The sequence below is a fragment of the Cellulomonas avistercoris genome (assembly GCF_014836445.1).
Taxonomy (GTDB): domain Bacteria; phylum Actinomycetota; class Actinomycetes; order Actinomycetales; family Cellulomonadaceae; genus Cellulomonas; species Cellulomonas avistercoris.
Genome location: NZ_JACSQV010000003.1, coordinates 1 through 57,671, shown reverse-complemented (window position 1 = coordinate 57,671; position 57,671 = coordinate 1). Strand labels below are relative to the sequence as shown.

Sequence of the window (57,671 nt, the reverse complement as noted above, 5' to 3'; positions counted from 1 at the left end):
CCGCTGCTGTGCGCGGCGCTCCTGTCCGGGTGCTCGTCCGACGCGCCCGACGCGTCGGGCAGCCCGACCCCGGGCGCCACGGCCGACGCGCCGAGCCCCACCCCGTCGGCACCTGTCTCCGGCCCCGAGGCGGCGCCCGCGGCATCCGCCGACCCGGCCGGCCCCGAGGGGAGCTTCCGGACCTGGCTGGCCGCCAGCCGGGCGCCGGACGCCGCGACCGCGTGCGACCACATGACGCCCGAGCTCACGCAGCGCATGCTCGACCAGCTCACGGCGCAGGGGGTGCCCGGCGTCACCGACTGCGCGAGCCTCATCACGATGACCGCGGCCTTGTTCGCGGCGGCCGGCCAGCCGCCCGAGGCGGTGGTCGAGGTGCGCGAGGAGTCGGCCGACCGCGCCGTCCTGCACGTCACCTACGCGGCGGGCAGCTGCGGCCTGGTCGTCCTGCGCCCCGGGCCGGGGCACTGGCTGCTGGACGAGCGCTCGCAGGAGGAGTGCTGATGCCGGCGGCGCGCACCGGGACCACACCGCCGCCCGCCGCGCGGACGCACCGTGGGTGACGGGGCGGCCGTGCAGGTCGCGCAGGGCGTCGTCGACGCCGACTACTCCCAGGTCGAGCTCCACCTCGACGCGCCCGGCACCCTCGACCCCCGCGCGGACACCGGGCTCGCGAGCACGTGGGAGGACGGCTGGGTCGTCCTCACCGTGCCCCGGCAGCACGGGCGCGTGGCGTTCCGGATCGAGGTCCACGACCGGACGCCGACGGTGGACCCGGCGTGGGACGCCGTCGCCGAGCTGTCGTTGCGCGGCGGCGGCGCGGTCCGCGTCACGGGCTGGGCGGGTGCGGGTTCCGTCGACGGGCCGTTGCTGCCTGCCGTCGACATGCGGGCGCGCTACGCGGTCCGCGGCGGGCAGGACGGCAGCGAGCAGTTCAGGGCCGGGCGGTGGGACGAGGCGCCCGCCGAGAGCTACGTCGTCCAGCTGTGGCCCGCGGCGCCCGCACCCGCGCGCGTCGTCACGGCGAGCTCCCCGTGGAGCCAGTACTGGGCGTTCGGCCCGGAGGCGCAGGACGCCGTGCGGCGGCTGCGCGACGTCCCGGACCCTGAGCGCCTGGACCTGCTGCTCGACGCGGCACTGGACGCCCACCCCGAGGTCGCCGAGCACCTGCGCTCGGGTGACAGCCGCTACCGCGTGGGCATCATCCGGTACGCCCAGGAGCTGTTCCGCGTGGCCCACGCGGCCTACGCCGACCTGAGCCAGGACCACCACCGGCTGGCGCGCCTGATCGACGAGCGCGCCGAGGCCAGACCGCGGCGCTGACCGCCGTCACGGTGACGGGCAGGCTCGCGCCCCGGCGGGCGGACGGCGGCATCAGGCCCGTCGGCGCAGCCGGCTGACGTCGCGCACCGCGCCGCGGTCCGCGCTCGTCGCCATCGCCGCGTACGCCTGCAGCGCGGGCGACACGTAGCGGTCGCGGTCGACCGGCTGCCACGGGTTCTCGCTCGCCTCCATCTTGGCGCGACGCTCCGCGAGCACGGCGTCCGGGACGTTGACCCGGATGACGCGTGCCTCGACGTCGATCTCGATCTCGTCGCCGTCCTCGACCAGCCCGATGGTGCCGCCCGCGGCCGCCTCGGGGCTGACGTGCCCCACGGAGATGCCGCTGGACCCGCCCGAGAACCGGCCGTCGGTGATCAGCGCGCACACCTTGCCCAGGCCGCGACCCTTGATGAACGACGTCGGGTAGAGCATCTCCTGCATGCCGGGGCCGCCCGCGGGGCCCTCGTAGCGCACCACGACGACGTGACCGGGCTGGACCTCCTTGCGCAGGATCTTGTCGACGGCCTCGTCCTGCGACTCGCACACCAGCGCGCGACCCACGAAGTGGAAGACGTCGGGGTCGATGCCCGCGGTCTTGATGATCGCGCCGTCCGGCGCCAGGTTGCCCCGCAGCACCGCGAGCCCGCCCTCCACGGTGTAGGCGTGCGCGGCGTCGCGGATGCAGCCCGCGGCCGCGTCCGTGTCGAGCGACTCCCACACGTTCGACGTGGAGAACGCCTGCGTCGTGCGCACGCCGCCCGGCGCCGCGAGGAACAGGTCGCGCGCGCGCTGCGTCGCCGTGCCGCTGCGGATGTCCCAGTCGTCCAGCCACGCCCGCAGCGTCGGGGTGTGGACGCTGGTGACGTCGTGGTCGAGCAGCCCGGCGCGGTCCAGCTCGCCCAGCAGCGCCGGGATGCCGCCGGCGCGGTGCACGTCCTCCATGTGGAAGTCCGGGTGGTTGGGCGCGACCTTCGAGAGGCACGGCACCCGGCGGCTGATGGTGTCGATGTCCTCGAGCGTGAACTCGAGCTCGGCCTCCTGCGCGGCCGCCAGGATGTGCAGCACCGTGTTGGTCGAGCCGCCCATCGCGACGTCGAGCGTCATCGCGTTGCTGAACGCCGCACGGTTGGCGATCGACCGGGGCGCGACGCTGTCGTCCTCGTCCTGGTAGTAGCGGCGCGCGAGGTCGACGATCGTGCGTCCCGCCTCGAGGAAGAGCTCGCGCCGGGCCGTGTGCGTCGCGAGCGTCGAGCCGTTGCCCGGCAGCGAGAGCCCGAGGGCCTCGGTCAGGCAGTTCATCGAGTTGGCCGTGAACATGCCCGAGCACGAGCCGCACGTGGGGCACGCGTTCTCCTCGACGCGGCCCAGCGCCTCGTCGGACACGTTGTCGTCGGCCGAGTAGTTGATCGCGTTGACGAGGTTGAGGTGCGTCTTCGCGACGCCGTCGGCCACCACGGCCTTGCCGGCCTCCATCGGCCCGCCGGACACGAAGATCACCGGGATGTTGAGCCGCAGCGCGGCGTTGAGCATGCCGGGCGTGATCTTGTCGCAGTTGGAGATGCAGACGATCGCGTCGGCGCAGTGCGCGTTCACCATGTACTCGACCGAGTCGGCGATGAGGTCGCGGCTCGGCAGCGAGTACAGCATGCCGCCGTGGCCCATCGCGATGCCGTCGTCGACCGCGATGGTGTTGAACTCCTTGGCGACGCCGCCGGCCTCGCGGATCGCGCCGGCCACCAGGTCACCCATGTCCTTGAGGTGCACGTGCCCCGGGACGAACTGCGTGTAGGAGTTCGCGATCGCGATGATCGGCTTGCCGAAGTCCTCGGTCGTCATGCCGGTCGCACGCCACAGCGCGCGAGCACCGGCCATGTTGCGACCGTGGGTCGAGGTACGAGAGCGCAGCGGACGGCTCAACGTGGGGTCTCCTTCGCACGGGGGCACGAGGTCACCTCTCGGGTGACGACCTCGACACGTTACGCCCGTGCCGCGGCGACGACGTCGGACGTCCGTCCAGTGATCCGCCGGCGACCGCTGCTCCGACCGCCGGCGGACGTCTCAGCGGACCGTGACGCCGGTCCAGCGCGGGTCGTCGATCGTCACGGGGTAGGTCTCCCCGGCGAGGTCGACGACGGCCTGCGTCTCGCGCTGCGCGCACGACGGCCCGACCCAGACCTCGAGCGCACCCGGCTCGACGACCCGGCGACCCGTGCGGTCGGTGAACGCGAGGCGAGCGGCGGGGACGGCGAGCTCGACCTCGACGCTCCGGCCGGGCTCGAGCTCGACCCGGCGGTAGCCGAGCAGCTGCGCCACGGGGCGCGTGACGCTCGCGACGACGTCCTTGCCGTACAGCTGCACGACGTCAGCACCCGCCCGGTCCCCGGTGTTGGTGACGGTCACGGTCACTCGCAGGCCCGCGTCGGTGGTGGCGCCGGGCGCCACCCGCAGGTCCGTGCGCGTGAAGGACGTGTAGGACAGCCCGTGGCCGAACGGCAGGGTCGGCACCGTGCTGAGGTTGGTGACGTCGCCGTCACCGCCCAGCGTCGGGTGCAGATAGGTGTAGGGCTGCGCACCCGCGGAGCGGGGCAGCGAGACCGGCAGGCGACCCGACGGGTTGACGCGGCCCGTCAGGACGCCGGCGACCGCGTTGCCGCCCTCCTCCCCCGGGAAGAAGGCCTGCACCGCTGCGGCGCAGCGCCCGAGCGCCCAGTCCACCGCGTACGGGCGTCCCGTCAGCATGACGAGCACGACGGGCGTGCCGGTCGCCAGGACGGCCTCGACGAGCTCGCGCTGGACGCCGGGCAGCTCGAGGTCGTCCCGGTCGCAGCCCTCGCCGACCGTGCCACGGCCGAACAGCGCGGCATGGTCGCCGACCACGAGCACCGCGACCTCCGCGGCGCTCGCCGCGGCGACGGCCGCCTCGAAGCCCGAGCGGTCGTCGTCGTCCACCGCGCAGCCGGGCGTGTACGAGACGTCGCCGCCGTGCTCGCGGCGCAGGGCCTCGAGGACGGTGGGCGTCTCGATCCCGACGACCGCGTCCGGGTGGTGCGCGAGCACGTGGTTGAGGAAGGAGTAGCAGCCGAACAGCGCGGCGGCACGGTCGGCGTTCGGGCCGATCACGGCCACACGGGCATCTGCCGCGAGGGGCAGCGCGCCGTCGTTCGTGAGCAGCACGAGCGAGCGCTCGGCGAGCAGCGCGGCGACCTCGCGGTGCGCCGGGGAGTCCAGGTCGACCTCGGTGGGCGGCTCGTCCTCGAAGGTCGCGTCGAGCAGGCCCAGCGCCTCCTTCTGGGCCAGTGCCCGCAGCACGGCACGGTCGACGAGCGCCTCGTCGACCGTCCCGGCGCGGACGGCGGCGGCCAGCGGCGCGAGGTACGCGTCACCCGTCGGCAGCTCGATGTCGACGCCCGCGGCGAGCGCCTGCCCGGCCGCGTCGCCGAGGTCGGACGCGACGTGGTGCAGCAGCTGGAGGAACGCGACGCCGAAGTAGTCGGCGACCACCGTGCCGTCGAAGCCCCAGCGCTCGCGCAGCAGACCGGTCAGCAGGTCGGGGTCGGCCGCGACGGGCACGCCGTCGATGCCGGCGTAGGAGTGCATGACCGAGCGCACCCCGCCGTCGAGGACACCCATCTCGAACGGCACGAGCAGGACGTCGGCCAGCTCGCGACGGCCGATGTGGACCGGGGCGAAGTTGCGGCCGGACTGGGAGGCCGAGTACCCGACGAAGTGCTTGAGCGTGGCGTGGACACCCGTCGACTGCAGGCCGCGGACGTACGACGTGCCCAGCGTGCCGACCAGGTACGGGTCCTCGGAGATGCACTCGTCGACGCGACCCCAGCGGGGGTCGCGGATGACGTCCAGCACGGGGGCCAGCCCCTGGTGGATCCCGAGCTCGCGCATGGACCCGCCGATGAGCTCGCCCATGCGCGTGACCAGGTCGGCGTCGAAGGACGCACCCCAGGCCAGCGGGGTCGGGAACGTCGCCGCACCCCATGCGGACAGCCCGGTGAGGCACTCCTCGTGCACGAGGGCCGGGATCCCGAGCCGGGTCTCGTTGACGAACCAGCGCTGCTTGGCCCAGAGCCAGGCGGCGCGCTCGGCCGCGTCGACCGGTCGGGTGCCGTAGACGCGCGTGAGGTGGCCGAGCCCGTCCTGGATCGCCTCGTCGAGCCCGCGCGGCGCCTCGAACTCGCCCTGGAGGGGGGCCACGGCCTCGCCCTCGCTCTTCTCCCAGAAGCCGACGATCTGGGCCAGCTTCTCGTCGAGCGTCATGCGGGCCAGGAGGTCGCGCACCCGCTCCGAGACCTGGATGCCGACGGGCAACTCGAGCTGAGTCACTGGACTGTCTCCTTCAGGTGCGCGTCCGCCACGATGCGGGCACAGGCGGACCGGGGCCCCCCCCGCCCGGCGCGGGGCCCCCGGACACGCCAGGGTGGGGATGTCAGGGGGAAGGGCTCAGCCCTTCACGGCCCCCTGCAGGCCGCTGACGATCCGCTTCTGCATCGTCAGGAAGAACACCAGCGCCGGGATGACCGCGAGCGAGGTGAACGCGAGCACACCGGCCGTGTCGGCCGAGTGCTCGGTGGAGAAGTCCGCGACGCCGAGCGGGAGCGTCTTGAGCGCGGGGTTGTTGAGGAAGAGCAGCGGGAGCAGGTAGCCGTTCCAGGAGCCCACGAACGCGAGCACACCGGTGGTCACCATGCCCGGTCCCGACAGCGGGACCAGGATCCGCCAGAAGAAGCCGATGCGCGACGCACCGTCGAGCATCGCCGCCTCCTCGAGCTCGTTGGGCAGCGCCATGAGGAACGGCCGCAGGATGACGATCGTCATCGGCAGCGCGAACGCCGCCTGCGGCAGCGCCACACCCCAGTAGGTGTTGGTCAGCCCGAGCTCGCGGACCATGAGGAACAGCGGGATGATCGCGACCGTGAGCGGGAACATCAGACCCGCGACGAACACGTTGAAGAGCGCCTGGCGGCCCTTGAAGCGGTACCGCGCGAGCGGGTAGGCCGCCATGACGCCCGCGATCACCACGAGCGCCGTGGTGACGCCGGCGATGATGAGCGAGTTCAGCGCGTACTGCCAGAAGCTCCCCGACGTCAGGACGCCGACGTAGTTGTCGAAGATCCACGGGTTCGGCAGGCCGACCGGGTTCGCACCCAGCTGGCCGTTCGAGCGGAAGCCGCTGAGCACCGCGTACACGACGGGTGCGAGCGTGATCCCCGCGACCAGGACGGACGCGACGTAGACCCACGGGCTGATCGAACGGCGGCGCTGGGAACCCGAACGGGCGGCTCCTCGCGTGCCGCGCGAGGGCGGGGCGACGACGGAGGTCATCGGGACACCTTCTTCCGGCGCTGCTTCGGCTTGTCGTCACCAGAGTCGCGGTTCAGGACGAACGCCTGGAACAGGCCCGCCAAGATGAACGAGATGACGAAGAGGATGATCGCGACCGCGGACGAGTAGCCGTACTGGCTGCGCTCGGTGCCCTGACGGATGAGGTAGGTCGCCATGGTGACGGTCGCGTTGTCCGGACCGCCCTTGGTGAGGATCCACACCATGTCGAAGAGCTGCAGCGATCCGATCATCGACAGGAACATCCAGGTGCGGATGGTCGGGCCGAGCAGCGGGATCGTGATCTTGCGCTGCGTCTGCCACCAGCTCGCGCCGTCGATCGACGCGGCCTCGTGGAGCTCCTCGGGGACGCCCTGGAGGCCGGCGAGGAGCAGGACGATCGCCAGACCGCAGTACTTCCAGGTGAGCACACCCATGACGGTCCACAGCGCGACGTTCGGGTCACCGACCCACGCCTTGGCGAACCCGCCGAGCCCGATGCCCTCGAGGAACGCGTTGACGCCACCCTGCGGCTGCAGCAGCAGCTTCCAGATGACACCCGCGACGACCTCGGCCAGCACGTAGGGCACGAACACGATGACGCGCATCGCGGTCTGCCCCGGGAACTTGCGGTTCAGCAGCAGCGCGATCAGCAGGCCGATCGGGAGCTGGATCGCGATCGAGAGGGCCGCGATCGTCAGGTTGTTGGTCACGGCGCGCTGGAAGATCGTGTCGCCGAGCGCCATGACGTAGTTCTGGAGACCGACGAAGTTCTCCATCGGCCCGAGGCCGTTCCAACGGAACACGGAGTAGCGGGCGGCCTGGACGACCGGCACCACCACGAAGAGGGCGAAGAGCAGCAGTGCCGGGGCCACGAAGAAGAAGATCTCGAGGCGCTTGCGCCACTCGTTGGACGACGCTCCGCGCCCCCGCGGCCCAGGGGCCACCGACCAGGCCGTGGCCTGGCCGGTGGCACCCGGGTTCACTGCGGTGGCGGCAGCAGTCCTGGTTGCGTGCCCCCCGCGGGGGGTCAGGTCTCCTGCCACGTCGGTCACTTCTCGAGGTCAGCCGCGGCCTGGGTCGCGTCGACGACGCCCTGAGGCGTCCCGCTCCCCGCGAACACGGACACGATGGCCTCGTTCATGGCGCCACCGATGTTCTCGCCGAACTGGGTGTCGAAGTACAGCTGGACGTACGGCGCGTCGTTACGGAACGACAGGAGCTGGGCCAGCTCGGGCGCTGCGACGAAGGCCGTGGCCGCCGGGAGCGTCGGGAGACCCATGTCGAGCTCCGCGAAGCCCTTCTGCACGTCGTTCGAGAGCATGAACTCGATGAAGTCCACGCAGACGTCGGGCGCGTCCTGCGAGCACGCCCACGCGTCGCCGCCACCGAGCTGCGCGGCGGGGTCACCCTCGCCACCCTCGACCGAGGGGAAGGGGAACCAGGCGGTGTCCTCGCCGAGGCCCTGCTCGTCCTCCGTCAGGCCCTGCATGACGCCGGGCTCCCAGTGACCGGCGAGCTCCATGGCGACCTTGCGGTTCGCGAGGAGACCGGACGCCGACTCGGGCGTGCCCTGGGCCTCGGTGCCGAGGAAGCCCGTGTTGAACGGCTCCTTCGACACGAGCTCGGCCAGGCTGTCGCCCGCACGGACCCAGCAGTCGTCCGAGAAGTCGAGCGTCTGCGACGCCTCGGCGATCGTGTCCTGCGAGCACTGACGCAGCGCGAAGTAGTACCAGTAGTGCGCTGCCGGCCACGCCGAACCCGCACCGACCGACACGGGCTCGATGCCCGCGGCCTTCAGCGCGTCGACGGCGGCGTAGAAGTCCGCCATCGTCTTGGGCGGCTCGGTGATGCCCGCCTGAGCGAACATCGACTTGTTGTACCAGAAGCCGACGACGCCCATCGAGAACGGCAGCGAGTACACGCGGTCCTCGACGGTCCAGCCGGCGACCGAGCCCTCGATCGCCGAGATGGTGTCCGCGGCGGAGTCGGTGATGTCCTTGGTGAGGCCGGCGGCGACGTGCGCCTTCAGCTCGCCGCCACCGCGCTCCATGTACACGTCGGGTGCGTCACCCGTCTGGAACGCCGCGTCGAGCTTGGTCAGCATGTCCTCGTGCTGGAGGGCGGTGACCTCGATCGTCACGCCAGGGTGGTCCGACTCGAACTCGTCGGCCAGCTGGTCGTAGTAGTCCTTGCCGGCACCGGTGTTGGAGTTGTGCCACCACGACAGGGTGACGTTCTCGCCGGAACCTTCAGTGGCGTCGTCGCTGCCGCTCCCGGAGCTGCAGGCGGTGGCGATCATCGCTACCGCTGCGCCGAGCGCGACCGCGCGCAGTGCCGCAGTCCTCTTCATCTTTGAATCTCCTCGTCGTCGCTGAGAGGTCGGACGGCGCCTAGGTTGACAGTGGTCCAGGAGCGGTGTCAATCGATGTCGATAACGTTATCGACACGATGTCCTATGATCACCGCGTGGACTCGCTCCCCCGCGTCAAGATGGCCGATGTCGCCCGAACTGCCGGGGTCTCCGTCGCCACTGTCTCCAAGGTCGTCAATGGTCGCTACGGCGTATCGCAGCGCACACTTGAGCGAGTTCAGGAGGTGATCGCGGACCTGGGCTACGAGGCGAGCCTCGGCGCGCGGTCGCTGCGGTCGTACCGGACCAACGTCCTGGGCATCCTCGTCGCGGAGTTCGAGCCCTTCTCCGCCGAGCTCCTCAAGGGCGCCGGCACCGCGGTCACGGCCACCGGGTACGAGCTGCTCGCCTACTCCGGTGGTGGCGGCTCGGCCGAGGTCGGCTGGGAGCGGCGCTACCTGTCGCGGCTGTCCGGGACGCTCATCGACGGCGCGATCATCGTGACGCCGACCGTCGTCGAGGCGCGCCCCGGCGTGCCCGTCGTCGCGGTCGACCCGCACGCCGGCCCGACCGGCCTGCCCACCGTCGACTCGGACAACCTCGCAGGTGCGGTGCTCGCGACCCGGCACCTGCTCGAGCTGGGCCACCGCCGGATCGCGTTCCTCGGCGGGCGCCCGGACCTCGCGTCCGCACGGCTGCGTGACCAGGGGTTCCGCAGCGCCATGGCCGATGCCGGCGTCCCCGTCGACGAGACCCTCGTCGGCATGGGCGACTACCGACGGGGCGCGTCGCAGGAGCCCGCGCGGGCCCTGCTGGACCGTCCGGACCGCCCCACCGCGGTGTTCGCGGCCAACGACCTGTCGGCCCTGGCGGTCCTGGACGTAGCCCAGGCGCTCGGGCTCGAGGTGCCCGAGGACCTGTCCGTGATCGGCTTCGACAACGTGCCCGAGTCGGCGCTCAGCTCGCCGCCACTGACGACCGTCGCCCAGCCGCTGCAGGCCATGGGCGCGGCCGCGCTGCACCTGCTGGTCGACCTCATCGCGGGCACCGACGTCCAGACGCACCGTCGGCTGCCGACCGAGCTCGTGCCCCGCGCCTCCACGGCACGGCCCCGCCAGGGCTGACCGACACGCCCGGCTCGGACGCGCGACCGGGTGAACTTCTCGCGCGGCCGGCGACGCCCCGGCTCGGTGACGCCCCGCCTCAGTGACGCGCCGCGATCTCCTCGTCCGTCTCCGCGCCCTCGCGGATGCGCCGGGTCACCCACGGCGCGAGCGCGAACATGACCCCCGCCACCACGAGCGTGACGAGCCCGATGCCGCCGAAGAACGTGGTCCGGCTCATCCCGTCGGTCGCGGTGATGAGCTGCGCCGTGATCGCCTGGCCCGCCGCGGGCGCCAGGAACCACAGCGCCATCGCCTGGCCGCGGAACGCCAGGGGCGCGAGCAGCGTCGTGGCCGCGAGCCCGACGGGTGACAGGCACAGCTCGCCGAGCGTCTGCACGACGTAGACCACGACGAGCACCCACCACGGCGAGCGACCGTCGCCGGCCACGGCGGACGCCACCGCGAGGAACACGAAGCTCAGCGCCGCGAGGGTCAGGCCGATGGCGAACTTCACGGCGGTCGACGGCCGGTCCCCCAGCCGGACCCACAGCCACGCGAACACGGGCGCGAGCACGATGATGCTCGCCGGGTTGACCGACTGGTACAGCACGGGCGAGATCGTGAACCCGAGGACGTTCGTGTCGGTGTGGTCGCGGGCGTACTGCGAGAGCGTGTTCGAGGCCTGCTCGAAGATCATCCAGAAGAGCATGGCGGCGACGAACAGCGGGATGTACGCCGTGAGGCGCGAGCGCTCGGCCGCGTTGACCCGCGGCGAGCGGAACATCACGAGGAACATCACGACCGGCGCCGCGAACGCGAGGTAGGACAGCGCGTCGATGACGACGCCGAGGACGCCGGCCTCCTGCGAACCGGGCCGGGCGACGACCCACGCGAGCCCCGTCGCGGCCGCGACGGCCAGGGCGATCAGCAGCCCCATGCGCACGACCCGCGGCCGGTCGGCGGGCGTCAGCGGGTTCGGCACGGTGTCGCCCGCGCCGTGCAGCGCGCCCCGCCCGAGGACGAACGCCACCAGCGCGAGCCCCATGCCGACGGCCGCGACCGAGAACCCTGCGTGGTACCCGCCGATCTCGCGGGCGATCTGCACGACGAACGGCGCGGAGAACGAGCCGATGTTGATGCCCATGTAGAAGATCGAGAAGGCCGAGTCGCGGCGCGGGTCGTCGCGGCGGTACAGCTCGCCGACCATGCTCGACACGTTCGGCTTGAGCAGGCCGGTGCCCAGCGCGACGAGGACGATGCCCAGGTAGGCGGTCCAGTGCGCGGGGACCGCGAGGCTCACGTGCCCGGCCGCGATGACGACACCGCCGGCGAGCACGGCGCGCCGGGCACCCATCACGCGGTCGGCCGCCCAGCCGCCGACGACCGTCACCAGGTAGACGGCCGAGCCGTACACGGCCACGAGCGCGGCGCCCGTCGCGTCGTCGAGGGCGAGCCCCTCGTTCGCGAGCGTGTCGGTGAGGAAGTAGAAGAGGATCGCCCGCATGCCGTAGTAGCTGAACCGCTCCCACAGCTCGGTCGTGAAGAGCGTGAACAGCCCGAACGGGTGCCCGAAGAACTCCCGGGCCGGGCGGGCTGCGAGGCCGGGGGCGTCGTCGCCTGCCTGGATGTCCGCGGCTTCGCTCATCGGACCATCGTGTCCTCGCCCCGTCCGTCCCGCACCCCGGGGCGACGTCACCGGTGTCAACAGGTTGACACAGCGGGAGTCAACCGGTTGACTCCCCTGTCGTGAGCACCTCCGACGACCACCCGCTCGGCGACCGCCTCACCGTCACGCTGCACCAGCTCGTCGGCGTCGTCGACGAGTACGCGGACGACCTGCTGCGCGCCGAGCACGGCCTCACCCTCAGCCAGTACGTCTTCCTCGCCACGCTGTCGAACCTCGACCACCCCGACATCACGACCCTCGCCCGGTGCCTGCGCGTCACCAAGGCCGCCGTCAGCAAGCGCGTGGGGTCGTTCGTCGACGCCGGCTGGGTCCGCACCCTGGGCGACCCCGCCCACGCGCGGCGTGTCGTGCTCGACCTGACCCCCGCCGGACGCGCGCTCGTCGACGTCGCCGGGCAACGGCTCGAGCACGAGGTCACCGCGGCGTTCGCGCACGTCCCGCAGGTCGACCTGACCGCCCTGCACAGCGACCTGACGACCGTCCTGGAGGCGATGCGCCGCGCACTGGCGGCGCGGGTCCCGGACTCCCCGCACGTCTGACACCACCCGGAGGTCCCGTGCACGTCCTCGTCCTCGTCGGCCACCCGCTGCGCGGCTCCCTCACGCACGCGCTGGCCCAGGCGTACGCCGACGCCGCCCGGGCCGCGGGCGCGCACGTGCGCGTCCTCGACCTCGCGACGACGCCCTTCCCGCACGACCCCGTGCGCCGCGCCGACCTCGCCGCGCACGACGGCACCACGGACCACCTCGACCCGGTCGTGGCCGGGCTCGTCGCGCAGGTCCGCGAGGCCGACCACCTCGTGGTCCTGCACCCGCAGTGGTGGGGTTCCTACCCGGCGGTGCTCAAGGCCTTCCTCGACCGCGTGCTGCTGCCCGGGATCGCCTTCCGCTACGGCACCGGGCTGCTCCCCCGCCGCCTGCTGCGCGGCCGCACGGCCCGCACCTTCATGACGATGGACGCGCCGCGCGCCTGGAACGTGCTGGCCTACCGGGACGCCGCCGGCGCGTCGCTCGGGCAGGCGACGCTCGCGTTCTGCGGGTACCGGCTCGTGGGTCGCACGACCTTCCCGTCCGTCCGGACCTCGACTCCGGCGCGTCGCGAGCGGTGGCTGGCCGACGCCGCGCGGCTGGCCCGCCGGGACGTCGCACGGCTCGCGCGCACGCATGCGCGCCGCGCGGCCGCACCCGCCGCGCTGCCGGCGACCTGAGCACGCGGTCCCGACGCGCCCCGGCTGCGGCCACGGGATAACGTGCCGCGTGGCGACGATCTGCTGGTTCCGGCGCGACCTGCGCCTGGCCGACCACCCCGCGCTGGTCGCCGCGACCGCACAGGCCCGCGCGCACGGCGACGAGGTGGTCGCGCTCTACGTCGTCGACCCCGCACTGTGGCGGTCGTCGGGCGCACCGCGGCTCGCGTACCTGGCCGCGTCGCTGCGCGCGCTCGACGACGCGACGGGCGGGCGGCTGGTCGTGCGCCACGCGCGCGCCGAGCAGGCCGTGCCCGACGTCGCACGCGCGGTGGGGGCGTCGTCGGTGCACGTCAGCGCCGCGACCGAGCCGTACGGCCGGCGCCGGGACGACGCGGTCGAGGCCGCCCTGGGCGCCGTCCCGCTGGTCCGGACCGGCTGCCCCTACGCGGTCGCGCCCGGGCGGCTGCGCACCGGGCAGGGGACCCCGTACCAGGTGTTCACGCCGTTCCGCACGGCCTGGCTCGACCACGGCTGGCACGCGCCGGCACCGCGGCCCCGCGCGGTGCCGTGGGCGACGCTCGCGTCCGACGGCGTCCCGGATGCGCCCCCGACCGCTGCCGCGCTGCCCCGCGCGGGCGAGCAGGCCGCGCGCGAGCGGTGGCACACGTTCCTGCGCGCGGACCTGGCCGGGTACGACGTCGACCGCAACCGGCCCGACCTCGACGTCACGTCCTGGATGTCCGCGCACCTCAAGCACGGCGAGATCCACCCGCGGACCATGCTCGCCGACCTCGCGGCGGCGGGCGCGGCGGCGGCGCGCGACGGGGACGGAGCACTCGCGGCGTCGGTGGCGACGTACCGCTCGGAGCTCGCGTGGCGCGAGTTCCACGCGGACGTCCTGTGGCACCGGCCCGACGCGGCGCAGCGGTCCCTGCGCCCGGTCGTCCCGTAGGACGCGTGGGCGACCGGCCCCGACGCCGACCGGCTGTTCGAGGCGTGGGCCGAGGGGCGCACCGGGTACCCCCTGGTGGACGCGGGGATGCGCCAGCTGCGCGCGCAGGCGTGGATGCACAACCGGGTGCGCATGGTGGTCGCGTCGTTCCTGGTCAAGGACCTGCACATCGCCTGGCAGCGCGGCGCCGCGCACTTCATGGACCGGCTCGTCGATGGCGACGTGCCGCAGAACCAGCTCAACTGGCAGTGGGTCGCGGGGACGGGACGCGATGCCGCGCCCTACTTCCGCGTCTTCAACCCGGTCACGCAGGGTCGCACGTTCGACCCCGACGGCATGTACGTGCGGCGCTGGGTGCCCGAGCTGCGCGACGTGCCCGGCGGCGCCGTCCACGAGCCGTGGAAGCTGCCCGACGGCGTGCCGGCGGGCTACCCCGAGCGCGTCGTGGACCACGCCCGTGAGCGCGAGGTGGCGCTGGCCGACCACGCGCGCCGTCCCACCTGAGCCACCTGCGTCAGGTCCGCGCGACCTGGTTGGTGGGCGGCTCCCCCGCGAGCAGCGCCGTCAGCTGGCGCCGCACGAGCGCGGCCACCCGCGGGAACGTCGCGTCCGTGTTGCCGCCCTGGTGGGCGGTGACCAGCACGTTGGGCGCGCGCCACAGCGGGTGGTCGGACGGCAGGGGCTCGGGGTCGGTGACGTCCAGCGCGGCGCGCAGCCGCCCCGCCGTCAGCTCCGCCAGCAGCGCGTCACCGTCCACGACCTTGCCGCGTGCGACGTTGACGAGCAGCGCGCCGTCCTTCATCCGCGCGAGGGCGCGGGCGTCGATCAGGTGGTACGACGTGCGGTCGAGCGGGATCGCCAGCACCACGACGTCGGCGTCGGGGAGCAGGTCCGGCAGCTCGTCGACACCGTGCACGTGGCCGTCGACGTCGTCGCGGGCCGTGCGGGCGACGCGCACGAGGTCGACCTCGAACGGCCGGAACCGCGCCACGATCGCCTGCCCGACGGACCCCTGCCCGACGACCAGCACCCGCCGGTCCGCCAGCGACGGACCGAACGGGTTGTCCCAGCGCCCCTCCCCCATGGCGCGCACCGCACGGGGCAGGCCGCGCTGCACCGCGAGCGTCAGCCCGACGGCCAGCTCGGCCGTCCCCGCGTCGTGCACGCCCCGGCCGTTGCACAGCACCACACCGGGCGGCAGGTGCGGGCGCGCGTGCTCGTAGCCCGCGCTCGGCAGCTGCACCCAGCGCAGCCGGGGCAGGCCGTGCAGCACGTCGAACCCGCCCGGCCGCACGAAGTAGTGCGGCACCACGACGAGCTCGACCTCGCGCGCCGTGGCGGCGTCGAGCGGCCCGCTCAGGTCCCAGCGGACCAGCCGCAGGTCGTCGGCGTGCGCGGCGGCGAGGTCGTCCAGGCGGTGCAGCAGGTCGTCGTCCGGGACGGTGGCGGTCAGCACGGTCGCCGTCAGCCGCCCGTGCGGCCGGCGCGGTACTCGTCCTCGAGCATCGACATCACGACGGCGTCGCACCAGCCCGCACCGTCGCGGTACGCGTCCCGGCGGCGGCCCTCGCGGCGGAACCCGATGTTCTCGTACAGGGAGATCGCGCGCGTGTTGATGCTCAGCGCCTCGAGCTCGACGCGGTGCAGCCCGAGCCCGTCGAACGCGAACCCGAGCACCAGCTCGATCGCCTCGGTGCCGTAGCCGCGGCCGCGGTAGGCGGGGCGCATGGCGAGGCGCAGCCCGGCGCACCGGACGTCCTCGTCGATGTCGTTGAGGACGATCTCACCGTGGTACTCGTCGTCCGCGCTGGTGGTGACCGCGAAGTCGTAGCGCCCCTGCGCCTCCTCGCGGCTCGCGCACCACGCGTGGACCTCGTCCTGGGTGAACACGCGCGTCGTCCCCGTCAGACGGTTGCCCTCGGAGTCCGTGAGCATGTCCCACATCGCCTCGGCGTCGTCGGGCCGGATCGGTCGCAGGACGATCATCTCGCCCTGCAGGCTCGGCTTCTGCATCGTGACCTCCGTCGGCTCGCCATCGGTGCCTCCGCGTGGGACACCACCACCGACTGCCCTCCGGCGTGCGTCGCATCGTACAAATCCCGTGTGACCGGGACGTTGCGACACGACGCACGCCGCAGGTGCACGTCGGCGCTCCCGCTCAGCCCTGCAGACGCTCCAGCACGAGCTCGCGGACACGCCCGGCGTCCGCCTGCCCGCGGGTCGCCTTCATGACCGAGCCGATGATCGCGCCCACGGGTCCCAGGTTGCCGCCGCGGATCTTCTCCGCGATGTCGGGCTGGGCCGCGAGCGCGGCGTCGATGGCCTCGAGCAGGGGGCCGTCGTCCGACACGACTTCGAGCCCGCGCGCCACGACGACCTGCTCCGGGTCGCCCTCGCCGGCCAGGACGCCCTCGAGCACCTGCCGCGCGAGCTTGTCGTTGATCCGCCCGGCGTCGACGAGCTGCTGCAGCGCGCCGATCTGCGCGGGCGTGATCGGCAGGTCCGCGAGCTCGACCTCCTGCTGCTTGGCGGTCCGGGCCAGCTCGCCCATCCACCACTTGCGGGCGGCGGCCGGGCTCGCGCCCGCCTCGACCGTGGCCTCGATGAGCTCGATCGCACCGGCGTTGACGACGTCGCGCATCTCGGCGTCGGCGTAGCCCCACTCGCCCTGCAGGCGGCGGCGTCGCGCGGCCGGCAGCTCGGGCAGGGCGGCGCGGATCTCCTCGATCCACGCGCGGTCCGGGACGATCGGCACGAGGTCCGGCTCGGGGAAGTACCGGTAGTCCTCGGCGTCGGACTTCACGCGCCCGGCGGTCGTGATGCCGGTGTCCTCGTGCCAGTGCCGCGTCTCCTGCACGATCGTGCCGCCCGCGTCGAGGATGGCCGCCTGGCGGCTGATCTCGTAGCGCACGGACCGCTCGACCGACCGGAACGAGTTGACGTTCTTGGTCTCGGTGCGGGTGCCCAGCGCGGACTGCGGCGTCGGGCGCAGCGAGACGTTGACGTCGGCGCGCACGTTGCCGCGCTCCATGCGCGCCTCGGAGACGCCCAGCGCACGGAAGATGTCGCGCAGCGTCTGGACGTACGCGCGCGCCACCTCGGGCGCCCGCTCGCCGGCGCCCGTGATGGGCCTGGTGACGATCTCCACGAGCGGCACGCCGGCACGGTTGTAGTCGACCAGCGAGTACTCCGCGCCGTGGATGCGCCCGGTGGCGCCGCCGACGTGCGTGTTCTTGCCGGCGTCCTCCTCCATGTGCGCGCGCTCGACCTCGACACGGAACACCGTGCCGTCCTCGAGCTCGACGTCGACGAAGCCGTCGTACGCGATGGGCTCGTCGTACTGCGACGTCTGGAAGTTCTTCGGCACGTCCGGGTAGAAGTAGTTCTTGCGGGCGAACCGGCAGGACTCCGCGATCGAGCAGTTCAGCGCCAGCCCGATGCGGATGGCGTACTCGACGGCCGTGCCGTTGACCGCCGGCAGCGCGCCGGGCAGCCCCAGGCTCGTCGGCGTGATCTGCGTGTTCGGCTCCTCGCCGAAGAACTGCTCGGCACCGTCGAACATCTTGGTCCGGGTGCCCAGCTCGACGTGCACCTCGATGCCGATGACCGGGTCGAACCGGGCCACCGCGTCGTCGTAGTCGACCAGGTCGACGTCGGTCGTCGTGCTCATCAGGCTGCCCCTCCGGCCAGCTCGGGGGCGCGGCCCAGCAGCGGGCCCTCCCAGCTCGTCTCGAGCAGCGCCTCGAGCGCCGCTCCCACCCGGTACAGGCGGGCGTCCTCGCGCGCCGGCGCGAGGATCTGGAAGCCCACCGGAAGACCGTCGTCGGACAGCCCGTTCGGCAGCGACATGCCCGGCACCCCGGCGAGGTTGGCCGGGATCGTCGCGACGTCGTTGAGGTACATCGCCAGCGGGTCGTCCAGCTTCTCGCCCAGCTTGAACGCCGTGGTCGGCGCCGTCGGGGACACCAGCACGTCGGCCGCCTCGAACGCCGCCGCGAAGTCGCGCTGGATGAGCGTGCGGACCTTCTGCGCCGAGCCGTAGTAGGCGTCGTAGTAGCCCGCGCTCAGCGCGTAGGTGCCGAGGATGATGCGCCGCTTGACCTCGTCACCGAAGCCCTGGCCGCGCGTGGCGGCCATGACGCGCTCCGCGGTGACCGGGCCCTCGGACGGCTCGACGCGCAGACCGAAGCGCATGCCGTCGAACTTCGCGAGGTTGCTCGACGCCTCCGCGGGGAGGATCAGGTAGTACGCGGCCAGCGCGTACGCGAACGAGGGGCAGGACACCTCGACGACCTCGGCACCCGCGCCGCGCAGCGCGTCCAGCGACTCCTCGAAGCGCGCGAGCACGCCCGGCTGGTAGCCCTCGCCCTGCAGCTCGCGGATGACACCGACCTTCACGCCGCGCAGGTCGCCGCCGGCGCCGGCACGCGCCGCCGCGACGTAACCCGTCGCCGGGTCGGTCAGCGACGTCGAGTCGAGCGGGTCGTGCCCGCCGATCAGCTCGTGCAGCAGCGCCGAGTCGAGGACCGTGCGCGTGCACGGTCCCGCCTGGTCGAGGCTGCTCGCGAGAGCGATGAGACCGTAGCGGGACACGCTGCCGTACGTCGGCTTGACGCCGACGGTGCCCGTGACGGCCGCGGGCTGGCGGATCGAGCCGCCGGTGTCCGTGCCGATCGCCAGGGGCGCCTCGTACGCCGCGACGGCCGCGGCCGACCCGCCGCCGGAGCCGCCCGGGATCCGCTCGAGGTCCCACGGGTTGTGCGTGTTGCCGTAGCCCGAGTGCTCGGTGGACGAGCCCATCGCGAACTCGTCCATGTTCGTCTTGCCGAGGATCGGCAGGCCCGCGGCCTTGAGGCGCTGGACCAGGGTCGCGTCGTAGGGCGGCACCCAGCCCTCGAGGATGCGCGAGCCGGCGGTCGTGGGCAGGCCGCGCGTCACGACGACGTCCTTGACCGCGATCGGGACGCCCGCGAGCGCGTGCAGGTCCTCGCCCGCGGCGCGGCGAGCGTCGACGTCCGCCGCGGTGGCCAGCGCCTCCTCGCCCGCGACGTGCAGGAAGGCGTGGACGGCGGGCTCGACCGCCGCGATGCGGTCGAGGTGCGCCTGCGTCGCCTCGACGCTGGTCATCTCGCGCGCGGCCAGCCGGTCGGCGAGCTCGGCGGCGGTCAGCCGGGTCAGGTCGGTCATGTCACTCCTCCCCGAGGATCTGCGGGACGAGGAACTTGCCGTCCCGGGCCGCGGGGGCCTGGGCGAGCACCTCGTCGCGGTCGAGGGGCGGGACCGGCTCGTCGGCACGGAACACGTTGGACAGCGGCAGCGGGTGGCTCGTCGCGGGGACGTCCGGGGTGGCGACCTCGGACACGCGGGCGACGGACTCGACGATGACGTCGAGCTCGCCCGCCAACCGGTCGAGCTCGGCCGGCGTCAGGTCGATCCGGGCGAGCACGGCGACGCGCGCGACCTCGTCGCGGGAGAGGGTGGACATGGTCCGTGAGTCTAGTCGCGGGCGGGTGGCCCCTGTCCGCCCGGCCGCTACCGTGACGCCCGTGACCCGACGTTACGAGCGCCTCGACCCCGCGGCGGTGCACTCCACCGTCGAGCGGCTGCACGCGCGCATCGCCGCCCGGTTCCCCGACCGCAACCTGCGCCACGTCGCGGCGGAGCTCGCCGGTCTCGTGGGCGAGGTCGGCGAGCAGGAGGCGCGCACGCGGCGCCACGAGCACGCGGCCCGGGTCGCGTCGCTGGTCGCCGTCGTGCTCGTCGTCGGCGCGACGGTCTTCGCCCTGGTGATGGCCGTGCGCGACGCCGTGGCGGCCGCGACGTCGCTGCGGGCCTTCGAGTGGCTGCCCGTCCTCGAGAGCGCCATCAACGACACCGTGTTCGCCGGGATCGCGGTGTGGTTCCTGCTCGCGGTGCCGGCCCGGCTGCAGCGCGCGGCGACCCTGCGCCGGCTGCACCGCCTGCGCTCGCTCGCCCACGTCATCGACATGCACCAGCTCACCAAGGACCCCGAGCGCCTGCGCCCGGGCTTCCGCACCACGTCGCAGTCCGTCGACATCGGCCTGGACGCCGACGACCTCGCCGCCTACCTCGACTACTGCACCGAGCTGCTGAGCCTCGTGGCCAAGGCCGCCGCGCTGTGCGCCGAGGAGTCGACCGACGCGGTCGTGCTCGACACGGTCAGCACGGTCGAGAACGTCACGGGCGGCATGTCGACCAAGATCTGGCAGAAGATCGCGACGCTGGACCTGCCCGCGGTCAGCCGACCTGCGACGTCGCCGCGCTGACGAGCGCGAGCAGCGCCTCGGCGTAGGCGTCGGCCGCGTCGTCGGCGGTGAAGACGCGCTCGGGCCGGCCGGCGACCTCCACGAGCACCTGGTACCGCCCGTCGGTGGACCGGGCGAGGGAGCGGAACGTGCCGCCGAGGAGCTCGCGCATCTGGTCCTCGCGCGGCAGCCACAGCGCGTCCTCCTGGCGCAACGAGTCCAGGGCCCACTCGGTGGTCCCGTTGAACCCCAGGACCGTGCCGGTCTCGTACTCGTGCGCCTCGACGACCATCTCGGAGATCGTGAAGACCTCACCCGCCATGTCGGCGCTGCGGATCACGAAGCGGTCGCCCGCGCGTGGGTGCCACTGCAGCCCGGCGGCCTCCAGGGCCACCGCGTTGTCCGTCGAGAGCATGCGACCAGTATCGGTCGTGCGCAGCGGATCGGCCGCCCGGGCGTGCTGCGCGCCACGTCGGTCAGCAGCCGGTGCCGCTGCGGTCACCGGGCTGCACGCGGTAGGCGTAGCGGTGCGCCGGACGGAACCCCAGCGCGCCGTACAGCCGGAGGGCCGCGACGTTGTCGGCCTCGACCTGGAGGAACGCACGGTGGGCACCGCGCTGCGCCGCCGCGGCGAGCGCCCGCAGCGTGAGCGCGCGTCCCAGCCCGCGCCGACGCGCCGCCGGCACGACCTGCAGGCAGGACAGCGCGAGCCAGTCCTCGACGACCGCGGCCCGGATGACGGCCACGTCCGTGCCGTCGTCGTCGGTGGCGGTGAGGTACAGGGCCGGCACACCCGTGACGATCGCGCGGGACGGCTCGCGCGCACCGCCCTTGCCGTCGAGCCACAGGTCGAGCCACGCCTCGTCCGGGGCGTCGGCGACACGGACCCGCAGGTCACGCGCGGACGCGTCCGCGCCAGGGACCGGCAGGTCCCGCACCAGGACGTCCGTGACGGCGGCGACCGTGTACCCGCGCGCCGCGAGCTCGGCCGCCAGCCCTGCGGGGTTGCCGGGGTCGCCGACGCGGAACACGGCGGGTGCCCCGTCGTCGCGGTAGAGGCGCTCGACGCGGTCGACCGCGCCCGGCAGGTCGTCGACGTCGCGCAGCGCGAGCGTCGAGCCGGCGCGCCGCGTGACGCCCCCCGACAGCCCGACCCGCCAGCCGTCGACGTCGACCACGCGCGGTGGCGGCCACGACGCGGCCTCCGTCAGGGCGGCCGGCGGCTCGGGCGCCCGCCACGTGTGCACACGCATCGTCAGCTCGTCGGTCCAGTCGCGCTCCGGCCGGGCGACGAACCCGAGGCGCGCGTACAGGCGGTGCGCCGCGTGCATCGTCCCGAGCGTCGAGAGCACGACGTCCCGCGCCCCGCGGCCGACCGCCTCGCGCAGCGCCGCCCCGACGAGCTCCTCGGCCACGCCCGACCGGCGGGCCGCGGGGTCGACCGCGAGCATCCGCAGCTCGAGCTCGCCGTCGCGCGCGACCTCGGCGTAGGGCGAGCCGGCCTCGGCCAGGGTGATGCTGCCGACGACGCGCCCGGCGGGCGCACCCGCGTCGGGCGCGACGGCGACCAGGACCGTGGCCGCCGCGGCCCGGGCGGTCGCGTCCCGCAGCTCGTCGACGTACCAGTGGTCCGCGTCCACGAGCCCGTCGGCGACGTAGGCGTGCGCGGTCACGGCGCCGACCTGCGCGAGGTCGGCCGCGGTCGCACGCCGCACGGTCGGCGCACCCACGGCAGCGCCGCTCACCGGTCCTCCCCCGGGCCGCTCGCCTCCTCGCCCCCCGCGTCGCCGGTCGCGTCGTCACCGGCGGGCGGCTCGGCGGGCGCCGGGACGCCGGCGGGACCCTGAGCCAGCAGCGTCTCGAACCCCGCCTCGTCGAGGATGCGGAGCCCGAGCTCGCGCGCCTTGGCCTCCTTGGACCCGGCGTTCTCGCCGACGACCACGAAGTCGGTCTTCTTCGACACCGAGCCGGACGCCTTGCCGCCCCGCGCGAGGATCGCCTCCTTCGCGCCGTCGCGGCTGAAGCGCTCGAGGCTCCCCGTGACCACCACCGTCACGCCCTCGAGCGTGCGGGGCGTCGACTCGTCGGCGGCGTCCGCCATCACGACGCCCGCGGCGGCCCACCGGTCGACGATCTCGCGGTGCCACGGCTCGGCGAACCAGTCGAGGAGCGACTGGGCGATCGTCGGTCCCACGCCCTCGACGCCGGCGAGACGGGCCACCGCGACCGCGGTGTCGAACCCGCCGTCGTCGTGGACCGTCGGGTCGACGACCGCACGCAGCGCCGCCATCGACCCGAACTCCTGCGCGAGCGCCCGGGCGGCCGTGGGCCCCACGTTGCGGATGCTCAGGGACACGATCGCGCGCCACAGGTCCTTGGTCTTCGCCAGGTCCAGCTGGTCGAGCAGCGTGCGCGCCGCCTCCGACGGCTCCCAGTCGGGCAGCGTCCGGCCGTCCGCCTCGGCCGCGGCGCGCTGCGCGCGGGTGTGCTTGAGCGTGCGGCGGAACGGCGTGCGGCGGCGCACGGTGCCGTCCGCGTCTTCCTTGGGCAGCCCGGTCTCGGCGTCACGGACCACGACCTCGACCTCGGCGAGCCGCGCGAGGCTCGCGGTCCGCACGCGCGCCACCTCGTCGGGCGACGCGTCCGCGGGGTAGCCCACGAGGTCGAAGAGGTACGCCTCGTTCGGGACCGGCGGCGTGGCGGGGACCTCGGGCTGCGTGAGCGCGGCCGCGGTGACCTCACCGAGCACCTCGATGTCGAACGCCCCGCGCGACCCGATGTGCTCGAGCCGCCCGCGCACCTGCGCCGGGCACCCCTGGGCGTTCGGGCACCGCAGGTCCACGTCGCCCTCACGCATGGGCCGCAGCGGCGTGCCGCACTCCGGGCAGTCGGCGGGCATGTGCCACTCGACGCGCGGCACGTCGTCGTCGGGCGCCTGCGGCGCGGGCCCTACGATCTCCGGGATCACGTCGCCCGCCTTGCGCAGCACCACCATGTCACCGATGCGCACGCCCTTGACCCGCACGACGTCCTGGTTGTGCAGCGTCGCCTGCCGCACGGTGCTGCCGGCGACGAGCACGGGGGCCATGACGGCGAACGGCGTCGCGCGACCGGTCCGGCCGATGCCCAGCTCGATCGACAGCAGGCGCGTGTTGACCTCCTCCGGCGGGTACTTGTACGCGATCGCCCAGCGTGGTGCGCGGCTCGTCGCGCCCAGGCGGCGCTGCAGCGCGATGTCGTCGACCTTGACGACGATGCCGTCGATCTCGTGCTCGACGGCGTGCCGGTGCTCGCCGAAGTACGTCACGCGCTCCCAGACCTCGTCGAGCCCGGCGACCACGCGCGTGTGCGTGGACGTCGGCACGCCCCAGCCCGCCAGCAGGTCGTACACCTGCGACTGCCGCTCGATGCCCATGCCGCGGCCCTCGCCCCACGTCAGCGCGCCGATGCCGTGCGCGTACATGCGCAGCGGCCGCGAGGCCGTGACGCGCGGGTCCTTCTGCCGCAGCGAGCCCGCGGCCGCGTTGCGCGGGTTCGCGAACGGCGCCTTGCCCGCGGCCACCTGGGCCTCGTTGAGCTCGCGGAAGGCCTCGACCGGCAGGAACACCTCGCCGCGGATCTCGATGAGGTCGGGATGGGTCGCGGGGTCGCCGCCGAGCACGTCGGGGATCGTCGAGATCGTGCGGACGTTGAGCGTCACGTCCTCGCCCGTGCGCCCGTCGCCCCGCGTGGCGGCGCGGACGAGCCGCCCGTTCTCGTACAGCAGCGCGATCGCGAGCCCGTCGATCTTCAGCTCGCACAGGTACTCGACCGGCGCGGTGCTCTCCAGGTCGCGGTGCACGCGGTCCGCCCACGCGGCCAGGTCGTCGCGCGAGAACGCGTTGTCGAGCGACAGCATGCGCTGGACGTGGTCGACCGCCGTGAACTCGGTGGAGAACGTGCCGCCGACGCGCTGCGTGGGCGAGTCGGGCGTCCGCAGGCCCGGGTGGGCGTCCTCCAGCCGCTCGAGCTCACGCATCCGCTCGTCGTACTCGGCGTCGGACGAGCTGGGGGCGTCGCGCACGTAGTAGGCGAACTGGTCGGCGCGGATCTGCTCGGCCAGCTGCGTCCAGCGGTGCCGGGCCTCGGCCGGCACGTCCTGCTCGTCGGTCACGGGGGTCGCGTCGTTCACAGCCTCATCATGGCGTGCGGCACCCACACGGACCGCGTGCGCCACGTGCGGGTGACGCACGTCGCCGCACCCGGTCGCCCCGCCCCTACACTCGGCGCGTGCCCGGACCCGCCGCCCCGCCCGAGCTGCGTGCCCGCGCACGCGCCGGCGGCAGCAAGGTCGCCCGACGGGTGCTCGACCAGCCGCTGCAGCGGATCGGGGTCCTCGGCGCGCTCGTGCTGCTCGCCGCCACCGCGGCGTTCGGCGGGCTCGAGGAGCAGACGCAGGACGGTCCCGAGGCCCTCGTCGTCGGCACGCCCGTCGCCCTCGCGCCGTTCGAGCTGACCGTGCACCGCGTCGTGTGGACGACCGACCTGCCGGGTCAGCACCTGTCCGACGACGCCAACCGCTGGGTCGGCGTCGTCGCGACCGTCCGCAACACGAGCGACGCCGGCCTGCTGGGCGTCACGCTGCGCGACGCGCTGACCCTGGACGGCGTGGACGGCCTCGTGGCCGAGCCCTCCGACCTCGGCGTCAGGGCCACGTCGGTCGTGGTCCTGGACGACGGCTCGTCGCTGAGCCCCGTGCAGCCGGGACTGACGTACGAGGCGGCGTTCCTCTTCGAGCAGGACGGGTCGGCCGCGCCGCCGACCACGGCCGCCGTGCAGCTGCAGCAGCACGTGTGGCGCGGCGGCACCATGGACGCCACCCCCGCGTGGCGCTTCCCCACGACCGTCCTGCGCGGTGCGCTCGACGTGCGCGAGGCCGTCTCCGACGCTCCCGAGGAGGACGCGTGAGCACGCCCGGGCCGCTCGCCGCGTCATCCGACGACCGCGCCGCGGGAGGCCCGGCGGTCCCCGAGCAGCCGCCTGCCCGCGTGCGGCGACCCCGCCCGCGGGCACTGGCGGCCGGTGCCGCGGTGCTGGCGGCCCTCGCCGTCGGCCACGTCGTCGTCACGGCGTTCCCCGTCGACGATCGCGTGCAGGCACCGTTCCTGCGCACCACCACGGTCGGCGAGCCGGTCGACCTGAGGTACGCGCGCCTCACCGTCGGGCGGCCCACGGGCTCGACCGTCCTCGACGGCGACGACGGCACCCTGCTGGCCACGCCGGGCGTGTGGCTCACGGTGCCGCTGACGATCGAGGCCCTGGGGCAGCCGCGCGCGCTCGGTTTCGCCGAGCTGCACGGCGGCGACGGGCGCACGTACACGGTGTTCACGAGCGGCCGCTCCTCCTTCCTCCCGGGCACGACGCAGCCCGGCGTCCCGCGGTACGCGACGCTGCGCGTCGAGGTCCCGCCGCAGGCCGTCCCCGGAGCACGCCTGCGCGTGGGCCTGGACCTCGACGACCAGCGACGCGACGACGTCGCCGACGTCGAGCTGGGCCTCACGCAGGCCGACGCCGAGGCGTGGGCGGCGGAGACCACGCCGGTCGTCGCGCACGCGCCGTCCGACGCGCCGCCGGAGGACTCGTGAGCACCCCGCCCGCAGCGACGCCGACCGCACCCGCACCGGTCCACGCACCCGGCTGGTGGCGGCGCAACGGCTGGGCGCTCGCCGCCCTGCCCGTCGCCCTCGCGCTGACGCTCGTGGCGTCCGGCGACCGCGTGCGCACGCTGTGGTGGGAGCAGGACCTGCGCCGTCCGACCGCGGCCGGGCCGGGCGCGACGGTCGAGTTCCACCAGGACGTCCGCGACGGGCTCGGCGGCACGGTGCCGCTCGACGTCGAGGTCGGCCTCGACCGTGTCGCGGACGCGGCGCCCCTGCCCGACGGCATGGAGCTGCCCACCGGCACGCGTGCCGTCCGGGTCGACCTCACGCTCAGCGCCGACCCCGACGTCGTGCTCGTCGGCTGCTCCCTCGCCGTGCGGGACGCCGACGGCACCCGCTACGACTACGTGGCCTCGGCGTGGGGCGCCTGGCAGCCGGTGTCGCCGTGCGTCCCGCAGGACGCCACCGGCCCGTGGCCGTCGCTCGGCGACCTCGACGACGAGATCTCGCCGGACGGGACCGGTCAGGCACCGCGGCCCACCACGTGGTCGGTGTCGCCCGTCGTCGTGGTGCCGCAGGACGTCGAGGTCACCGACGTCGTGCTGTGGTGGCAGCTGCCGCAGCACGTGCGCCTCGACGTCGGCGGCTAGGTCGCGTCCGCCGCCTCGACCGTGGCGGCGCGCTCCGCCGCGTCCGCCTGACCCGCGAGGACGCGGTCGACACCGGCCGCCAGCAGCGCCATCGTCACCGTCAGGCCCAGGGCCGTCGCCACCGCCTCGACCGCCGGCGCGAACGCGAGCCACGTGTCGACGTCCTGCGGCCCGCTGACCGCACGGCCGAGCAGCAGGACGCCCTCCTCGAGCCGCGTCGCGACGAGGAACGCCAGCGCGAACACGAGCATCGGCCCGAGCCCGGCGACCGCGAGGCGGCGCAGCCCGCCGACGAGCGCCGTGAACCGTCCGCGCACGTCCCCGATCACCGGTGCGGCCGCCTCGGTGGTCCAGCGCCGGACCGGGGCGGGCACCCGCTGCCACGCGGCCGGGACGCGTCGCCGGGGCTTCGGCAGGTCGGCGAGCTTGTGCCCGTAGACCACCGCGCCCACCGTGAGCCACGCGAGCGGGATGACGACGAGGTCGTCGAGGTTGCCGAGCACGCCCGCGGCCGCGTCGACGACCGTGTCGACCGGGCCGGCGACCGGCCCCAGCGCCTCGAGCAGCCGCAGCCACCCGTCGAGGACGATCGCCACCGCGCGCCGGCTCTCGACCCACTGCCACAGGCCGTCGAGCAGCTCGGTCGCGAAGGCCGCGACGGCCAGGAGCCAGAACGCCTCGACGTACGCGCCCGCGAAGGCGAGCGCACGACGGTGGCTGCGCCCCTCCCACCGGCCGAGCAGCCAGCGGAGCACGACGGCGACGACGACGACGGCCACCAGGGTCCAGCCCGTGGCCAGCTGCGTGAACGAGAAGTCCGCCGACTCCCCCAGCAACCAGGTGCCCTCGGCGAGCTCGCGGTACGCCGCGGTGTTGAGGAACCGCGCCCTGTCCTCGGCCACCAGCCCGTAGGAGGCGTACAGGGCGAGGAACGGCACGAACACCGACGCGAGGACGTCGAGCAGCCCCCGCTCGCGCCCGGACGTCGCGTCGTCGGGCCCCCGCGCGCTCCCGATCCGCGCCAGCGCGGGCAGGTCGCGCCGCAGCACGTGCAGCATCGCCACGATGCCCGCCACCATGCTCAGCGGCGCCAGGACGAGCACGGCCCAGCCCAGGGTGCTGTTGACGGACGCCACGTTGACGGCCGCCCAGCCGGCGGCATGGCGCCCCGCGACCGCGAGCAGCGCGAGGCACAGCAGCACCGGCCACGCACGCACCCACAGCCGGACGCCGACCGCGACGACCGACCCCACGTCGCGCCACCAGGCGCGCAGACCGGGAGCCGGTGCGGGGGCGGTGACGGGTGCGTCGCTCACGGCCGACATCATGGCGTGCCGGCGGGCGGTGCGGGGGCCACCGGGCCGCCCGCGCCGGGTGGAGCCGCGTCGCGCGTCCTGCGCGCGGGCAGCAGCGCCGCGACCGTCCCGGCGACGCCGCCGAGCGCGAGGACGAGCCCGCCGACCGTGACGGCGGTCGGCACGGACGCGACGACGACCTCCTCCCGCGTCCCGTCGACGTCCCGCACGCACACGGCCCGCGCCGGCAGCAGCTCGTACCGGATGTCCACGCCCGACCCGACCTCGTACGCCGCGAGGCACGGCTCGTCGCCCGCGGCGGACGCCCGCAGGGTCGTGATGCCGATGCCGGCCCACCCGACCCCGAGCACGACGACCCCGACGAGAGCCAGCCCGGAGGCGACGAGCAGCGCGAGCGTGCGCCGGCGCGAGCGGCCGCGGCGGCGGGTCGGCGGTCCGACGACGCTCATCCCTCGGCCCTCTCCGCGACGATGCCCGCGGCGCGCACCAGGCCCGCGAGCGCACCGCGCGCGTGGTCGGGGGTGGCGCCCTCGGGCGGGGCGGCGGCGAGCAGCACGACGTCGCGCAGGCCGGCGGCGGGCAGGCCCAGGGTCCGCCAGGGCCGCAGCAGGACGTCGGCCTGCCCGGCGACGTCGGGCCCCGCGCACTGCGACGACGCCTGCGGCGGCAGCTCGGCCCACAGGGCCCTGCCCGCCTCGACGAGACCCGCGACCTCCTCCCAGCCGCGCTCGCCGATCCCGCCGACCGCGAGCGCGGCACCGTCGAGCGACGACGCGCGCACGGCCGCGAGCGCGGACCAGGCGCTGCCGCCGTGCATCACGACGGCGGAGGCGCCGGCGGCACGGACGGTGTCGGCCAGCACGTCGAGCCCCTCGGCGACGACCGGGCCGGGGACGCGCCGCAGCGGGGACCGACCGGAGAACCCGGGCACGGCACCCGCCAGCACCGGGGCGAGCAGCGGCTCGCGCAGCAGCACGCGCACGTCGGCACCGGGTACGACGCGGCGCACGTCGGCGACCCGCGCGGCGACGCCCTCCGCTGCGGACGCGACGACGTCACGCAGCGCACCGGCGTCCGACAGGATCTTGTCGCCGCGCGCCAGGTACACCTGGGCGGCGAACGTGAAGGGCCCGAGCACCGGGACCACCAGCCCGCCCTCGTAGCCGTGGGCGGCGACGGCGAGCGCGTCGAGGTCCTCGCGGGCGAACGCCCGCGCGCGCTCGAGGTCCCGCCCCGGCCGGTCGGCGAGCTTCCAGCCGTGGGGGCCGAGCTCGGCCGGGAGGTCCGTGGCCAGCGCGACCGCGGCGCCCGTCGCGTCGCCCCACGGCCCGCGCGCGGGCAGCAGGACCGTGAACGGCAGGCCGTCGACCTCGTCGGGCGTGTCCACGAGGTCGCCGACGACGGTGGTCGCGGCCTCGAGCGCGTCGGTCCCGGGCCAGGGGCCGACGCCGCTGACGGCGGTCACGCGTGACCCTCCCCTGCGCGGACCGGGCCGGCGGCCACCGGGTCGGCGACCGCCTCGGAGGCGGCGCGCGTGGCCGCCACGGTCGCCTGGCCGAGCACCCGCGTGCCGTCGTACAGCACGAGCGACTGCCCGGCGGCGACGCCGCGCAGCCCGGCCCCGGCGACGTCCACCGTCACGGAGCCCGCGTCGGCGGCCAGGACGCGCGCCGGCACGTCCGCGCCGTGCGCCCGGACCTGCGCCGTGCACGTCGTGCCGACCGCAGGGACGTCGCCGAACCACACGGCGGCGTCACCGCGCACGTGCGCGACGTCCAGCGCCTGCGCCGGTCCGACGACCACGCGGCGCTGCACCGGCTCGACGGCCAGCACGTACCGGGGACGCCCGTCGGGTGCCGGCCGGCCCAGCGCGAGCCCGCGGCGCTGCCCGACCGTGTAGGCGTACGCCCCGTCGTGCGTCCCCACGACCTCGCCCGTCTCGTCGACGATGTCCCCGGGCTGCTCGCCGAGCGCCCGCCGCAGGAAGCCCTGGGTGTCGCCGTCGGCGACGAAGCAGATGTCGTACGAGTCAGGCTTGGCGGCCACGGACAGCCCGCGCGCCACGGCCTCGGCCCGGACCTCCGCCTTCGACGCGACGTCGCCCAGCGGGAAGACCGCGCGGGCGAGACGCTGCGGACCCATGACGGCGAGCACGTACGACTGGTCCTTGGCGGTGTCGGCGGCGCGGTGCAGCTCGCGGCGGCCGTCGCGCTCGACGACGCGCGCGTAGTGGCCCGTGCAGACCGCGTCGAATCCCAGGGCCAGCGCCTTGTCGAGCAGCGCGGCGAACTTCACGTGCTCGTTGCACCGCACGCAGGGGTTGGGTGTGCGGCCCGCGGCGTACTCCGCGAGGAAGTCCGCGACGACCGTGCGCTCGAACCGCTCCGACATGTCCCACACGTAGTACGGGATGCCGAGCACGTCGGCCGCGCGGCGGGCGTCGGACGCGTCCTCGATCGAGCAGCACCCGCGCGAGCCGCTGCGCTCCTGCGCGGGCGTGCGGGACAGCGCCATGTGCACACCGACGACGTCGTGCCCCGCGTCCACGGCGCGCGCGGCCGCGACCGCCGAGTCCACGCCCCCGGACATCGCCGCGAGCACCCGCATCAGGCACCCACCAGCGTCGACAGGCCGGCCGCGCGGGCGCGCTCGACCGCACCGGGCAGGGCCGCGACCGCCGCGTCGACGTCGTCGGCGCTCGACGTGGCGCCGAAGGAGAACCGGAGCGCGCCGCGCGCCTCGTCCTCCCCCACCCCCATCGCCAGCAGGACGTGCGACGGACGCGGCACCCCGGCCTGGCACGCCGAACCCGTGGACGCCTCGACGCCCGCGGCGTCGAGCAGGTACAGCAGCGAGTCGCCCTCGCAGCCCGCGAAGGTCAGGTGCGCGTTGCCGGGCAGCCGGCGCGCCGCGTCGGCCGGACCGCGCAGGGTCGCACCCGGGACCTGCGCCAGCACGCGCCGCACGAGGTCGTCCCGCAGGGCACCGACACGCGCGGCGTGCGTCTCGCGCTCGACGACCGCCTCGTCGACGGCGGCCGCGAACGCCGCGAGCAGCGCCGGGTCGAGCGTGCCGGACCGCACGCCGCGCTCCTGCCCTCCACCGTGCAGCACGGGCGTGAGCTCGAGGCCGCGGCGCACCAGCAGCGCGCCCGTCGAGCCGGGCCCGCCGACCTTGTGCCCGCTGAGGGTCAGGGCGTCCACACCACAGGCCGCGAGGTCGACGGGGACCTGCCCGACCGCCTGCACCGCGTCCGCGTGCACGGGCACGCCGTGGCGGTGCGCGAGGGCCACGACCTCGTCCAGCGGCTGGAGGGCACCCACCTCGTTGTTCGCCCACATCACCGACACGAGCGCCACCGTGTCGGCGTGCGCCTCGAGCTCGGCGCGCAGCGCCTCGACCTCGACGACGCCGTCGCGGTCGACGGGCAGCAGCACGAGCTCCGCGCCGGCGTGCTCCGCGAGCCAGAACGCCGGGTCCAGCACGGCGTGGTGCTCGACCGCCGACACGACCACACGGCGGCGCGCGGTGTCGCCCGTGCGCCGCGCCCAGAAGAGCCCCTTGACCGCGAGGTTGTCGGCCTCGGTGCCGCCCGCGGTCCACACGACCTCGCTGGGCCGTGCACCGACCGCGGCGGCGAGCCGCTCCCGGGCCTCCTCGACCGTGCGCCGCGCGGCACGGCCGGCGGTGTGCAGGGAGGAGGGGTTGCCGGTGTGCGCGAGCGCCGCCGTCAGCGCGGAGAGCGCCGCGGGGCGCATCGGCGTCGTGGCCGCGTGGTCGAGGTAGACCGCGCGGGGAGGGGGAGCGCTCACACCGACAGTCTACGAACGCGTCCGCGCAGGGACGTGCGCACGCGCTCCGACGGGTACCTCCACGTCTCCCCCGCACACCGGGAAGGCCCCGATTGCCGCGGGCAGCGGCGGGATGCTGGCAGGATGAGGGCGTGAGTGCCGACGACGTCATGGCGCTGCCGCTCGCCTTCGGCGGTCAGCGGCTCGACTGGCGTGACCTGCCCCGGACGGTGCGCGAGCGCATCGAGACGCTGGCTGGCGCCCGCGTGACGGCCGAGATGTCGGCGACCAGCGGCTTCTCGCCCGGTTTCTGCGCCGTCCTGGAGCTCACCGACGGGCGCGCCGTCTTCGTCAAGGCCGTGTCGACCGACCAGAACCCGCACTCGCCCGAGCTCGCCCGCGCCGAGATCCGCGCGTCGCACGCGCTGCCCCCGGGCGTCCCCGCACCCGCGCTGCGGTGGTGGGACGACGACGGCGACTGGGTCCTGCTCGGGTTCGACGCCGTGCACGGCCGCTCCCCCGAGCTGCCCTGGCGTGCCGACGACCTCGCCCTCGTGCTGGCGGCGCTCGACGACCTCGCGCGCTGCACACCCACGCCGGGGCACGCGCTGCCGCGCACCGAGGACCTCCTGCGTGACGACTTCACGGGCTGGCGCTCGATGCTGCAGGCCACGCCCGAGCAGCGCGAGCGCGTCGCCGAGCTGGTCGACGAGCCGGGCCGGTGGGCGGTCGAGCACCTCGACGACCTCGCCCGGTGGGAGCAGGAGTCGCCGCGCGTCCTCGCCGGCGACACCCTCGTGCACGGCGACCTGCGCGCCGACAACGTCATGATCGAGGACGGCCACGACCGGGTCTGGCTGATCGACTGGCCGCACGCGAGCGTCGGCGCGCCGTGGATCGACCTGGCCTTCATGCTGCCGAGCGTCGCGCTGCAGGGCGGTGCGGGCGACCCGGCCTGGCTCTTCTCCAACAGCGAGGCGTCCGAGGGCGTCAGCACGGACGACCTGCGCGCCGCTCTCGCGGGGCTCGCCGGCTACTTCGCGTGGTCGTCGGGTCAGCCGGCACCCACCGGCATCCCCAACCTGCGCGCGTTCCAGGCGGCCCAGGCCGGTGCGACGCTGCGCTGGCTGCGCGACCTGACCTGACGCGACCGGCCGGGGACACCCCCGGCCCCGCTAGCCGCGCAGCCTGCGCAGCTCGGCCGCGGCCTGCGGCAGCACGGTGAACAGGTCACCCACGACGCCGAAGTCGGCGATCTCGAAGATGGGCGCGTCGGGGTCGGAGTTGACGGCCACGATCGTCCCCGACGCCTGCATGCCGCCGCGGTGGTGCACGGCCCCGGAGACACCGGCGCCCACGTAGAGCCGCGGCGACACCGTGACGCCCGTCTGGCCGATCTGCGCGTCGTGGCCGATCCAGCCCTCGTCGGTGGCGACGCGCGTGGCGCCGACCGCACCCCCGAGCACGTCCGCGAGCTCCTCGACGGCGGCGAAGTCGCCCTCGGTGCCGCGCCCGCCGACGACCACGACGTTCGCCGACCCGAGGTCGGGACGCCCGGACGCGGCGTGCTCGGTCCGCTCGACGAGCCGCACGCGCGTCGAGCCGGCGCGGGGCTCGACGGGGAGGTCGACCACCTGCGGCGACGACGGCGCGGCGGCGTCCTGCGCGGCCACCGCGTTGGCCTTGACCGTCACGACCGCGTGCGGCGCCGTCACGGCGCACCGCGTGGTCCACGTGCCGGCGAGGACCGTCTTGTGCGCGACGACACGCCCGTCCTCGAGCGTCAGCCCGTCGACGTCCGTCACGACGCCCGCACCGGTGCGCACCGCGAGGCGGGCGGCCGCCTCCTTGTTGTCGAACGACGACACGAGCAGGAGCAGCGAGGCGCCCGAGGCGGCGCTCGCCGCCTCCAGGCCGTCGGCCAGCACGGCCGAGAGGTGGACGTCGGCGTCGGTGACGAGCCGGTGGACGGTCGTCACGCCCTGGGCGGCGAGCACGGGCAGCGCGGGCGCGAGGTCCTCGTCGCCGGCCCACACGCCGTGCACCCCCGCGTCGCCCGCGAGGTCGCGCGCCAGGGTCAGCAGCTCACGGACCGGCGGGCGCAGGGACCCGTCGGGCGCGTGGTCGAGCAGGACGAGCACGGGGGTGGCGGTCACGACGGTCCTCCGGGAGGGTGCGAGCAGTCGGGGTGGGTCGGGCCGGCGTCAGACGAGCTTGCGCTCGACGAGCCAGGCGGCGAGCCGGGCACCGGCGTCACCCGTGTCGGTGACGAGGACACGGTCCTCGCGCGGCGGTCGGGGCGCGGCCTCGAGCACCTGGGTCCGGGCACCCGCCGTGCCGACGGTCGCGGGGTCGACACCGAGGTCCGCGAGCGTCAGCGTCGTCACCGGCTTCTTGCGGGCGGCCATGATGCCCTTGAAGTTCGGGTAGCGCGGATCGTTGAGCCCGTCGGTGACCGACACCAGGGCGGGCAGCTCGGCGGTCAGGGTCTCCGTCGCGTGGTCGAGCCGGCGCGTGACGGTCGCGGTGCGCGCCACCGGGTCGACCGTGAGGGTCGACGCGAGCGGCAGGGCCGGCAGGTCGAGCACCTCGGCGATCGCGGTCGGCAGCAGCGACGTGAGCCCGTCGAGGCCCGCCATGCCCGTGATCACGAGGTCGACCGGCGCGTCCGACGACAGGTGTCGGATCGCGGCCGCGAGCACCGTCGCGGTCCCGACGGCGTCCGAGCCGGCGACGGCGTCGTCGAGGACGTGCACGGCCTCGTCGGCGCCCATCTGCAGGCCCTTGCGGACCGCGTCGACCGCGTCGTCGGGGCCCACCGTCAGCACGACCACCTGCCCGTCGTGCTCCTCGGCGAGCGCCAGCGCGGCCTCGACGGCGTTCTCATCGAGCTCGTTGAGGGTGCCGTCACCGCCGTCGCGCACGACGCGCCCGTCGGGACCGAGCTGCCGGTCGGACTGGATGTCGGGGACGAACTTCACGCAGACGACGATCCTCACCCTGCGAACGTTACCGTCCGTACCGCGCCAACCCGCGCGGGGTGTTCGCCTGGTGGAAACACCCGTGACACGACTCGGACGTGCGTCCTGGCACCATGGAGGTGTGAGCGACTCCGTCACGACCCCACCGCACCGGGGCCCCCACCGCCTCGGCGTCCACGTCACGGACGCGGGGATCGACGTCGCGGTGCTCGCTCCCCACGCCGCGGCGGTCGAGCTGTGCCTGCTCGACGGCCCGCTCGACGCCCCCACCGAGCGTCGCGTGCCGCTGTCCGGGCCGCACCTGGGGGTGTGGTCGGCGTCCGTCCCCGGCGTCCGACCCGGACAGCGCTACGGCCTGCGCGCGGACGGCCCGTGGGAGCCCGCGTACGGGCTGCGGTACAACCCGGCGAAGCTGCTGGTCGACCCGTACGCCCGCGGCCTGGTCGGGGAGCTGGGCTACGGCCCCGAGACCTACGGCCACGTCGTCGGCGACGACCTGGTCGGCGACCCGTACGGGCCGCGCGACGACCGCGACTCCGCAGGCCACGTCCCCCACGGCGTGGTGGTGGACACGCGCGACCTGCCCGGCCCGGACCCCGCCGCCAACCGGCCGTGGACCCCGTGGTCGCGCACGGTCGTCTACGAGGCGCACGCCAAGGGCCTGACCCGCCTGCATCCCGACCTCCCGCCCGAGCTGCGCGGCACGTACGCGGGGCTCGCGCACCCGGCCGTGGTCGCCCACCTGCTGAGCCTGGGCGTCACCGCGGTCGAGCTGCTTCCCGTGCACGCCTTCACGTCCGAGACGCACCTGGTCGACAAGGGGCTGACGAACTACTGGGGCTACTCGACGCTCGGCTTCTTCGCGCCGCATGCCGCGTACGCGACGGCCGCCGCGCGCGCGGCAGGCCCGGCCGCGGTGCTGGACGAGCTGCGCGCGACCGTGCACGCGCTGCACGAGGCCGGCCTCGAGGTCCTGCTCGACGTCGTCTACAACCACACGTGCGAGGGCGGGCTGCCGGGTCAGCACGTGTCGTGGCGCGGCCTGGACGACGCCTACTACTACGCGCACGACGGCGGCGTGCCCGCGACGCTCGCCGACGTGACGGGGACGGGCAACACGCTCGACTTCCGCCGCACGGGCGTCGTGGCCATGACGCTGGACTCGCTGCGGTACTGGGCGGACGTCGTCGGGGTCGACGGCTTCCGCTTCGACCTCGCCGTCACGCTGGGCCGGAGCACCGACGGGTTCCGGCAGGACCACGCGACGCTCGTCGCCGCCGCGACCGACCCGTCGCTCGCCGGCCTCAAGCTCGTCGCCGAGCCGTGGGACGTGGGACCGGGCGGGTGGCGCACCGGGCAGTTCCCGGCGCCGTTCGCGGAGTGGAACGACCGGTTCCGCAACGCGGTCCGCTCGTTCTGGCTCGCCGACCCGGGCCGCGCCGCCCACGGCCTGCCCGGCCACCGCGTCCGGGACCTCGCGACGCGGCTGGCGGGATCGGTCGACCTGTTCGGGCACGGCACGCCGCCGCTCGGTCGCGGCCCGTACGCGTCGGTCAACTACGTCACCGCCCACGACGGGTTCACGCTGGCCGACCTCGTCGCGTACGAGCACAAGCACAACGCCGCCAACGGCGAGCAGAACCGCGACGGCTCGGACGACAACCGGTCGTGGAACCACGGCGTCGAGGGACCGGTGCAGCGCGACTCCCCGGCCGCCGACATCGTGCCCCTGCGGCGCCGCTCGATCCGCAACCTGTTCGCGACCCTCGTGCTCGCGACGGGCACGCCCATGATCACGGCGGGCGACGAGACGGGGCGGACCCAGCGCGGCAACAACAACGCGTACTGCCAGGACAACGAGATCTCCTGGGTCTCGTGGGACCTCTCGCCGTGGCGCACCGACCTGCTCGCGACCGCCCGGCACCTGCTCGCGCTGCGGCGGGACCACCCGGCGCTGCGCACGAGCACCTTCTACACCGGGCGTCCGCGCACCGACGGGGCGCCGCCCGACCTCGGCTGGTACTGCCCGGACGGCACGCCGTTCGACCACGCGCGCTGGCACGACGCGGGGATCCGCACCTTCCAGATGCTGCGGTCCGCGGCCCCGCCGGACGACGACCAGGTGCTGCTGGTCGTGAACGGTGCGCTGGACGCCGTGCCCGTGGAGCTCGCGGGCGGTGCCGGCGAGCCCTGGACGCTCGCGTGGGACTCGGTGTGGGAGCGCCCGTCGGAGGTGTCGACGGCCGCGATCTCCGGCGGCCTGCACCAGGCGGTGGGCACCATGGCGACCATCGAGCCGCTGAGCATGCGGGTGTACGTCCGGCCCTGACGCCACGTGGTACCCGGCGGGTAGCGTGCGCGCATGACGCACACCCACGACGTCGTGGTCGTCGGCGCCGGGCTCGCGGGCCTGGTCACCACCGCCGAGCTGGTCGCGGCCGGCCGCCGCGTGCTGCTCCTGGACGCCGAGCCGGCCGCGAGCCTGGGCGGTCAGGCGTGGTGGTCGTTCGGCGGCCTGTTCCTCGTCGGCTCCCCCGAGCAGCGCCGCCTGGGCGTGCGGGACAGCGCGGAGCTCGCGCTGGCCGACTGGCTCGGGTCCGCCGCGTTCGCGGACGACGGCTCCGACCGGTGGGGCCGCGCGTGGGCCGAGGGCTTCGTCGAGTTCGCCGCCGGAGGGCTGCGACCGTGGCTGCACCGCCAGGGCGTGCGCTGGTTCCCGCTCGTGCAGTGGGCCGAGCGCGGCGGGTACCTCGCCGACGGGCACGGCAACTCCGTGCCGCGCTTCCACGTCACGTGGGGCACGGGCCCCGGGCTGCTCGAGCCGTTCGTGCGGTCCCTGCTGGCGGCGCACCGCGACGGACGCGTCGAGGTGCGGTTCCGGCACCGCGTCACGGCGCTGACGACCACCGACGGACGCGTGAGCGGCGTGCGGGGTGACGTCCTCGCACCCGACGCCGCCGAGCGGGGCGCGCCGTCGTCGCGCGAAGCCGTGCGCACGTTCGAGGTCGACGCGCCGGCGGTCGTCGTCGCGACGGGCGGCATCGGCGCCAACCACGCGCTGGTCCGCGCGGCCTGGCCGCCGACCGCCGGGCGGCTGCCGGACCGGATGCTCTCGGGCGTCCCGGACCACGTCGACGGCTCCGGGATCGAGGCCGCGCGGGGCGCCGGTGCGCACGTCGCGCACGCGGGCAGGATGTGGCACTACCCCGAGGGCATCGCGAACCACTCGCCGGTGTGGACCGACCACGGCATCCGGATCCTGCCCGGTCCCAGCCCGCTGTGGCTCGACGCCGACGGGCGGCGCCTGCCCGTCCCCCTGTTTCCCGGCTTCGACTCGCTCGGTGCGCTGCAGCACGTCACGTCGCGCGGCGACGACCACTCGTGGTTCGTCCTCGACCGCACCATCCTCGGCAAGGAGCTCGCGCTGTCCGGCTCGGAGCAGAACCCGGACCTGACGGGCCGCGACGTGCGGCTCCTGCTGCAGCGGGTGCGCCGCGACGCCGTCGGGCCCGTCGAGACGTTCGCGCAACGGTCCCCCGAGTTCGTCGCCGCGACGACGCCGGCCGAGCTGGCCGCCGGCATGAACGCGCTGACGGGGACGTCGCGGATCGACGCCGACGCGCTCGCCCGCACGATCGCCGCGCGCGACGCCCAGGTCTCGACGGGACTGGGCAAGGACCTGCAGGTCACGGCGACGGCGATGGCCCGGCGCTACGTCGTCGACCGGGCGATCCGCGTCGCACCGCCGCACCGGCTCCTCGACCCCGCGCACGGGCCGCTGTACGCGATCCGCCTGTCGGTGCTCACGCGCAAGACCCTCGGCGGGCTGGCGACCGACCTCGAGGGACGCGTCCTGCGCCCCGACGGCGAGGTGCTGCCCGGGCTGTGGGCCGTCGGCGAGGCCTCCGGCTTCGGCGGTGGTGGCGTCCACGGCCACCGCGCGCTGGAGGGCACGTTCCTCGCGGGCTGCCTCCACACGGGCCGCGTCACGGGCCGCGCCCTCGCCGACACCCTCTGACCCTCCGCCGAACGCGGACTTCTGCCGCCCATCAGCCACCGGAAGCGGCAGAACCCCGCGCTCGACGGTGGGCGGCGGCCAGGTGGTGGCGTATCTCCGGGGCGACCCGGTGGTCGTGTACGTCGGCGGCCGTGAAGCGCAGGAGCAGCGCACCCGACGCGACGACGGCGTTCTGCCGTGCGCGGTCACGGAACAGCGCCGCGGGGGTCGAGTGCGGGCCGGCACCGTCGATCTCGACGACGAGCAGCCGCCGGTCGGGAAGACGCCACCCGAGATCACCACGCGCGACGACACGCCCCCGGGGGTCGTGCACCGCGACCTGGATCCCGTCCGGCGGGATGCCGAGGTCGACGCACTGCAGACGGGCGCGCGTCTCGAGCGGTGACTGCGCACGACCGTCGACCAGCGGCCACCAGTCGGCGGCCCGTGCGGCGCCCCGCCGACCACGTGCGAGCGCGCGCACCGAACCGAGGTCCGGCGCCACCAGTCGTTGCTGGACGGCGGAGTCGAGCACGGCGACCGCGTGCTCACGCGAGAGCTCGCACACGGCCTGCGCCAGGGCCACATCGGGAGCGACGACACGCGCGCCGCGAACGGTCCGGACGTCGCCCACCCGGAACCGACGGACCCGCGCGGCAGCGCGCGGGTCCCGCCCACCGGCCGGCTCCAGGGCGGCCTCCGGCCGGATGTCGCGAGGCAGGCCGTGCACACCGTGGAGCGCGAGAGCACATGCACCGACCGCGACGGCCTCGCCCGGCCCGAGCATGAGCAGCGCCGTCCAGGCGGACCGCCGTCGGAGATGGTCGGGGTCACGACGGACCGCGGCCCGCGGCGTCACCGACGTCGGCGGCGGTGCGCCGAAGACGTCAGGGCCCCACCGTCGCTCCACCTCGGCCGCGAGGTCGTGCACACCACGGACGACGGGCAGGAGGACACCGCCCGCCCGCAGGGTCGCCCGCCGGTGCCGCCCCAGGCCTGCGGCGTCGCACTGCTGCGTCGACACGAGCCCCTCCTGCACGCGGGCGAGCTGCAGCAGCGCGTCGGGGACCGGTCCGGGGCGGCGCACCGCACCATCCCAGCGCCCCGGAGAGCCCACGGACCGCGCCGCCCAGCCGCCTGTGGACACGGCCGCACTCACCCGAGCTGTGGTCGGCTCGCGGAAGGAGGTGACCCTCCGTCGAACGCGGCCTTCTTCCGCTTCGAAGATCCCTGTGGCGGCAGAAGGCCGCGTTCGCCACCCCCGGGTCAGGAGGCCGTCGCCACCAGGCCCGTCGACGCCACCGACGTCAGCGCCTCGTGCCGCGGCACCACGCGGACCGTGTAGCCGAACGGACCCGTCGCGGTGAGCTCGACGTCGCCCGCGTACCCGTAGCGGTCCGCCTCGTAGGTGTCGTCCAGGGTCAGCTCGGTGACGTGGATCTCCGCGAGCTCTTCGTCGGGGCCGACGGGCCCGTGCAGGGCCTGCACCTGGACGTCGTCGGGCGTCAGGTCACCGAGGGCGACCCACGCCAGCACGTGCAGCCGGTCGCCGACCTGCGGCGACGTGCCCACCCCCGCCGAGTCGACGTGGTCGACGCCCACGTGCGGCCACGCCTTGTGCACGCGGGCCCGCCAGTCCGCGAGCGCGATCGCACCGGCCAGGTCGTCAGCCGCGAGGGTCGCACCGGCCGCGGCCGCGGGCACGTAGAGGTGCGCGACGTAGTCGGCCACCATGCGCGTCGCCTGCACCTTCGGGCCGAGCGTCACGAGCGTGTGCCGCACCATGGCGAGCCAGCGGCGCGGGACGTCGTCGGCGTCGCGGTCGTAGTAGGTCGGGACGACCTGCTGCTCGAGCACGTCGTACAGCGACGCGGCCTCGACCTCGTCGCGCACGTCGGGGTCGTCGACGCCGTCCGCGCTGGGGATGACCCAGCCGTTGTCGTCGTCGTGCCACTCGTCCCACCAGCCGTCGAGGACCGACAGGTTGAGCCCCCCGTTGAGCGCGACCTTCATTCCGGACGTCCCGCAGGCCTCGAGCGGGCGCAGCGGGTTGTTGAGCCACACGTCGCACCCGGGGTACAGCGTCCCGGCCATGCCCATGTCGTAGTCGGGCAGGAAGACGATGCGGTGGCGGACGTCGTGCCGGTCGGCGAACGCGACGAGCTCGGCGACGAGACGCTTGCCGGGCTCGTCGTCGGGGTGCGCCTTGCCGGCGACGACGACCTGCACCGGCCGCTGCGGGTCCAGCAGCAGGGCCGCGAACCGGTCCGGGTCCGTGAGCATGAGCGTCAGCCGCTTGTAGGTCGGCACGCGCCGCGCGAAGCCGATCGTCAGCACGTCCGGCGACAGCGCGTCGTCGACCCAGCGCAGGTCCCCGGGCTGGGCACCGCGCCGCAGCCACGACGCGCGCACGCGTCGGCGCGCGTCCTCGACGAGCCGGGACCGCAGCCTGCGGCGCAGCTCCCACAGCTCGCGGTCGCCGATCGTGCCGCCCGCCTCCCACCCGGCGCCGGTCGCCAGGTCGTGCGCGGTCATCCGGCGGGCCGCGAGCGCCGTCACCTCGGGCGCGACCCACGTCGGGGCGTGCACGCCGTTGGTGATCGACCCGATCGGCACCTCCTGCGCATCGAACCCGGGCCAGAGCCCCGCGAACATCTCGCGCGAGACGCGCCCGTGCAGACGCGAGACCCCGTTGGCCCGGCCCGCGAGCCGCAGCCCCATGACGGCCATGTTGAACAGGCGCGGGTCGCCGCCCGGGTGGTCCTCGGTGCCCAGCGCGAGGACGTCGGCGACGGGGAGCGTGGCGGCGACGTCGAGTGCGCCGAGGTACTGCTCGACGTCCCGCCGCTGGAACCGGTCGATGCCCGCGGGCACGGGCGTGTGCGTCGTGAAGACGGTGGTCGCACGGACCAGCTCGAGCGCGGTCGCGAAGGACGCGCCGTCGGCGACGAGCTCGCGGATCCGCTCGACCCCGAGGAAGCCCGCGTGCCCCTCGTTGGTGTGGAAGACGTCGGGTGCGGCGCCTCCCGTGAGGCGTGCGTGGGTGCGCAGCGCGCGCACGCCGCCGACGCCCAGGAGGAGCTCCTGCTCGAGCCGGTGCGTGCCTGCGCCGCCGTAGAGACGGTCCGTGACGGCCCGCGCCGCGTCGTCGTTGGCGGGCACGTCGGAGTCGAGCAGCAGCAGCGGGACACGCCCGACCTGCGCGACCCAGACCTGGGCGTGCAGGGCGCGACCCCCCGGGAGGGTGAGGTCGACCAGCGCGGGCGACCCGTCGGGCTCCCGCAGCAGGGACAGGGGCAGACCGTCGGGGTCGAGCACGGGGTACGTCTCGACCTGGCACCCGGAGCGGTCCAGCGCCTGGCGGAAGTAGCCGGCGCGGTACAGCAGGCCGACGCCGACGACCGGGACGCCGAGGTCGGAGGCGGCCTTGAGGTGGTCGCCGGCGAGCACCCCGAGCCCGCCCGAGTACTGCGGCAGCGCGGCGGCGACGCCGAACTCGGGAGAGAAGTACGCGATCGACGCGGGCATCGTCGGCGCGGCCTGCCGCTGGTACCAGCGCGGCTGCTCGACGTACGCGCGCAGGTCAGCGATGGCGGCGCGGACCCGTGCGACGTGCGACTCGTCGGCCGCGAGCTCGTCCAGGCGCTCCCGGCCGAGCGCGCCGAGGAACGCCACGGGGTCGCCGCCCACCTGCTCCCACACGGCCGCGTCGAGGTCCTCGAAGACGGCCCGGGTGCCCGGGTGCCACGACCAGCGCAGGTTGTGCGCGAGCTCCTCGAGACCGGCCAGGGACGGCGGCAGGACGGTGCGGACGGTGAACCGGCGGATCGCTCTCACGGGCGCAGACTACGCAGAACGGACGCTCGCCACAGCCCTGTCGACGATCGGGATCCGGACGATCGTCCTGAACCCTCCCGGACCAGGTGACGACGGCGCGCGGCGCGACGCCAGCGGATGCCACCACCCCCGCCGGGCGGATAGGTTCGGGACCGTGACGACTCCCCGCCGCCCTCGTCGCACGTCACCGGCCAGCACTCCGGGCCGCCCACGTGCCGATGTCCCCGTGCCCGCGCCGGAGCAGCCGACCGCCACCCCCGGAGCTCCCGCGGCCACCCCTGCTTCCCCTGTCGCCCCGGCGCGGCCCGCGGCCGCCGTCGCCCCGGCGCGGCCCGCGGCCGCCGTCGCCCCGGCACCGCCCGCGGCCCCCGCCGCCGCCGCCGCCGTCCCGGCACTGCCGGTCGGCCGCATCCCCGTGGTCGACGTCTTCCCCGTCGCCGAGGAGGGCCGGTTCCCCGCCAAGGCGAGCGTCGGCGAGGCCGTGCGGATCCGCGCGACCGTCATCCGCGAGGGCCACGACGCGCTGGGCGCGACCGCGGTGCTGCTGCGCCCCGACGGCTCGGTGCACTCGTCGGCGCGCATGGTGGACGTCGCCCCGGGGCTCGACAGGTACGAGGCGCGTCTCGTCCCGGACGCCGAGGGCGACTGGTCGTTCCGCGTCGAGGGCTGGTCGGACCCGTACGGCACGTGGGCCCACGACGCCGCGATCAAGGTCGAGGCCGGCCTGGACGTCGAGCTCATGCTCACGGAGGGCACGCTCGTGCTCGAGCGTGCCGCGGCGCGCACGGGCGACGACGCGATGCCGCCGCGCGACGCACGCGTCCTGCTCGACGCGGTCGCCGCGCTGCGCGACACGTCCCGGCCGCCCCTGGCACGGCTCGCGGCGGCCCTGTCGGAGCAGGTCCGCGAGGTCCTGGAGCGTTCCCCCCTGCGCGACCTCGTGACGACCTCGCGCACCTACCCGCTGGTGGTGCACCGGCGCCTGGCGCTGGCGGGCTCGTGGTACGAGATGTTCCCGCGCTCGCACGGCGCGACGTTCGACGAGGCCACACAGCGCTGGACGTCGGGGACGCTGCAGACCGCCGCGACGCAGCTGCCGCGCATCGCCGCGATGGGCTTCGACGTCGTCTACCTCACGCCGATCCACCCGATCGGCACGACGTACCGCAAGGGTCGCAACAACGCGCTCACGGCCCTGCCCGGGGACCCCGGCTCGCCGTACGCGATCGGCTCGCCCGACGGCGGGCACGACGCCATCGAGCCGTCGCTCGGCACGTTCGACGACTTCGACGCGTTCGTCGCGCGGGCCCGCTCCCTGGGCATGGAGGTCGCGCTGGACCTGGCGCTGCAGGCGTCGCCCGACCACCCGTGGGTCACGGAGCACCCCGAGTGGTTCACGACGCGCGCCGACGGGACCATCGCGTACGCCGAGAACCCGCCGAAGAAGTACCAGGACATCTACCCCCTGAACTTCGACAACGACCCCGAGGGCATCTACGCGGAGATCCGCCGCGTCGTGCAGGTGTGGATCGACCACGGAATCACCGCGTTCCGGGTCGACAACCCGCACACCAAGCCGCTGTCGTTCTGGCAGCGCCTGCTGGCGGAGGTGCGCGCCGCGCACCCGGAGGTGCTCTTCCTGTCGGAGGCGTTCACGCGCCCGGCGATGATGCTCACGCTCGCCAAGATCGGCTTCCACCAGTCGTACACGTACTTCACGTGGCGCAACACCAAGGCGGAGCTCGAGGAGTACCTGGCCCGCGTCGGGGGCGACGAGGCGCCGTGGCTGCGTCCGAGCTTCTGGCCGACGACGCACGACATCCTGCCGCCGTACCTGCAGCAGGGCGGTCCGAGCGCGTTCGCGGTCCGCGCGGTCCTCGCGGCGACGGGGTCCCCGACGTGGGGCGTCTACTCGGGGTACGAGCTCGCGGAGAGCGTGCCCCGCCCGGGCGTCGAGGAGCAGATCGACAACGAGAAGTACGAGTTCCGGCCGAGGGACTGGGCCCGTGCGGACGAGCTGGGGATCGCCCTGCTCATCGGCCGGCTCAACGAGATCCGGCGGGCGCACCCGGCGCTGCAGCAGCTGAGCAACGTCCGGGTCCACCCGACGACGGACGACGCGCTCGTGGCCTTCTCGCGGCACCTGGACGCGGAGCACTCCCCCACGGGCCGGGCGGACACCGTGGTCGTCATCGTCAACATCGACCCCTTCGCAGCGCGCGAGGGCGCCGTGCACCTCGACCTCGCGGCGTTCGGGCTGCCCCCGGACCGCGGCGTCGTGGCGCACGACGTGCTCTCGGGCGAGTCGTACGGGTGGTCGGACCAGGTGTACGTCCGCCTCGACCCGCAGGTCCGTGTCGCGCACGTCGTGCACCTCGAGCACGCCCCGGGCGCACGATGAGGCGGCCCTTCCCGCCTGCGGGGGACGACTCCTCCGCAGCAGGTGACGTCCGCGTGCCGACCACGCCCGTGCTGGGCACCCCGGCCGCCGGCTCCCCTCCGGGGACGCCGCCGCCGGGCTCCTCCCCGTCCCCCGACGCGGTCCCCGGGGCGCCCGCTCCCGTGCCGACCCCGCCCGCGGCCGGCATGGCGTCGGCATCGGGCGCGTCGCACCGCGAGCCGCCGCCGACGACCGCCGCGATCGCGCTGCGCGGTCTGCCGGAGCGTCGTCAGCCCGACGTCCCGGTCCCCGCGAGCTCGGGCGGACGTGACGCCGACACGGAGTGGTACCGCACGGCCGTCTTCTACGAGGTCATGCTCCGCACGTTCGCGGACTCCGCCGGCAACGGCAGCGGTGACCTGCCGGGCCTCATCCAGCGGCTCGACTACCTGCAGTGGCTGGGCGTCGACTGCCTGTGGCTGCCGCCGTTCTACCCCTCCCCGCTGCGTGACGGCGGGTACGACGTGTCCGACTACACGGCGGTCGCCCCGCAGTACGGCACGCTCGACGACTTCCGCACGCTCGTCACGGAGTGCCACCGCCGCGGCATGCGCATCGTCGTCGACCTCGTGATGAACCACACGAGCGACCAGCACCCGTGGTTCCAGGCCTCGCGGTCCGACCCCGACGGCCCGTACGGCGACTTCTACGTGTGGAGCGACGACAACACGCGCTACCAGGACGCGCGCATCATCTTCGTCGACACCGAGACGTCGAACTGGACGTTCGACCCCGTCCGGCGCCAGTACTTCTGGCACCGGTTCTTCAGCCACCAGCCGGACCTGAACTTCGAGAACCCGCGCGTCGTCGACGCGATGCTCGACGTGGCGCGGTTCTGGCTGCACCTGGGCGTGGACGGCTTCCGGCTGGACGCCGTGCCGTACCTGTTCGAGGCCGAGGGCACGAACTGCGAGAACCTCCCGGAGACCCACGAGTTCCTGCGCAAGGTCCGACGGGTCATCGACGAGGAGTTCCCCGGTCGCATCATGCTGGCCGAGGCCAACCAGTGGCCCGAGGACGTCGTCCACTACTTCGGGACGGACGACGAGCCCGAGTGCCACATGTGCTTCCACTTCCCGGTGATGCCGCGGATCTACTACGCGCTGCGGGACCAGCGGGCGACGCAGATCATCGACATCCTCGCGGACACGCCGCCCATCCCGGCGAGCGGGCAGTGGAGCACGTTCCTGCGCAACCACGACGAGCTCACGCTCGAGATGGTCTCGACGGAGGAGCGCGCGTCGATGTACGGGTGGTACGCACCCGACTCCCGGATGCGCGCCAACGTCGGCATCCGGCGGCGCCTCGCGCCGCTGCTCGACAACTCGCGCAAGGAGATCGAGCTCTCGCACGCGCTGCTGCTGTCGCTGCCGGGCAGCCCCTGCCTGTACTACGGCGACGAGATCGGCATGGGCGACAACATCTGGCTCGCCGACCGTGACGCCGTGCGCACACCGATGCAGTGGACGCCGGACCGCAACGCGGGCTTCTCGACGGCGGACCCGGGCAAGCTCTACCTGCCGCTCGTGCAGTCGCTCGTGTACCACTACGGCAACGTCAACGTGGAGTCCCAGCTGGCGCAGCCGACGTCCCTGCTGCACTGGGTGCACGGCATGCTCGCGGTGCGCCGCCAGCACCCCGCGCTCGGGCTGGGCGTCTTCGAGGTCGTCCCGTGCGACAACGAGTCCGTGCTGACGTTCCTGCGCCGCACCGACGACGAGACGATCCTCGTCGTGGCGAACCTCGCGGCGACCGCACGTGCAGCGACGGTCACGCTGCCGGGACGGGCGGGCTGGTCGACGCGCGACGTGTTCGGCGGCGCGCACTTCCCGGACGTCCGCGACGACGAGACCCTCACGTTCACGCTCGGTTCGCGCGAGTTCTACTGGCTGGAGCTGACGGCACCGTGATCCTCGACGCGCTCGCACCCGACGACGTCGACCGCGACGTGGTCGGGCTGCTCGGCACGTGGCTGCCGCAGCGGCGCTGGTACCCGGCCAAGGGCGCGGACGCCGAGCTCACGCCGGTCGGGACGCTGCACCTCGCCGACGACGTGCGCGTGCTGCTGGTCCGGGCGCGCACGGACGCCGTGGACGTCGTGCTGCAGGTGCCCGTGCTGCTGCTCGCGGGCACGGCACCCGCCGGCACGGACCCCGCGGCCGTCGTCGGGGACGTCGGGGGCCGCAGCGTCCTCGACGCCGCGGGTGACCCGCGCTTCCTCGCGGCGTGGCTCGCGGCCGCGGACGGACCGGGGGCCGACGTCGACGTGTCGTCGGCGCGCGTGGTCACCGGTGAGCAGTCGAACACCTCCGTCGTCCTGCCCGGCGCGGACGGCGTGCCGACGGGGATCCTCAAGGTCCTGCGGACGCTCGCCGGCGGCGAGAACCCCGACATCGACGTACCGCGTCGTCTCGTCGCGGCCGGCTGGGACGGCGTCCCGGCGCCGCTCGCGTGGGCCCAGGCACGGTGGACGTCGTCGACGGGTGCCGCAGAGGTCGGCTACCTCGGGGTGCTCAGCGCCTTCGTGCCCGGCGCCCAGGACGGCTTCGAGCTGGCGTGCGCGTGGGCCGGCGAGGGCCGCGCGTTCGGCGAGCCGGCCGCCGAGCTCGGTGCGACGGTGGCCGGCATGCACGACGCGCTGGTCCGGGCGTTCGGTGCGGACCCCGTGACCGACGGGGGCGCCGTGCCCGCCCGCTCCCTGCTCGACCGGCTCGCGTGGGCCACCGCCGGCGTGCCGGCGCTCGCCGCGTACGCCGACCGCGTGCGGGCCGTGGCCGACGAGGTCGCCGGTCTGGCGACCACGCCGCCGCGCCAGCGCGTGCACGGCGACCTGCACCTGGGCCAGGTGCTGCGCTCGACGGGCCGCTGGTTCGTCATCGACTTCGAGGGCGAGCCCCTGGCACCGCTGGCGGCGCGCGTGCTCCCGGACCTCGCGCTGCGCGACGTCGCGGGGCTGCTGCGATCGTTCGACTACGCCGCGGCGGTCGGCGGCCTCACGGGTGAGGCCGCGGTGGCCTGGACGGCCGACGCGCGTGCGGGACTGCTCGCGGGCTACGGCGTGCTGGACGACCCGACGAGCACCCTGCTGCTGCGCGCGCTCGAGCTCGACAAGACGCTGTACGAGGCCGTGTACGAGGCGCGCAACCGACCCGCGTGGGCGCCGATCCCCCAGGCCGGGCTGGAGCGTCTGCTGGCCTGAGCCGCGGTGCCGCACTCCCGCACCGGCCCCGTCAGGCGACGCCCGTGCCCGCGGCGACCTCGGTGAGCGTGTCGACGACCATCCGCAGGCCCGCCTGCCGGGGCGCGAGCTCGGCCTGCAGCACGAGCGCGGCGGCGCCGACCGCCGGGGCCGCGGACGCCTGCGAGGAGATCGTGACGCGCACGTCGTGTGTCCCGCGGGCGAAGAACCCGCCCGTGAGCCGCTCCTGCACCACCGGCAGGTAGAGCGACCCCGCGTGCGCGAACGACGCGCCCGTGAGGACCAGCAGGTCGAGGTCCAGGACGTTGGCCAGGACCTGGGCGGCCGTCGCGACGTACCGCGCCGAGTCGGCGAGCAGCCGCACCGGCACCTCCTCGCCGCGCGCGGCCGCGCGGGACAGCGCGGCGAAGTCCTCGGGGACGCTGCGCCCGGGCAGCCGGACGCCCGCCTCGGTCGCGCGCGCGACGACGGCGGCGGGCCCGGCGAACGCCTCGATGCAGCCGCGGCTGCCGCACCAGCACGCGGGCCCGTCGACGTCGACGCAGACGTGCCCGATCTCGCCCGCGTTGGAGGAGCGGCCGCGGTAGACCGTGCCGTCGACGATGATGCCGGCGCCGATGCCGGTGCCCATGTACAGCGCGGCGCACACGGCACCGGTCGGCACCCCGCCCGACCAGTACTCGCCGAGGGCGGAGGCGGTCGCGTCGTTGTCGAGGAGCACGGGCAGCCCGACGGCGTCCTCCAGGGCGTCGGCGAGCGGGAACTCCGCCCAGTGCTGCATCACGGGCGGCGCGAGCGTCATGCCGGTGGCGGTCGAGAGCGGCCCCGGCGAGACGACACCGAGCCCGAGCAGCCGATCCGGGTCGATGCCCACGCGCGCGACCGTCGCCGCGATCTCGGCCGCGATCCGCGCCACGACGTCCCGGGGGTCGTCGGTTCCGGTGCCGGGGCGCCGCCAGCGCGCGACGACCTGCCCCGCGAGGTCGGCGATGACGTAGGTGATGCCGGCGTGGTCGAGGTGCACCCCGACGGCATGGCGCGCCGCCGGGTCGAGCTGCAGGAGCATGCGGGGCTTGCCGCCCGTGGACTCGGCCCGCCCGGCCTCCACGACGAGGCCGTCGTCGATGAGGTGGCGCACCGCCGTCGAGACGGTGGCCGCGGTCAGCCCGGTGGCCCGGGTCAGCTCGACCCGGCTGATGGTGCCCGCGGCGCGGATGACGTCGAGGACCGCGCTGCGGCTGCTCGTGCGCGCGGCGCCGGGGCCACGTGTGCCTGCGTTCACTCCTGCTCCCGTCGACGTGCCGACCACCGGGTGAGGACCTGCCGAGCGCCACCCTCCCGTGGGCTCACCCCACGCGCGTCGCGCGCAGCAGCACGAGGCGCTCGGGCGAGAGCTGCGGCGGCCGCACGCCGAGCCGCTCGAGCGCGCGCCCGGTGGCACGGACCCCCTCGGGTCCCCACCACGACACGCCCTGCCCGTGCGTCACGACGTCGCCCGGCGCCTGCGGTCGCAGGTGGTACGTGGCGTCCGGGTCCAGCCCGGGCAGCAGGACGGCGTCCGCCGGCATCTGCGCCGACGACCCGAGCGTCGCGACCGCGAACAGCGCGTCCGAGCCGTCCTGCGCGACGACGCCGTGCACCTGGACCGCGGGGTCCGCGGTGTCGGCGTGCACGCTCACGCCGGTGTGCAGCAGGCCGCGCACCTCCTTGTAGAGCGCGACCCACGCGGCGAGCTCGGCACGCTGCGCGTCGTCGGCCTCCCGCAGGTCCCACTCGATGCCGAGGTGCCCGAACAGCGCGGTGCCGGCCCGGAACCCGAGGGACGCGCTGCGGCCCGTGCTGTGCGCGGTCCCGGAGCCGATGTGCGCACCGATGAGCTCGAGCGGGATCAGCAGGTTGGTCCACGGCTGGATGGACCGGCGCTCGAGCGCGTCGATGCAGTCCGACGCCCACACGCGGTCGGTCCGCTGCAGGATCTCGAGGTCGATCCGCGCACCCCCCGACGAGCAGGACTCGATCTCGATCCGCGGGTGGCGTGCGCGCAGGTCGTCGAGCAGCCGGTACACCGCGAGCGTCTGCCCGTGGACCCCGGGCACGCCGTCGGCTCCGTGCCCCGCGTCGACGAGGTCCCTGTTGTGGTCCCACTTGAGGTACGCGATGTCGTTCTCCGTGAGCAGGGCGTCGAGACGCCCGAGCACGTACGCGTACGCCTCCGGCCGCGCGAGGTCGAGCACCTGCTGGTGCCGCGTCGGCCGCGGCAGGCGGTCGGGCAGCTGCAGCATCCAGTCCGGGTGCGCCCGCGCCAGGTCGGAGTCCGGGTTGACCATCTCGGGCTCGACCCACAGGCCGAACTGCATCCCGAGGCCGGTCACGTGGTCGATCAGCGGGTGCAGCCCGTCGGGCCAGACCTCGTCGGACACGAACCAGTCCCCCAGCCCGCTCGTGTCGTCCCGGCGCGAGCCGAACCAGCCGTCGTCGAGGACGAAGCGCTCGGCGCCGACGGCTGCTGCCGCGTCCGCGAGCTCGACGAGCCGGGCCAGGTCGTGGTCGAAGTACACGGCCTCCCAGGTGTTGAGCGTGACCGGTCGCGGGCTGCTCGGGTGCTGGGGCCGCGCCCGCATCCAGGCGTGGAAGCGCGCCGCGAGCGCGTCGAGGCCCTGCTCGCCGTACGACCCGTAGACCCAGGGGCTGGTGTACGCCTCGCCGGGTGCGAGCCGCACCTCGCCGGGCCCGAGCAGCTCACCCCCGCCGAGCAGGCCGGGGTGGTAGTGGTGGCGCTCGGCGAGGCTGCGGTGGTTGCCGGACCAGGCGACGTGCCACCCCCAGGCCTCCCCGCGCCGGTGCGCGAGGTCCTCGGTACCGGCGACCAGCACGTACGGGGTGTCGAAGCCGGTGCGCCCGCGCCGGTTCTCGCGCAGCCGCGTGCCGTGCGTGAAGGCCGTGCGCATCGGCGCGCGCTCGCGCGCCCAGTGCCCGCCGAGGTCGAGGAGCGTGGCGGCGCGCGCGGGCACCGGGAGCGTCAGCGTGAGGCTCGCGACCTCGTAGACGTCCTCGCCCGTGTTGGTGAGGGTGGCCCGCTGGCGCACGAGTCCCTGCGGGGTCAGCTCGAGGACGAGCTCGAGCCCGAGGCCGGCGGCGGGGTCGGCCGCGGGCACGACCAGGACGGCGCCGCCGTCGGCGGTGCGCGTGAGCGCCGCCGCACCGGCGGTGAACGCGGCGGACCAGGCACGTCCGGCGCGCGAGCCGGTGAGCCCCGGCGTCCCGAGCCAGCCGTCGGACTGGGCGGGCAGCACGGTCGGCCCGACGTCGCCGTCCACGGGCGAGCCCATGCCGGCAGGACGCGCAGCGCGCCGCAGGTCATCCAGCCCGGCGTCGTCGAGGTCGCCGAGGTCGGCTCCCCAGTGCAGGACGCGGGGCAGCCCCGTGAGGTCGAGGACGAGGCTCACACCGGCCGCACGCAGGTGCAGCAGGTCCGCGGGGACCGCGGGCGGGGCGTGGTCCGGTCGGGCGCTCGTCATGGTGGTCGTCTCGTCGTCGGGACGCTGGGGCACCGCTCACCTCCGTGGGGATCGGGACCACCCTACGACGTTGACTTACTTAGTTCGGGAGCCTAACAATGTCGCTCGGCTCGAGGTCGACGACGACCCGCCGCGCGACGCCGCGCACCGGAGCCGTCGACCCGGGAGCACCTCGCACATGGACCAGGACGTGCTCGACGAGGGCTGGACCCTCACCGCCGTCGCCGCGACGCTTCCCCCGGGCCTCCCCGCCGGCCTGGCCCAGCGGCTGCGGGCCGGGGTGCCCGCACGCGTGCCCGGCACCACCCACACCGACCTGCTCGCGGCCGGGCTCGTCCCGGACCCCGACGGCCGCGAGGGGGACCTCGCGTGGATGAACCGGGTGGACTGGGTCTACGCGCGCCTGCTGACGACCGGCCCGGCGGCCCCCGACGAGCGCGTCGACCTCGTCCTGGAGGGTGTGGACACCGTCGCGACGATCTACCTGGGCAGCACCCTGCTGGCGTCCACGGCCAACCAGCACCGCACCTACCGGATCGACCTGCGCGAGCACCTGCACGGGGACCCGCAGCTGCTGCGCGTCGAGCTCGCGTCGGCCCTGACGCACGCCGAGGCCGAGGAGGCCCGGCTGGGCCCCCGACCGCGCGTGCACCCGCAGCCGTTCCCCCTGGTCCGCAAGATGGCGCGCTCGTTCGGCCGGGACCGCGAACCCGGCCTGCAGACCGCGGGTCTGTGGCGGCCGGTGCGGGTCGAGCGGTGGCGCGTCGCACGCCTCGCGACGGTACGGCCGCTCGTCACCGTCGAGCCCGACGGCACGGCGCGGGTCCAGGTGCACGTCGACGTCGAGCGCTCCGGGCTCACGGGCGGCCACGTCCCCCTCGTCGTTGCGGCGCGCGTCGCAGGTGCCGAGACGGTCGCCGAGGTCCACGCGGGCGCCCTGCGGACCACCGCACGGCTCGAGGTCCCGCACGCGCCCCTGTGGTGGCCCGCGGGCCACGGCGCGCAGCCGCTGCACGACCTGCACGTCGAGCTGCGGGCCGCCGATCCCGGCGCGCCGGCCGGCCCCCGCGGCACCGGCCCCCCGCTGGGCTGCTGGTCCCGCCGGATCGGGTTCCGCACCGTCGAGCTCGACACCGCACCCGACGACCAGGGCAGCGCGTTCACGCTGCGCGTCAACGGCAGGTCCGTGTCCGTCCGCGGCGCCGGCTGGGTCCCCGACGACCACCTGCTGACGCGGGTCACGCGCACCCGCCTCGCACGCCGCCTCGACCAGGCGCTCGGAGCGCGGCTGAACCTCCTGCGGGTCCGGGGCAGCGGGATCTACGAGTCGCAGGACTTCTACGAGCTGTGCGACGAGCGCGGCCTGCTCGTCTGGCAGGACTTCCTGCTCGCGTGCGCCGCCTACCCGGAGGAGTCCCCGCTGCGCGAGGAGATCGAGGCGGAGGCGCGCGAGCACGTCGCACGTCTGACGCCGCACCCCTCCCTGGTCGTGTGGAACGGCGGCGACGAGTACCTGTGGGCCTACCGCGACCGTGGGTGGCACCGCGAGCTCGACGGCCGCACGTGGGGGCGACGGTACGCGACCGAGGTCCTGCCCGCCGTGGTCGCCGAGCTCGACCCGACACGGCCGTACGTGGTCAACAGCCCCTCCTCGCCGGGCTTCGACGTCGACGACGTGCACCCCAACGACCTCGACCACGGCACGCACCACCACGGTGAGGTCGGCAGCTGCCTCGGCGACACCGCGTACCGCGACGAGGTCCCCCGGTTCTGCGCCGACCTCGGCTTCCCCGGCCCGCCGACGTGGGCGACGCTGCAGCGTGCCGTCCGCGCGTCGGACCGCGCCGTCGTCGGCGCCCCGGCGGGCCTCGACGACCGACTGTGGGCCGCGCAGCTCACCCAGGCCCGCGCCGTGCGTGGCGGGATCGAGCACCACCGCTCCTGGTGGCCCACGACCGCGGGGGTGATCGTGCGGCAGCTCAACGACTGCCGGCCGGTGACGTCGTCGTCCGCGATCGACGGCGACGGCCGGCCCAAGCCGCTGTGGTGGGCGATGCGGGCGGCCTTCGCCGAGCGTCTCGTGACCGTCCAGCCCCGGGACGGGCGCGAGACGCTCGTCGCCGTCAACGACACCCCGGTGCTGTGGAAGGCGGTCGCCGTCCTCGAGCGCCAGACGCTCGAGGGCCACCTGCTCGCACGCACCGAGCTGCCGCTGACCGTCGGCGCGTGGTCGGTCGGCACGTTCCCGATCGCGGCCACCCTGCGCACCCCGGGCGACGCGACGCGCGAGGTCCTCGTCGTCACGCTGGACGGACGCCGCGCGGCGCACACCTGGGTCGAGGACGTCGACCTCGCGCTCGACCCCGCGCCGTACGACGCCCGCGTCCACCCGGTGCAGGACGGCTACCACGTCGAGGTGACGGCGCGCTCGCTCGCGCGCGACCTCACGCTGCTCGTCGACCGCGTCGACCCCGCGGCGAGCGTGGACGCTGCCCTGGTGACGCTGCCGGCGGGTGCCACGACGACGTTCCGCGTCCGCAGCACCGAGGTGCTCGACCCGACCACGCTCGTCGCACCGCCCGTGCTGCGCAGCGCCAACGACCTCGTCGTCCCGGCGCGCGCGGCGGGCGCGGCGGGCGCGGCGGGCCCGTGAGGGCGCCGTCGGAGCGGCAGCCCGGCACGGTCCGGCCTACGCACCCCCCGCTACGCTGACCGCCGTGGGCGCAGACGCGATCGGACTGGTGCTGGCACGCCCCGCGCGGCTGCTGGGTCTCGAGCCCTTCTTCATGGAGCTCATCGGGGGCATCGACGAGACGCTGTCGACCGACGACCGGTCGCTGCTGCTGCACGTGGTGCCCGACCACGACGCCGAGATCGCCGCCTACCGGCGTTGGGGCCGGGGCCGCCTCGTGGACGCGGTGGTGCTCGTCAACCTCGTCGACGCCGACCCGCGGCCGGCCGTGCTGCGCGAGCTCGCGATCCCCACCGTCGTCGTCGGCGGGCCGGAGCGGACCCTGCCCGACGTGGCGCACGTGTGGATCGACAACGCCCAGGCCATGCACGACGCCGTCGGCTACCTGGTCGACCTCGGTCACGACAGGATCGGGCGCGTGTCCGGGCCCGCGACGCTCGCGCACACCCGCTCACGCACCCGCGCGTTCCTCGCGGAGTGCGCCGCTCGCGGTGCGCACGGCGTCGTCGTCGAAGGCGACTACGGCGAGGCGTCCGGCACCCGCGCGGCGCGCGCGCTGCTCGGGCGCAACGACCCGCCGTCGGCCCTCGTGTTCGACAACGACGTCATGGCCCTCGCTGGTCTCGGGGTGGCCCACGAGATGGGACTGGCGGTCCCCGGGGACGTGTCGCTCCTCGCGTGGGACGACTCGGCGATGTGCCGGCTCGCGCACCCGCCGCTGTCGGCCATGAGCCTCGATGTCCACGCCATGGGCGTGCAGGTGGCCGACGCCGTGCTGAACCTGCTCGCGTCGGGCCGCCCGACGACGTCGACCGCACCCCTGCCCCGCCTCGTCGCGCGTGGCAGCACCGCCCGCCGTCCCCCCGCAGGGGCCGACGTCGCGCGCCACGCGTGACCACCTGCGGCGACACCCCAAGGGTGGTTGGGTAGGGGCATGACAGCGGTTGCACCGTCCCCCGTGCCCGTCGACCCCGACACGCTGCGCACCGTCGCCGCGGGCGCCCACTACGACCCCCACACCGTCCTCGGTCCCCACGTCGGCGACGGCGCGGTCACCGTGCGGACCCTGCGTCCGCTCGCGGACCGGGTCGCCGTCGTGACCGCCGAGGGCAGCTTCGAGGCCCAGCACGAGATGGACGGCATCTGGTACGCGCTGATCCCGGGCGCCACCGTCCCCGACTACCGTCTCGAGGTCACGTACGCCGGCGTCACGACCGTCGTCGACGACCCCTACCGGTTCCTGCCCACCGTGCAGGAGCTGGACCGCCACCTGGTGCGTGAGGGTCGGCACGAGCAGCTGTGGCAGGTGCTCGGCGCCAACGTCCGCACCTACTCCGGCCAGCTCGGCGAGGTCCGCGGCACGTCGTTCGCCGTGTGGGCCCCGAACGCGCGCGCCGTGCGCGTCATCGGCGACTTCAACCACTGGCAGGGCGCGACGCACGCGATGCGCTCGCTGGGTGCCAGCGGGATCTGGGAGCTGTACGCGCCCGGCGTGGAAGCCGGTGCGCGCTACAAGTTCGAGATCCTCGCCGTGGACGGCTCGTGGCGCCAGAAGGCTGACCCGCTCGCCAAGGGCACGGAGGTGCCCCCGGCGACCGCCTCGGTCGTCGTCGAGACCCGCTACTCGTGGTCCGACGAGGCGTGGATGACGTCCCGTGCGCAGCGCGACCCCCACTCCGGGCCGATGAGCGTGTACGAGGTGCACCTCGGCTCGTGGCGCCAGGGCCTGTCGTACCGGGACCTGGCCCACCAGCTGACGGAGTACGTGCTCGAGCTGGGGTTCACGCACGTCGAGCTGCTGCCTGTGGCCGAGCACCCCTTCGGCGGGTCGTGGGGCTACCAGGTGTCGTCGTACTACGCGCCGACCTCGCGGTTCGGGCATCCCGACGACTTCCGGTACCTGGTCGACTGCCTGCACCGCGCCGGGATCGGCGTGATCGTCGACTGGGTGCCCGCACACTTCCCGAAGGACGAGTGGGCGCTGGCCCATTTCGACGGCACGGCGCTCTACGAGCACCCGGACCCGCTGCTGGGTGAGCACCCCGACTGGGGCACCTACGTCTTCAACTTCGGCCGCCCCGAGGTGCGCAACTTCCTCGTCGCGAACGCCACGTACTGGCTCGAGGAGTTCCACGTCGACGGCCTGCGCGTCGACGCGGTGGCATCGATGCTCTACCTCGACTACTCGCGCCAGCCGGGTCAGTGGCGACCCAACGAGCACGGCGGCCGGGAGAACCTCGACGCGATCTCGTTCCTCCAGGAGGCGAACGCGACGGCCTACCGCCGGACGCCCGGCATCATGATGATCGCCGAGGAGTCGACCGCGTGGCCGGGCGTCACCGCCCCGACGTCGGCGCAGGGCCTGGGCTTCGGGCTGAAGTGGAACATGGGCTGGATGAACGACACCCTGCGCTACCTGCGCGAGGAGCCGATCAACCGCCGGTATCACCACCACGAGATCACCTTCTCGATGGTCTACGCGTACTCCGAGCACTTCGTGCTGCCGATCAGCCACGACGAGGTCGTCCACGGCAAGGGCTCCTTGTACGGGCGCATGCCCGGCGACCACTGGCAGAAGCTCGCCGGCGTCCGTGCCCTGCTGGCCTACCAGTGGACGCACCCCGGCAAGCAGCTGCTCTTCATGGGCCAGGAGTTCGCCCAGCAGGGTGAGTGGGCGGAGGCTCGCTCGCTCGACTGGCAGGCGCTCGACGACCCGTCCCACCGCGGCGTGATGAGCTCGCTCCGCGACCTGAACGCCCTCTACCGGCAGACGCCGGCCCTGTGGGAGCTGGACCACGCCCCCGAGGGCTTCGAATGGCTGGCGTCGGACGAGGCCGGGCTCAACCTGCTGGCGTACGCCCGGTTCGCGCCGGGCGCGCCGCCGGCCGTGGTCGTCGTGAACTTCGCCGGGGTGCCGCACGAGTCGTGGCGGCTTCCCCTGCCGCGCGGCGGCAGGTGGCGCGAGGCCTACAACTCGGACTCCGAGGCGTACGGCGGCTCGGGCGTGGGCAACCTCGGTGCGATCGTCGCCCAGCCGGTGGAGCACTACGGCCGCGACTGGTCCGCCACGATCCGCGTCCCCCCGCTGGGCGCCGTGATCTTCGTCGCAGACGGTGACGAGCCGTCCACGGAAGAGGCGGTCGACCCCGTGATCTGACGCGGCCCGCGTCGCAACGAGCGGACCAGGAGGCCGGGGCAGCACTGCTGCTCCGGCCTTCTGCATTCCCAGCCTGCAAGGGCGCGTGGCAGCTCCTGGCATTCCCCCGGTGCGCGGTGCAGGGCCGGCGCGACGGTCACGCACCGCGGAACGACGAAAGGCCCACCCCGTGAGGGGTGGGCCTTTCGTTGAATGATTGTCCGGCGGCGTCCTACTCTCCCACACCCTGGCGGGTGCAGTACCATCG

Annotated in this window: 43 protein-coding genes and 1 pseudogene (1 of these 44 running past the window's edge); 19 read left to right on the top strand and 25 right to left on the bottom strand. The window is 74.7% G+C overall.

Annotation, left to right across the window (positions count from 1 at the left end; translation table 11 throughout):
* Positions 1 to 501: the 3' portion of a hypothetical protein gene (locus tag H9657_RS04770; RefSeq protein ID WP_191780894.1), read on the top strand. 45 nt of this gene lie to the left of the window's left edge; only the last 501 of its 546 coding nucleotides appear in the window; its start codon lies off the left edge, out of view; it ends in the stop codon at positions 499 to 501.
* Between the two features lie 51 nt (positions 502 to 552).
* Complete coding sequence (locus H9657_RS04765; RefSeq protein WP_191780892.1) at positions 553 to 1,320, top strand: hypothetical protein; 768 nt, start codon at positions 553 to 555, stop codon at positions 1,318 to 1,320.
* Between the two features lie 51 nt (positions 1,321 to 1,371).
* Here H9657_RS04765 and ilvD read toward each other — a convergent pair whose 3' ends face one another.
* From ilvD to H9657_RS04740, 5 genes are all read right to left on the bottom strand, one after another.
* Positions 1,372 to 3,192: a dihydroxy-acid dehydratase gene (ilvD, locus tag H9657_RS04760; protein ID WP_449727641.1), complete on the bottom strand. Its 1,821-nt coding sequence runs from the start codon at positions 3,190 to 3,192 to the stop codon at positions 1,372 to 1,374.
* Between the two features lie 186 nt (positions 3,193 to 3,378).
* A complete protein-coding gene (locus tag H9657_RS04755) occupies positions 3,379 to 5,658 on the bottom strand; it encodes a beta-xylosidase/alpha-l-arabinosidase (protein ID WP_318241294.1) in 2,280 nt (759 codons plus the stop codon).
* Positions 5,659 to 5,775: 117 nt separating this feature from the next.
* The gene (locus H9657_RS04750) at positions 5,776 to 6,657 is read right to left on the bottom strand and encodes a carbohydrate ABC transporter permease (RefSeq protein ID WP_191780888.1); all 882 of its coding nucleotides are present in this window, start codon (positions 6,655 to 6,657) and stop codon (positions 5,776 to 5,778) included.
* The gene (locus H9657_RS04745) at positions 6,654 to 7,640 is read right to left on the bottom strand and encodes a carbohydrate ABC transporter permease (protein ID WP_191780886.1); all 987 of its coding nucleotides are present in this window, start codon (positions 7,638 to 7,640) and stop codon (positions 6,654 to 6,656) included. The genes H9657_RS04750 and H9657_RS04745 overlap by 4 nt, the downstream gene beginning before the upstream one ends.
* Before the next feature lie 65 nt (positions 7,641 to 7,705).
* Positions 7,706 to 9,007: an ABC transporter substrate-binding protein gene (locus H9657_RS04740; RefSeq protein ID WP_191780884.1), complete on the bottom strand. Its 1,302-nt coding sequence runs from the start codon at positions 9,005 to 9,007 to the stop codon at positions 7,706 to 7,708.
* 98 nt (positions 9,008 to 9,105) lie between these two features.
* Between H9657_RS04740 and H9657_RS04735 the strand changes: the two genes are divergently transcribed.
* Complete coding sequence (locus H9657_RS04735) at positions 9,106 to 10,131, top strand: LacI family DNA-binding transcriptional regulator (protein ID WP_191780882.1); 1,026 nt, start codon at positions 9,106 to 9,108, stop codon at positions 10,129 to 10,131.
* 79 nt (positions 10,132 to 10,210) lie between these two features.
* On the opposite strand, the gene H9657_RS04730 is transcribed toward H9657_RS04735, so the two are convergent.
* Positions 10,211 to 11,758, bottom strand: coding sequence for a peptide MFS transporter (locus H9657_RS04730; RefSeq protein ID WP_191780880.1), 1,548 nt, complete (start codon positions 11,756 to 11,758; stop codon positions 10,211 to 10,213).
* A gap of 101 nt (positions 11,759 to 11,859) precedes the next feature.
* Between H9657_RS04730 and H9657_RS04725 the strand changes: the two genes are divergently transcribed.
* From H9657_RS04725 to H9657_RS04715, 3 genes and pseudogenes are all read left to right on the top strand, one after another.
* Entirely contained in the window at positions 11,860 to 12,339 is a 480-nt protein-coding gene (locus H9657_RS04725) for a MarR family winged helix-turn-helix transcriptional regulator (protein WP_191780878.1), read from the top strand.
* Between the two features lie 17 nt (positions 12,340 to 12,356).
* Positions 12,357 to 13,007 (top strand): NAD(P)H-dependent oxidoreductase, encoded by a 651-nt coding sequence (locus H9657_RS04720; RefSeq protein ID WP_191780876.1) that lies wholly within the window; start codon positions 12,357 to 12,359, stop codon positions 13,005 to 13,007.
* A gap of 49 nt (positions 13,008 to 13,056) precedes the next feature.
* Positions 13,057 to 14,445 (top strand): annotated as a pseudogene (locus tag H9657_RS04715) (cryptochrome/photolyase family protein).
* A gap of 10 nt (positions 14,446 to 14,455) precedes the next feature.
* Here the strand turns inward: H9657_RS04715 and H9657_RS04710 are convergent.
* The 5 genes from H9657_RS04710 to gatC form a co-directional block, all read right to left on the bottom strand.
* Positions 14,456 to 15,397 carry a 2-hydroxyacid dehydrogenase gene (locus H9657_RS04710; protein WP_191780874.1) on the bottom strand — a complete coding sequence of 314 codons (942 nt, stop codon included), beginning with the start codon at positions 15,395 to 15,397 and terminating at the stop codon, positions 14,456 to 14,458.
* 8 nt (positions 15,398 to 15,405) lie between these two features.
* Positions 15,406 to 15,954, bottom strand: coding sequence for a GNAT family N-acetyltransferase (locus H9657_RS04705; RefSeq protein WP_191780872.1), 549 nt, complete (start codon positions 15,952 to 15,954; stop codon positions 15,406 to 15,408).
* Positions 15,955 to 16,099: 145 nt separating this feature from the next.
* On the bottom strand, positions 16,100 to 17,611 hold the full coding sequence (gene gatB, locus H9657_RS04700) for an Asp-tRNA(Asn)/Glu-tRNA(Gln) amidotransferase subunit GatB (RefSeq protein WP_191780870.1): 1,512 nt from the start codon (positions 17,609 to 17,611) through the stop codon (positions 16,100 to 16,102).
* Entirely contained in the window at positions 17,611 to 19,128 is a 1,518-nt protein-coding gene (gene gatA / locus H9657_RS04695) for an Asp-tRNA(Asn)/Glu-tRNA(Gln) amidotransferase subunit GatA (RefSeq protein WP_191780867.1), read from the bottom strand. Before gatA ends, gatB begins: the two co-directional genes overlap by 1 nt.
* A gap of 1 nt (position 19,129) precedes the next feature.
* The gene (gene gatC, locus H9657_RS04690) at positions 19,130 to 19,426 is read right to left on the bottom strand and encodes an Asp-tRNA(Asn)/Glu-tRNA(Gln) amidotransferase subunit GatC (protein WP_191780865.1); all 297 of its coding nucleotides are present in this window, start codon (positions 19,424 to 19,426) and stop codon (positions 19,130 to 19,132) included.
* 61 nt (positions 19,427 to 19,487) lie between these two features.
* Here gatC and H9657_RS04685 point away from each other — a divergent pair, with 61 nt between their 5' ends.
* A complete protein-coding gene (locus H9657_RS04685; RefSeq protein ID WP_191780863.1) occupies positions 19,488 to 20,228 on the top strand; it encodes a hypothetical protein in 741 nt (246 codons plus the stop codon).
* Here H9657_RS04685 and H9657_RS04680 read toward each other — a convergent pair.
* The 3 genes from H9657_RS04680 to ligA form a co-directional block, all read right to left on the bottom strand.
* Positions 20,200 to 20,622 (bottom strand): pilus assembly protein CpaE, encoded by a 423-nt coding sequence (locus tag H9657_RS04680; protein WP_191780861.1) that lies wholly within the window; start codon positions 20,620 to 20,622, stop codon positions 20,200 to 20,202. The genes H9657_RS04685 and H9657_RS04680 overlap by 29 nt on opposite strands.
* Before the next feature lie 61 nt (positions 20,623 to 20,683).
* Complete coding sequence (locus H9657_RS04675; protein ID WP_318241292.1) at positions 20,684 to 21,952, bottom strand: GNAT family N-acetyltransferase; 1,269 nt, start codon at positions 21,950 to 21,952, stop codon at positions 20,684 to 20,686.
* Positions 21,949 to 24,378, bottom strand: a complete 2,430-nt coding sequence (gene ligA, locus H9657_RS04670) for an NAD-dependent DNA ligase LigA (RefSeq protein WP_191780859.1) — start codon at positions 24,376 to 24,378, stop codon at positions 21,949 to 21,951. Before ligA ends, H9657_RS04675 begins: the two co-directional genes overlap by 4 nt.
* Before the next feature lie 98 nt (positions 24,379 to 24,476).
* On the opposite strand from ligA, the gene H9657_RS04665 reads away from it, so the two are divergent.
* The 3 genes from H9657_RS04665 to H9657_RS04655 are packed head-to-tail and all read left to right on the top strand — an operon-like array spanning position 24,477 to position 26,496.
* The gene (locus tag H9657_RS04665) at positions 24,477 to 25,154 is read left to right on the top strand and encodes a hypothetical protein (RefSeq protein ID WP_191780857.1); all 678 of its coding nucleotides are present in this window, start codon (positions 24,477 to 24,479) and stop codon (positions 25,152 to 25,154) included.
* Positions 25,151 to 25,831, top strand: coding sequence for a DUF4352 domain-containing protein (locus H9657_RS04660; RefSeq protein WP_191780855.1), 681 nt, complete (start codon positions 25,151 to 25,153; stop codon positions 25,829 to 25,831). The genes H9657_RS04665 and H9657_RS04660 overlap by 4 nt, the downstream gene beginning before the upstream one ends.
* Positions 25,828 to 26,496, top strand: coding sequence for a hypothetical protein (locus tag H9657_RS04655; RefSeq protein WP_191780853.1), 669 nt, complete (start codon positions 25,828 to 25,830; stop codon positions 26,494 to 26,496). Before H9657_RS04660 ends, H9657_RS04655 begins: the two co-directional genes overlap by 4 nt.
* Here H9657_RS04655 and H9657_RS04650 read toward each other — a convergent pair.
* The 5 genes from H9657_RS04650 to H9657_RS04630 are packed head-to-tail and all read right to left on the bottom strand — an operon-like array spanning position 26,493 to position 31,570.
* Positions 26,493 to 27,812, bottom strand: a complete 1,320-nt coding sequence (locus tag H9657_RS04650) for a hypothetical protein (protein WP_191780851.1) — start codon at positions 27,810 to 27,812, stop codon at positions 26,493 to 26,495. The genes H9657_RS04655 and H9657_RS04650 overlap by 4 nt on opposite strands.
* A gap of 8 nt (positions 27,813 to 27,820) precedes the next feature.
* Positions 27,821 to 28,261 carry a hypothetical protein gene (locus H9657_RS04645; RefSeq protein WP_191780849.1) on the bottom strand — a complete coding sequence of 147 codons (441 nt, stop codon included), beginning with the start codon at positions 28,259 to 28,261 and terminating at the stop codon, positions 27,821 to 27,823.
* Entirely contained in the window at positions 28,258 to 29,277 is a 1,020-nt protein-coding gene (locus tag H9657_RS04640) for a uroporphyrinogen decarboxylase/cobalamine-independent methonine synthase family protein (protein WP_191780847.1), read from the bottom strand. Before H9657_RS04640 ends, H9657_RS04645 begins: the two co-directional genes overlap by 4 nt.
* On the bottom strand, positions 29,274 to 30,419 hold the full coding sequence (mnmA, locus tag H9657_RS04635; RefSeq protein WP_191780845.1) for a tRNA 2-thiouridine(34) synthase MnmA: 1,146 nt from the start codon (positions 30,417 to 30,419) through the stop codon (positions 29,274 to 29,276). Before mnmA ends, H9657_RS04640 begins: the two co-directional genes overlap by 4 nt.
* Entirely contained in the window at positions 30,419 to 31,570 is a 1,152-nt protein-coding gene (locus H9657_RS04630; RefSeq protein WP_225214685.1) for a cysteine desulfurase family protein, read from the bottom strand. The genes mnmA and H9657_RS04630 overlap by 1 nt, the downstream gene beginning before the upstream one ends.
* A gap of 185 nt (positions 31,571 to 31,755) precedes the next feature.
* Here H9657_RS04630 and H9657_RS04625 point away from each other — a divergent pair, with 185 nt between their 5' ends.
* The gene (locus tag H9657_RS04625; RefSeq protein WP_191780841.1) at positions 31,756 to 32,748 is read left to right on the top strand and encodes a phosphotransferase family protein; all 993 of its coding nucleotides are present in this window, start codon (positions 31,756 to 31,758) and stop codon (positions 32,746 to 32,748) included.
* Positions 32,749 to 32,778: 30 nt separating this feature from the next.
* On the opposite strand, the gene H9657_RS04620 is transcribed toward H9657_RS04625, so the two are convergent.
* The gene (locus tag H9657_RS04620; protein WP_191780839.1) at positions 32,779 to 33,759 is read right to left on the bottom strand and encodes an electron transfer flavoprotein subunit alpha/FixB family protein; all 981 of its coding nucleotides are present in this window, start codon (positions 33,757 to 33,759) and stop codon (positions 32,779 to 32,781) included.
* A gap of 48 nt (positions 33,760 to 33,807) precedes the next feature.
* Positions 33,808 to 34,602, bottom strand: a complete 795-nt coding sequence (locus tag H9657_RS04615) for an electron transfer flavoprotein subunit beta/FixA family protein (protein WP_191780837.1) — start codon at positions 34,600 to 34,602, stop codon at positions 33,808 to 33,810.
* Between the two features lie 103 nt (positions 34,603 to 34,705).
* On the opposite strand from H9657_RS04615, the gene glgX reads away from it, so the two are divergent.
* Both glgX and H9657_RS04605 read left to right on the top strand, forming a co-directional pair.
* Positions 34,706 to 36,913, top strand: coding sequence for a glycogen debranching protein GlgX (gene glgX / locus H9657_RS04610; RefSeq protein ID WP_318241291.1), 2,208 nt, complete (start codon positions 34,706 to 34,708; stop codon positions 36,911 to 36,913).
* A 33-nt stretch (positions 36,914 to 36,946) separates the two neighbouring features.
* Positions 36,947 to 38,602: an FAD-binding dehydrogenase gene (locus tag H9657_RS04605; RefSeq protein WP_191780832.1), complete on the top strand. Its 1,656-nt coding sequence runs from the start codon at positions 36,947 to 36,949 to the stop codon at positions 38,600 to 38,602.
* A gap of 31 nt (positions 38,603 to 38,633) precedes the next feature.
* On the opposite strand, the gene H9657_RS04600 is transcribed toward H9657_RS04605, so the two are convergent.
* Positions 38,634 to 39,668, bottom strand: coding sequence for a PDDEXK family nuclease (locus H9657_RS04600; RefSeq protein ID WP_191780830.1), 1,035 nt, complete (start codon positions 39,666 to 39,668; stop codon positions 38,634 to 38,636).
* 179 nt (positions 39,669 to 39,847) lie between these two features.
* Entirely contained in the window at positions 39,848 to 42,418 is a 2,571-nt protein-coding gene (gene glgP / locus H9657_RS04595; protein WP_191780828.1) for an alpha-glucan family phosphorylase, read from the bottom strand.
* A gap of 226 nt (positions 42,419 to 42,644) precedes the next feature.
* On the opposite strand from glgP, the gene H9657_RS04590 reads away from it, so the two are divergent.
* The 3 genes from H9657_RS04590 to H9657_RS04580 all read left to right on the top strand — a co-directional run bounded on the left by H9657_RS04590 (position 42,645) and on the right by H9657_RS04580 (position 48,057).
* The gene (locus H9657_RS04590) at positions 42,645 to 44,819 is read left to right on the top strand and encodes an alpha-1,4-glucan--maltose-1-phosphate maltosyltransferase (RefSeq protein WP_191780826.1); all 2,175 of its coding nucleotides are present in this window, start codon (positions 42,645 to 42,647) and stop codon (positions 44,817 to 44,819) included.
* A gap of 185 nt (positions 44,820 to 45,004) precedes the next feature.
* Entirely contained in the window at positions 45,005 to 46,768 is a 1,764-nt protein-coding gene (treS, locus tag H9657_RS04585) for a maltose alpha-D-glucosyltransferase (RefSeq protein WP_191781298.1), read from the top strand.
* On the top strand, positions 46,765 to 48,057 hold the full coding sequence (locus H9657_RS04580) for a maltokinase N-terminal cap-like domain-containing protein (RefSeq protein ID WP_191780824.1): 1,293 nt from the start codon (positions 46,765 to 46,767) through the stop codon (positions 48,055 to 48,057). The genes treS and H9657_RS04580 overlap by 4 nt, the downstream gene beginning before the upstream one ends.
* A gap of 31 nt (positions 48,058 to 48,088) precedes the next feature.
* On the opposite strand, the gene H9657_RS04575 is transcribed toward H9657_RS04580, so the two are convergent.
* Complete coding sequence (locus H9657_RS04575; RefSeq protein ID WP_191780822.1) at positions 48,089 to 49,339, bottom strand: ROK family transcriptional regulator; 1,251 nt, start codon at positions 49,337 to 49,339, stop codon at positions 48,089 to 48,091.
* A gap of 64 nt (positions 49,340 to 49,403) precedes the next feature.
* Positions 49,404 to 51,575, bottom strand: coding sequence for an alpha-galactosidase (locus tag H9657_RS04570; RefSeq protein ID WP_191781296.1), 2,172 nt, complete (start codon positions 51,573 to 51,575; stop codon positions 49,404 to 49,406).
* A 178-nt stretch (positions 51,576 to 51,753) separates the two neighbouring features.
* Here H9657_RS04570 and H9657_RS04565 point away from each other — a divergent pair, with 178 nt between their 5' ends.
* From H9657_RS04565 to glgB, 3 genes are all read left to right on the top strand, one after another.
* Positions 51,754 to 54,228: a glycoside hydrolase family 2 protein gene (locus H9657_RS04565; RefSeq protein ID WP_191780820.1), complete on the top strand. Its 2,475-nt coding sequence runs from the start codon at positions 51,754 to 51,756 to the stop codon at positions 54,226 to 54,228.
* A gap of 64 nt (positions 54,229 to 54,292) precedes the next feature.
* Positions 54,293 to 55,162, top strand: a complete 870-nt coding sequence (locus H9657_RS04560; RefSeq protein ID WP_318241290.1) for a LacI family DNA-binding transcriptional regulator — start codon at positions 54,293 to 54,295, stop codon at positions 55,160 to 55,162.
* 39 nt (positions 55,163 to 55,201) lie between these two features.
* Entirely contained in the window at positions 55,202 to 57,424 is a 2,223-nt protein-coding gene (gene glgB, locus H9657_RS04555) for a 1,4-alpha-glucan branching protein GlgB (protein ID WP_191780818.1), read from the top strand.
* Positions 57,425 to 57,671: the final 247 nt, after the last annotated feature.

Coding starts and splice junctions, on each gene's coding strand:
- ilvD (WP_449727641.1), bottom strand. CDS start 3,192: ATGGCCGGTGCTCGCGCGCTGTGGCGTGCGACCGGCATGACGACCGAG.
- H9657_RS04750 (WP_191780888.1), bottom strand. CDS start 6,657: ATGACCTCCGTCGTCGCCCCGCCCTCGCGCGGCACGCGAGGAGCCGCC.
- H9657_RS04740 (WP_191780884.1), bottom strand. CDS start 9,007: ATGAAGAGGACTGCGGCACTGCGCGCGGTCGCGCTCGGCGCAGCGGTA.
- H9657_RS04735 (WP_191780882.1), top strand. CDS start 9,106: ATGTCCTATGATCACCGCGTGGACTCGCTCCCCCGCGTCAAGATGGCC.
- H9657_RS04730 (WP_191780880.1), bottom strand. CDS start 11,758: ATGAGCGAAGCCGCGGACATCCAGGCAGGCGACGACGCCCCCGGCCTC.
- H9657_RS04705 (WP_191780872.1), bottom strand. CDS start 15,954: ATGCAGAAGCCGAGCCTGCAGGGCGAGATGATCGTCCTGCGACCGATC.
- gatB (WP_191780870.1), bottom strand. CDS start 17,611: ATGAGCACGACGACCGACGTCGACCTGGTCGACTACGACGACGCGGTG.
- gatA (WP_191780867.1), bottom strand. CDS start 19,128: ATGACCGACCTGACCCGGCTGACCGCCGCCGAGCTCGCCGACCGGCTG.
- gatC (WP_191780865.1), bottom strand. CDS start 19,426: ATGTCCACCCTCTCCCGCGACGAGGTCGCGCGCGTCGCCGTGCTCGCC.
- H9657_RS04680 (WP_191780861.1), bottom strand. CDS start 20,622: ATGCTCTCGACGGACAACGCGGTGGCCCTGGAGGCCGCCGGGCTGCAG.
- H9657_RS04645 (WP_191780849.1), bottom strand. CDS start 28,261: ATGAGCGTCGTCGGACCGCCGACCCGCCGCCGCGGCCGCTCGCGCCGG.
- mnmA (WP_191780845.1), bottom strand. CDS start 30,419: ATGCGGGTGCTCGCGGCGATGTCCGGGGGCGTGGACTCGGCGGTCGCG.
- H9657_RS04630 (WP_225214685.1), bottom strand. CDS start 31,570: ATGCGCCCCGCGGCGCTCTCCGCGCTGACGGCGGCGCTCGCGCACACC.
- H9657_RS04605 (WP_191780832.1), top strand. CDS start 36,947: ATGACGCACACCCACGACGTCGTGGTCGTCGGCGCCGGGCTCGCGGGC.
- treS (WP_191781298.1), top strand. CDS start 45,005: ATGGCGTCGGCATCGGGCGCGTCGCACCGCGAGCCGCCGCCGACGACC.
- H9657_RS04570 (WP_191781296.1), bottom strand. CDS start 51,575: ATGACGAGCGCCCGACCGGACCACGCCCCGCCCGCGGTCCCCGCGGAC.
- H9657_RS04565 (WP_191780820.1), top strand. CDS start 51,754: ATGGACCAGGACGTGCTCGACGAGGGCTGGACCCTCACCGCCGTCGCC.
- glgB (WP_191780818.1), top strand. CDS start 55,202: ATGACAGCGGTTGCACCGTCCCCCGTGCCCGTCGACCCCGACACGCTG.